This window comes from Enterobacter sp. T1-1 (genome assembly GCF_000710795.1).
Taxonomy (GTDB): domain Bacteria; phylum Pseudomonadota; class Gammaproteobacteria; order Enterobacterales; family Enterobacteriaceae; genus Enterobacter; species Enterobacter cloacae.
The window spans coordinates 1-57,185 of the sequence record NZ_JALW01000021.1; the positions used below are offsets into that span (position 1 = coordinate 1).

Here is a 57,185-nt window from a genome sequence, read left to right on the forward strand (position 1 = left end):
CCCCCCCCCCCCCCCCCCCGGGGGAGGGGGGCCCCCGCGGGGGCAGCCCCACCCCGCCGGTCTCGTCGTTGTTATCGCCAATCCCATGACCGATGCTCTCTACGTGCCCCGTGAGTACAGGGTCATAACCCATCAGCGCCACCTGCGCGCTATCCCCCACGCGGATATGGCGCAGTTTGGTCTCTTCAAAATATCCCACCACCCAAAAGCTGTGGGCATCAACGATGGACACCTTTGTCTCCCCCGCTGTCGCATAATCGCCAGGGCGAAGCCGCAGATGCGTGACGTATCCCGAGACTGGCGAGCGAACGGTGGCGTGAGCCAGATTAAGCTCGGCCAGCGCCAGCGCGGCAAGTGCGCCATGATAATTGGCTGCCGCGACGTTCGCCGCACTGCCAGTTTGCTGCAAATCCTCGCGGGAGATGGCGTCCTTAATCTGCGTGCGTCGCCGGGCGGCATCCTGGCGCATCAGCATCTCATGGCGTTTTGACTCCACATCCGCCTGCGCGCTGACCACCGCGAGTTTGAGCCAGCGCGGATCGATGCTGTAGAGCACATCACCCTGGTTTACCCACTGATTATCCCGCACCGCCACGCTGATAACCGGCCCGGAGACGTCCGGCGCTATCTGCACCACATCCGCCCGCACGCGTCCGTCGCGGGTCCATGGGGTCTGGGCGTAATGTTTCCACAAGATAAACGCCAGACACGTTGCCGCCGCAACGGCGCTGAGCGTCAGCGCATAACGGCCCAGCAGAGAAAGTAATGCTTTCATATCAATAACCCCAACGCGGTTAACCCCTGCATGAGCAGGTAAAAGGTGACGATCCAGGTTGAAACATCCATCAGCGGGCGACACGGCAAACGGCGGTAAAGCCTGCTGAGAGAGAAAAGCGGTATGAGAAGCAGCGTGCAGACCAGTGCCACGAGCGCCACCATCAGTAACCCGGGGATCAATACGCCCCCGACATTGAGATCATTGACCATCGTCCGGCCCCCGTAATGCGCAGTGAAGATCCACCAGCCTGCCGATAACCTGCCGCGTTTGTTCATCAGCCGCAGGCAAACGGCAGCCAATGGCGGCGGCGAGTCGTTCACGTAAGGCGGCGGTGTCTGACGTCGTCAGTTGATAAAGCAGCGCGTTGATCTCCGGCGGCATATCAGTACGGCGGAGGTGTCGCACCGAGAGGCCAATCCGCAGCGCGTGCAGCAGTCGGTTAAGCGCCTGTTCGGTGGCGTGTCCGCTGCGTGGCAAACGCGGCAGTAACAGGGCCGCCCTGTCTATCATCAGATTGATCCAGTGGGTTTCATCGCTCTGCATTTTTCCTTTCACGCTGCGACGGATATCGCGCTGACACAACCTCAGCAGCCGGTTGATGGCGGCATCGGCCTGCACGGTTTGCAGCAGGCTCATGCTGATGACGGCAAAACCGGTCGCGAAAAAGAGAGCAATGGCGGTGTTTAGCGCCGCGGCGAAATCGCCGCTGTAGCGCGCGCTTAGCTCCGATAACACCGGAAGCGTGAGGGTGATCCCCATCGCCATAAAGGTGGTGGGTGGGCGCGCCTGCAGCGACCCGGCGAGCAGATACGCTGGCGCAAGTACCGCCACCAGCACGGCGAAATCACTCACCTGTGGAAGTAGCGCAAAGCTGTAGAGCAGGCTTATCACTACGCCCCAGATGCTGCCGATGATGTATTTCACGAGGTGCGGCGCCGGGGTGTCGAAGCTGCCGAACAGCGTGCAGCAGACACCGAGGATCGAAACTGCCGTGCCGCCGTCGGGCCAGGCGGAGTAAATCCAGACCAGACAACCGCTCAGGATGATGACGAACGCCCCCAGCGCCGTGCGCGCGGCGGTAAGCGGATCGCGGTGGAAGACGTAGCCTTTGATCGCGCTGCTCTGTACGCGATCGGACGCAAACCGGCTGTGGTGGATCGCATCTGAAAGACGATCGCACTGTTGCAAAAGAAGCACGGCCTCCGTCAGATAACGGGTAAAACTTGCCCGCTCCGCCTCTTTCAGGCTCCGCGCCCGAGAAGCATCGCGGTCAGCGACCCGCTGGCAACGCTTAATGAGGGCGTCAGCCAGCTGTTTTCGTTGCTCTTCATCGTCACAGGCAAGCCAGGCCTGGACATCGTCCAGCACGGTTTGCAGTTCAGCGGGCATTGTCGCCGTCAGGGGTAAGCGGTCACGCAGTTCACAGTTCACCATAATCAACCGCGCCAGCCGGTCATGAATGGCTTTTCGGGCCTGGCGTACCGGAACGGCAAGGGCGAAATCGTACGGGATATGATGGCTCATTCCCTGCAGGAACTGCAGCGACAGCGCAAAATGCAGGGGCGACGTCACCGTACCGGGTTTGCCCGCTAACGTGTCGGCTACCCGCTCGCGTGCGGTGCGCAGCGTCTGCGATAAGGCGCTGTTGAACTGCGCGGAGATACGCGCAGGCAATACATAGCGGTGAATCACCGCCGCGCAGAAGATACCAATCGCAATCTCCTGCACCCGAACGACGGCGATGTTAAAAATCGCACCGGGCTCAGAGACCGCCGGGAAACCAATCAGGCTCGCGGTGTAACCTGCCAGCACAAAGGCATAGGCCCGGGGCGTGCGTTCCAGCAGGGATAACCAGAGACAGAACGTGATCCACCCCGTCAGCACCACGCTGCAAACCATCGGCATATTTGCGAAAGTGGGCACGATCAGCACGGTGGCGCAGGCCCCCGTTACGGTTCCGGCCAGACGGTAAAGACTCCTGCTGAGCGATGCCCCCACCGACGTCTGCGACACAATGTAAACGGTAATAATGGCCCATGAGGGTCGGTCGAGACCGATCGACAGCGCAATGTAATACGCCAGCATCGCGGCGGCAAATGTCCTTGCGGAATAGAGCAGCGCCCGGGCATCGCTTTGCAGCGCGGCTGGTAAATAACGAGAGATGAGGATGTTCATGCCGGGATTATTACCGGCTTGTCAGCGCGCTTAAATACTCTATTCTGTCAAAAAATACCTAAATGTTGCCATAAACATGAAACCTCAACTTGCTAATACGCTCTATGACCCTGACGCCACAGCTTCTCCTGCCGTGGCGCGTCATCTGGACTTCGTGGACTACGCTGCAGAAGTGCCGGTACACACCCACCGCAAGGGGCAGCTGATTATTGCCCGCTATGGCGCGGTCAGCTGTTATGCAGAAAACGATATCTGGATCGTGCCGCCAGACTGCGCGGTCTGGATCCCCGGCGGCATTCCGCATAGTGCCAAAGCAACCTGGAACGCCCATCTCAACTATCTGTTTATTGAGCCCGGTGCCGCGGCACTCCCGGCGCGATGCTGCATCCTGGCGATTTCGCCGTTGATTAAGGAACTGGTTGACCGTTTAACCCGCGAGGAGGTTGATTATCCGCCGGACAGCCACGCGGCAAGACTCACCCGGGTAACGCTTGATGAACTGGCCAGCATGCCGCAGCAAAAGCTGAGCCTGCCAGTTTCGGCGCATCCCAAAATACGCGCGATGGCCGACACGCTGGTCAGCCACCCTGAGGACAGAAGCACCCTGAAAGACTGGGCCAAACGGCTGGCGCTCAGCGAACGATCCTTTGCGCGTCTGATGCAGCGCGAGACCGGGCTGAGCTTTGGGCGATGGCGGCAGCAGCTGCACCTGATTATCGCCCTGCAGGAGCTGGCGAGCGGTGCCCCGGTGCAGAATGTGGCAACAAAACTCGGGTATGAATCCGTGAATGCGTTTATCACCATGTTTCGCAAAGCAATGGGCACCACGCCCGCGCACTACTTTGCCGAGCGGAAAAACAGTGGCCGTTAGCCCGGCCCCTCACTCCCCGCCGCCAGCAGCGGCACTATCACATCGCTGATGGGCACCGGAATACCGTGCCCGCGGCCATAGCGCTGGATCACGCCGTTGCGGATATCCCACTCCAGTGGGCGGTTGGCCTGACGGTCGGCAAGGATCGAGGTGCCTAAATCGGCCGGGGCGCGCTGGAAGTTCGCCAGGATCTCCAGCGCAACGTCATCATTGAGCGCTGCCCCCTCGGCACGGGCGACAGCAAGGCCTTCGCGAAGATACGCCAGCCCCAGCGCGCTGATATCCTCGCGCGAAAACATCCCGGCACGACGGTTGGCCAGCACCATTAGCCCGGCCACCGCGTTTTGCAGCAGCTTGCGCCAGGCGACAGTGGCGAAATCAGCCGACAGCTCAACCGCACAGCGTGTGCCTTGCAACGCGTCTACCACCCGTTTTGCCTGCGGAACGTCCGGCAGCGTCAGGCGCGGTTTGGCGCGCAGCCAGACGGAGGCATCCGGCTCACGCTGCGCCGGGAACCAGACCACCGACGGCAGCACCGTTGCGCCATTAACCCACGGCTCCAATTGGGCTTTCTGCTCCACGCCGTTTTGCAGGGCGCAGACCACCGTGTTTTCATCGCACAGGGCGCGCAGCCACCCGGCGCTGTCGGCGTTCTGCGTCGTTTTTACCGCCACAAAAACCAGATCGGCGGGACGCGTGACGACGGACGGGTCGGTTAATACCGGACCCGGCACGACCGTTTCACCTTCGTCGTCGCGCAGACGCAGTTCAGGATGTGCGGTGCGTCCGCACAACTGCGGCGTGCGGCCAGCGTCATGTAGCACCGCGGCGATAGTGGTACCAATTGCACCAGGACCAATCAGCGCAATCACTGGATTGTCAGACATGGTTAACTCCCCTTTTCGCTAAGCCTGCTAACAGTTATACCACTGTAAAAAGTGAGCGCCACGTCGTTGTCTATACTCAACACACGACAGACAACGGAGTGCGCCATGCCTTTACCCGATTTCAAATCCTCTGAACCCTATACCCTTGGCATCGAACTCGAGCTGCAGGTGGTTAACCCACCGGGATACGATCTGAGCCAGGACTCTTCCGCGCTTATCGCCGCCGTTAAAGACGACATCAAAGGCGGTGAAGTTAAACACGATATCACCGAAAGCATGCTTGAGATTGCCACCGGCGTGTGCCAGAACATCGATCAGGCGGCGGCACAGTTCTCCATGATGCAGCAGAGCATTTTGCGGGCGGCGGCGGAGCAGCATATTCAGATCTGCGGCGGCGGGACGCACCCGTTCCAGAAGTGGCAGCGGCAGGAGGTGTGCGATGACGAGCGCTACAACATCACGCTGGAGCGCTTTGGCTATCTGATTTTACAGGCGACGGTGTTTGGCCAGCACGTGCATGTCGGGTGCCGGACCGGCGATGACGCGATTTATCTGCTGCATGGCCTGTCACGCTTTGTCCCGCACTTTATCGCCCTGGCCGCCGCATCACCCTACATGCAGGGCACGGACACAAAGTTTGCCTCCTCGCGACTCAATATCTTTTCCGGGTTCCCGGATAACGGGCAGATGCCGTGGGTCAACAACTGGCAGGAGTTCGAGGGGCTGTTTCGCCGCCTGAGCTCAACCAGCATGATCGACAGCATTAAAGATCTGCACTGGGACATCCGCCCCAGCCCACATTTTGGCACCGTTGAGGTGCGGGTGATGGATACGCCGCTGACGCTCGGCCATGCGATCAATATCGCCGGGCTGATCCAGGCGACATCCCACTGGCTGCTGACCACCCGGCCGTATAAGCATCAGGAGAGGGATTTTCTGCTGTATCGCTTTAACCGTTTTCAGGCGTGTCGCTACGGGCTTGAGGGCATACTGACGGACGTGCATACCGGCGAGCATAAGACGGTGGCGGAAGATCTTGCCTGGCTGCTGGAGCAGGTTGCGCCATCGGCCGAGAAACTCGGCGCGACGAGCGCGATTAAGGAACTTGCCCTGCTGTTAAAGCAGGGCAAGAGCGAGGCGCAGCGCATGCGGGACTTTATCGCCGACGGCGGCTCGCTTATTTCTCTGGTTCAGAAGCACTGCGAGCTGTGGGCGACGAGTCCGTAAGGCTATGCCCCCACTCGCGCAGGCGCTGGAACAGCACAAACAGTGCGGGGATGAACAGGATCCCCACCACGGTCGCCACCAGCATACCGCTGAATACCGTAGTACCAATGATGCGACGACTTTGGGCACCCGCCCCGGTCGCCAGCATCATTGGCAGGACGCCAATGATGAACGATACCGCCGTCATCATTACCGCACGGAAGCGGCGTGATGCCCCCTCGCGAGCCGCATCGACAATCGCTATCCCCTCCATGCGCCGCGCGCGGGCAAACTCGACGATAAGGATCGCGTTCTTGGCAGCAAGGGCTATCAGCAACACCAGGCCAATCTGCACATACACGTCGTTGGCGTAGCCGGCTATCCACAGCCAGACCAGCGCCCCGCCGATGGCGAACAGCACCGAGAGCATTACACTCGCCGGAAGCGTCCAGCTCTCGTACTGGGCGACGAGGAACAGCCACGCCATCACCACCGCCGCCAGCACGATCCAGATTGCCTGATTGCCGGTCTGCTGCTCCTGGTACGACATGCCGCTCCAGGCGTAGTCGTACCCGGCGGGCAGGCTCTGCGCCAGAATGTCGCCCATCGCCGCCATCGCAGTGCTGCTGCTCACCCCTTCCGCCGCGGAACCGCTCACCGACACCGACGGAAACTGGTTGTACTGCTGCAGGAACGGCGCACCAACGGTGGGCGTGATGGTCACGAGATTACTCAGGCGCACCCGCTCACCGTTGTTGCTGCGCACAAACAGCTCGCTGATTTGCCCGGCGCGCTCGCGCCACTGCATCTCATTTTGCATCACCACGTGGTAGACGCGGTTGTTGACGCTGAAATCGCCGGCACGCGTGCCGCCAAATGCGGTCTGCAGGCTGCTGAAGATGCGTGACACCGGTACGTCGAGACGCGCCGCACGCTCGCGATCAACGGTCAGCGTCAGCTGCGGCACGTTGCTGCTCCAGGTGGTGAATACGCGGCTCAGTTGCGGATGCTGGTTGGCTTTCACCAGCACCTCGCGGGTGATGCGCTCCAGCTCCGCCGGACTCTGCCCCGCCTGCGCCTGAATACGCAGGTCGAAGCCGGAAGCATTGCCCAGCCCCGGCAGCGTCGGCGGGGCAAAGGTCATGATGGTTGCTTCCGGCAGCGTCAGCAGCTGGCGCTGAAGGGTACCCATCACTTCATCCAGCGGCGGACGCTCACTCCAGTCCTTCAGCATGATGGAGATAAACCCGCCGTTGGAGGCGCTGGTGCCGTTGAGGATGTTAAACCCGGAGACCTGAATCACGTCTTCCACCGCCGGATGTTTAGCAATTAATTCGCGTGCCGTAGCCATCACCGCCTCGGTGCGCTCCAGCGAGGCCGCTTCCGGCAACTGAACGCTGGCGAAGAAGTAGCCCTGATCTTCCTGCGGCAGGAAACCTTTAGGCATCGACATAAAGCTGAACACCACCACAGCCGCTGCACCAGCGGTGGCCAGCAGTGCCAGCCACGGACGAAGGGTGAATATACTCACCATGCGGGAGTAGAGGCTACGCGTGGCCTCCAGCCCCCGGTTGAAGCCGCGGAAAATCGCCGCGGGCTGCGCCGGACGCGGACGCAGCAGCAGCGCACACAGCGCGGGTGTCAGCGTTAGCGCCACCAGGCTTGAGAGCGTTACGGCGGTGGAGAGCGTGACCGCAAACTGGCGGTACAGCTCGCCGACAATCCCCGGCAGCAACGCCACCGGCACGAATACCGCCAGCAGCACCAGCGTCGTCGCGATCACCGGCCCGGCAATCTGGCGCAGCGCCAGCGCGGTCGCCGCCGTCCGGCTCTGCCCTTCCGCCATCAGCGTTTCAACACTCTCCACCACCACGATGGCGTCATCCACCACCATGGTCAGCGCCAGAATAATGGCGAACAGGCTGAGCGTGTTGGCGGAATAGCCAAGCGTGTAAAGCACCGCAAAGGTTCCCACCAGCGACACCGGAATGGCAAGGGCGACAATCAGCGTGGCGCGCCAGCTCTGCAGAAACAGGGAAACGACCACCACCACCGCCAGCATCGTCAGCGCCAGAGAGACGCCAATCTCTTTAATGGTGGCAGCCACGAAGGTGGTGGTGTCGAATTTCACCTCATAAACCAGGTCGTCCGGGAAGCGCGTCGAGAGACGCTCCAGCTCTGCACGCACCGCCCCGGCAACGCGCAGGGCGTTAGCAGACGGAGTGGGGTAAATGCCGAGGTAGGCGGAGTCATGTCCGTTCAACTGCGCGCCGGAGCTGTAGCTGCGCGAGCCAAGTTCGATGGTGGCAACGTCCTGCAGGCGTACCAGTTGCCCCATCTCGCCCGCGCGGATGATGATGTTGGCAAACTCTTCTGCCTGGTTTAAGCGCCCCAGCCCGTTGATGGTCAGGGTCTGCTGCTGGCCGTTAAAGACCGGTGGTGTACCGACCTGGCCTGCCGCGCCCTGCACGTTCTGCTCGCGCAGCGCCTGCGCCACGTCATCGGTGGTGACGTTGAGCGCGTTCATGCGATCGGGCCGCAGCCAGATGCGCATGCTGTAGTCGCGCGCGCCAAACATCTGCACCTGCCCGACGCCGGGCAAACGGGACAGCGCCTCGCGCACCTGAGTGCTGGCGTAGTTGCTGACAAACAGCGGCGTGTGGGTGTTTTCCGGTGAGTAAAGACTTACCCCCATCATCAGGTTGGTGGCGCGCTTGCGCACCTGCACGCCGTTTTGCTGTGCCTCGGCCGGTAGCTGTGCCGTGGCCTGCGACACGCGGTTTTGCACGTCGATGGCGGCCAGATCCGGGTCTGTCCCGGCAGCAAACGTGATGTTCAGGCTGTAGATGCCTTCATCCGAACTGGTGGACTCCATATACAGCATGTGGTCCACGCCGTTAAGCTGGGTCTCCAGCGGCGTGGCGATGGCCTCGGCCACGTCAGCCGCGCTGGCCCCCGGCCATGACGCTGACACATTCACGACCGGCGGCGTGATCTGCGGATACTGCTCCACCGGGATCAGCTTCAGCGCGATAGCCCCCAACAGGGTAATGACCAGCGCAATCACCATCGCAAAGCGCGGGCGTTTGATGAAAAACGTCAGCATGATGGCTCCTTAATTCAGTATCTGGACGGCAGCGCCGGGCTGAACACGCTGCACGCCGTCAGCGATTGCTCGCTCACCAGGCTGTACGCCAGAGGCGATCTGGAACTGCTGCCCGATCTGTCCGGCGACCGTCAGCGGACGTTTTTCCGCCCTGCCGTCGGCGTTGACCACCCAGGCGAAGAAACCGTCGTCATTCTGCTGTACGGCAGCGGCGGGCAGCGTCATAACAGGCGTTGCGCTGGCGGGCCGCAGAAAAACATTCACATTGCCGCCGGGCAGCAGCTGATGGCGTGGATTGGCGAATTCGGCGCGCAGCATTACGCTGGCGGTGCGCGGGTCGATGCGGTTGTCCACCGACGTCAGCTCGCCGACGATGCGCTGGCCGTTGCTGTCAATTAACGCATGCCAGGCCTGCTTCATGGCGCGGAGATCGGTATGCTTGCCGACTTTAGCGGCAAAGGCGCCCTCTTCCAGCGCAAAAGCGATGCGGATCGGATCCAGCTGCACCACATCCACCAGTACGCCGCTTGCGGGGTTGACCAGGCTGCCGACGTGGAAGTTGCTGTGCCCCACGCGCCCGGCAATCGGTGATGTGATGCGCGTGTACCCCAGCGTCACGTTGCGGGTTTCCAGCCGGGCTTTCGCCTGTTCCAGCGCAGCGCGGGCAACATCGCGCTGCATACGGGCGTTATCCACATCGTGGCGGCTGATGGCGTTGTTGTTGCCCAGGCTTTCAAAACGGGAGAGCTGCTGCTGCGCCTGCCGCAGCGTCGCTTCAGCGCTTGTCACCTCGGCCTGGGCCAGACGCACGGCAGCACGCGGCTCGGCATCATCCAGTTCGAACAGCACGTCGCCTTTTTTCACATATTGCCCGTCGCGGAAGTTGATTTTGGTTATCACGCCTTCCGTGCGTGCGCGCAGCTCAACGGTGTGAATCGCCTCGATGCGGCCCGGGATCTGGCGTTCAGCAGCGTGGGTTGTTTGTTCCACGGTGGCAACGCGAACAGGAATGGCGGCGGCAAAGACAGGTGGCAGGGTGAAGGTAAACAGTGCGAACAGGAGTGGGAATTTCATGGGAGTACCTCAGGGTTGTTGCCCTCACCCCGGCCCTCTCCCACCGGGAGAGGGAGGTCAGGGTCCCCTCTCCCTGTGGGAGAGGGTTAGGGTGAGGGCAAAAGGTTATGCAGCCTTACGGAACCTGCGGGTGAGTCGCTTCTCGATTTCGACGACGAAGAACATCACGCCCGCTACCGCAAGCGTTACGAACCAGTAGCGCAGCGGCAGCGCTTCCGTCCCGAACAGCATCTGCATAAACGGCAGGTAGATGATGGCCGCCTGGAGCAGGAACAGCACGCCGGTCACCAGCCAGATCCCTTTGTTTGCCAGCAGGCCGCGGTTCAGGGAGAACCCTTCGGTGTTGCGGCAGTTGATCATGTACACCCACTGGGCGCAGACAAGCATCTGCAGCAGCACGGTGCGGATGAACTCCGCGCTGTGACCGCGCGGGGCCAGCAGGGCTTCCAGCGCAAAGGCGGCGATGGCAATCATGGTGCCCACAAAGGCCACGCGCCACACGGCATACGCGTCCATTACGTGCTGCCCGGTCTGACGCGGCGGACGGCGCATGATGTTGCGCTCGGCGGCTTCAAACGCCAGGCCGAAGGAGAGCGTGGCGGAGGTTGCCATGTTCATCCACAGAATCAGTACCGGCGTGAGCGGAATGATGTTCCCCGCCAGCAGCGCAATCACAATCAGCAGCCCCTGCGCCAGGTTAGTTGGCATGATGAACAGAATGGTTTTCTTCAGGTTGTCGTAGACACGACGCCCCTCTTTTACCGCGCTGGCAATGGTGGCGAAGTTATCGTCCGTCAGGACCATGTCCGCCGCCTCTTTGGTCACTTCCGTGCCTTTGATGCCCATCGCAATACCCACGTCCGCCTGACGCAGCGCCGGGGCATCGTTCACGCCGTCGCCGGTCATGCCGACGATTTCGCCTTTGTCCTGCAGCGCTTTCACCAGGCGCAGCTTATGCTCCGGGCTGGTACGGGCGAAGATGTCATACTTCACCGCCGCGTCCGCCAGCTCGGTGTCATCCATCTTCTCCAGCTGGTAGCCGGTCATCGCCTGCTCGCTGTTGGTGATCCCCAGCATCTGGCCAATGCTCATTGCCGTCTGCGGGTGATCGCCGGTGATCATCTTCACGCGGATCCCCGCCTGCTGGCAGGCGTTAATGGCGTCAATGGCTTCCGGGCGCGGTGGATCCATCATCCCGGCGATACCTAGGAAGATCAGACCGTGGCTGAGATCGTCATGCGTCAGCGCCTGCTCGCCGTTTGCCGGTTTGAACGCCGCGGCCACCATACGCAGCCCCTGGCGCGCATAGCGCTCCATCTCGCTTTCCCAGTACGCGCGGTCAAACGCCTGCGCACCGTTGCGGGTCTGCTGCTGTGCGCAGAGGGCGAAAATCACATCCGGCGCGCCGGTGATCAGGATCTGCTCCTCACTGCCAATCTGGTAGTGGGTGCTCATGTACTTGTACTGCGAGTCGAACGGGATTTTGTTAATCAGCGTGGTCATCACCGGCGCGAGGTGGGCTTTCGCCGCCAGCACCTTCAGCGCGCCTTCGGTCGGCCCACCGGTGATGCCCCACAGGCCGCGCTCGTCCTGAATCAGCTGGCTGTCGTTGCACAGGTCGATGGTGCGCAGGTACTGCTCCAGCACGGTGTCCGGCTGGATCTGCATCGGCTCGTCGCTGCCTTCCAGGTAAATGTTGCCCACCGGCTCGTAGCTGTTGCCGTCCACGCGGTAGCAGGCGTCAGCGGTGATGATGGCCTTCACCGTCATTTCGTTCATGGTCAGGGTGCCGGTTTTATCCGAGCAGACCACGGTCATCGCCCCCAGGGTTTCAACCGTTGGCAGCTTGCGGATAATCGCCCGCTTGCGCGCCATCGCCTGTACACCCAGCGAGAGGATAATGGAGATAATCGCCGGCAGACCTTCCGGTACGGACGCCACCGCCAGGCTAATCAGCGAGAGCAGCAGCTCGCCCATTGGGATCTCGCGGAACACCAGGCTGAAGATAAACAGCGCCGCCATCATCGCCAGAATAATGGCGAAGATAGCCTTGCCCAGCTTGTCCATCTGTACCAGCAGCGGCGTGCGGTGTTTTTCAATCCCGTCCATCATCTGGTTGATGTGGCCAAGCTCGGTCTCCTGCCCGGTGGCAATCACCACGCCGATCCCCCCACCCGCACTCACGGTGGTGCCCGAAAAGACCAGGTTAGTGCGATCGCCCAGCGGCAGTTCACCGGTCAGCGGGTTGGTGTGTTTATCTACCACCGTTGATTCGCCGGTGAGAATCGCCTCTTCCACGCGTAAATTATGTGCTTCGATTAAGCGCATATCTGCGGGAATACGATCCCCCGCACGTAAAACAATAATATCGCCCGGAACTATTTCAGTTGTGGGTATTGTTTCATGGTTGCCATCGCGAATAACACGCGCCTCGCTGGAGAGCATATTACGAATACTCTTCAACGATTTTTCCGCGTTGCTTTCCTGAATATGACCAATTAACGCATTGATCACCGCCACGCCTATAATAACCAGCGTATCAACCCAGTGGCCCATTATTGCCGTTAATACGGCTGCGGCCAGCAGGACATAAATCAGAACATCATTAAAATGGGCTAAAAAACGCAGCCAGGCGGGTTTACCTTTTTTCTCCGGCAGCGCATTCGGGCCATGTTTTTGCAAACGCGCCTGCGCCTCTGCACGCTCCAGACCCCTGGCCTGGCTCTGGGTGTGCGCAAGCACCTGCTCTACGGTCTGCTGGTATGCCAGCCCGCCGGAAGGCAGCACGTTCGGGGACAATTTTTTTTCGGTCATCGTATTTTTCCTTCAATATCCGGTGAACTGAAGCCTGAATTCCTTTCGGGCTAAAATAAATTCATTTTAAAGTCTTGCGAGTAAAATTGATCTACCGCAATATAATGACTTCTCGGTTATTCAAAACTGCATAAAACTATTTCGATGAGCCAATTTTTACAAAATATTTCTAAACCAACTTTAAACGAGGAGGAACCATGTTTGGTATTTATCGCGGACGCCGTCTGGCGTTATACATTATCGCAGCCATTGTTATTGCAACGTTAATTGGATATAGCACCTATTCCTTTGTAAAATTATTTTCGTAATGCAGACATTAATTGACATAACGCGATATTCTTTTAATCGCGCGTGAGGATTTATTTTTATTTTACGAATAAGAAGCTGATAAGCGGTGATTATTTCAGTGAAACCGGGTGGGTGGGTTTATATTGCTTTACGTTCCGGGATGCCGGACAATGACATTTTTAACTGACGATTAACATTACGATGAAACACCCGTTAGAATCGCTGCTCACTGCGGGCGGCATTTTATTGCTGGCCCTGCTTTCGTGCCTGCTGCTACCGGCACCCTCTCTCGGGCTGGTGCTGGCGCAGAAGCTGGTTCAGACCTTCCACATGGTCGACCTTAACCAGCTCTACACCATTCTGTTCTGCGTGTGGTTCTTACTGCTCGGCGCCATCGAATTCTTCGTGCTGCGTTTCGTCTGGCGCCGCTGGTTTTCACTGGCGTCGTAAGCGTGATGCAGGCCCGGTCAGCGAAACCGCCACCGGGTAAAACAGCTCAGTGTGCCCTGCTGTGGTTCTCTTTACGATACGCCCCAGGCGGCTGGTTGAACGTGCGGGTGAAGATGCGGGTGAAGGTCTGCTGCGAGTCAAACCCGTAACGCAGGCAGATGTCGTACACCCGGGCGTCTGATTCGCGCAGATCCCGCGCCGCCAGCAGCAGCTTGCGTTCACGAATATAGCGCCCCAGACTCTCCCCTTTGTATTGCATAAACAGCCGCTGCAGGTGCCATTTCGAGTAACCCGCATGGCGGGCAATATCTTCGATACGTAATGGCTGGTGCAGGTTATCGTCGATCCACTCGACGATAGTGTCGATGACTTGAGCGGAAATGGTCATACTGCTCTCCCCTTCAGCTTCCTGATTGATCATTATTCCCACCACTCACGAAATGTTTGCGTGGGATCACTCACCCGGACAGGCTCGCCCAGCGCGGGTGTCAACAGCCGATAATTTTTGTCCTTGCTGGCTTTTGCCAGTTGGATCAGCGGATCGTTCCAGGTATGTTTCGCCAGCACGAAGCGCCCGTTATGTCCCGGCACCACGGCTTTCGCGTTCAGATCCACCGAGGCCTGCGCCGTCTCTTCCGGCAGCATATGGATGTACTTCCAGTCCTGGTCGTACTGACCGTTTTCCATAATGGCTAAATCCACTTCGCCAAACTGCTCGCTGATGGCCTTAAAATGCGGCCCGTAACCTGAATCGCCGCTGTAATAAATCTTCTGTTCGGGCGTAACGAACATGAAACTGCCCCACAGGGTTTGATTGCGCTTGATGCCGCGCCCGGAGAAGTGACGCGCGGGCAGCACATGCACCGTCAGCGCCTCGCTGATGCGCACCGACTGGTTCCAGTCGCGCTCTTCAATAATCTCCGGCTTCATTCCCCAGTAACGCAGGTGCGATCCCACGCCCAGCGGGGTGACCACGCGTTTCACCTTTGGCAGCAGCGCCGTGATGGTGGCGTAATCCAGGTGATCGTAGTGATCGTGCGAAATGATCAGCAGATCGATCTCCGGCATGCTGCTCGCCTGCCAGGGATACTCCCCGGCGAAGGCTTTGTTGAGGAATGAAAACGGCGCGGCGTAATTCCCGAGAACGGGGTCGATAAGGATCCGTTTCCCCGCCAGCTGCATATACCAGGAGGAGTGACCGAGCCACACCAGCGTTTCCTGCTCCCGCGGCAGGCTCGCGAGATCGGTTTTCACCAGCGGCAGCGGCTGTGCAGGACGGGCGTTTTCAGTCTTTTTGGTCAGGAACTCCCACATCGCCACCAGCATATTTTTGTCGCCGTTATAGCCTGGCGTGGGCAACGTATTGTGGAATTCGCCGTCGCGATACTGCGGCGAGGCTTCCACTTCCGTGAGCTGCGCACCCTGCGGTGGCTGGCCAAATCCGGCATTCAGAACAAACGGTAAACTCGCGGCTGAAGCAATAATCATGACGAACACCACGCAGATGAAGAGGGACTTTTTCATATCCTGACCCGAAAACGCGCCCCATCCGATGGTTTGCGCGGGCTGAACTTGATTATGAGTGAGTAAGCACTCATTATAGATATGATGATAAAGTCGTCAAGACGTTTTCGATCTTTGACATTCCGCGTTGCAGCGGGTCAAAGCACGTGTTTCAATCAGGGTTTTTACAATTGACAGGAGGAAAAATTTAGTGGCACGTCCGAAGAGTGAAGATAAAAAACAGGCCTTACTGGACGCCGCAACCGCGGCATTTGCGCAGTCAGGTATTGCCGCCTCAACGGCGTTAATTGCCCGTAAAGCGGGCGTCGCCGAAGGTACCCTGTTCCGCTACTTTGCTACCAAAGACGATCTGCTGAATGCCCTCTACCTGCACCTCAAGCAGGACCTCTGTCAGTCAATGCTCTCTAATCTGGATCGCAGCCTTACCACACCGAAAGAGCATACGCGAAACATCTGGAACAGCTATGTGGAGTGGGGGATTCGTAACCCCGTGGCGCATGCGGCAATCCGCCAGATAGGCGTGAGTGAAAAGCTGAGCGCCGAAACGGAACTGGCAGTGAAAGAGATGTTCCCGGAGCTGCATGAACTCTGCCGCCGCTCGGTGCGTCAGGTATTTATGTCCGATGAGTTTAAAACCTTTGGCGATGCGCTTTTCTTATCGCTTGCCGAATCCACAATGGAATTTGCCACCCGCGATCCTTCTCGCGCCGTCGATTTTAAAGCGCTCGGGTTTGAGGTTATGTGGCGCGGGCTTGCCCAGGAAGAGAGCGATGGACAGTAAATCCCTGCAGGAGCACGCCAAACGCGTGGCGCTGGAGCTGCCTTTCACCGAACACTGCTGGCCGTTTGGGCCGGAATACGATGTGTTTAAGATAGGCGGAAAAATTTTTATGCTGATGGGCACCGTACATGGACGGCCCCACGTCAGCCTGAAGTCAGACCCGGAAAAATCGCTGTTAAACCAGCAGATTTATTGTGGAGTGGAACCGGGCTATCACCTCAATAAAAAACACTGGATTTCCCTCTACGGTACCGACGACGTTACGCCAGAGCTGGTGACCGATCTCATCAATGACTCGTGGAATCTGGTGGTGGATAAGCTGCCGAAAAAAGACCAGAAGTGGATCAGACCGGTTTGATTGTTCGTCTGGGACGAACAGTATAAGCGCTCGAATCGCACTTATCTTTTTCCGCGTCTCGCTGTAATCTGCTCTCCTTTCGCGCCCGCGTGCGGGCGAATTTCATTACCAGGAGTTGTTATGGATATTATTTCTGTCGCCCTGAAACGCCACTCCACCAAGGCGTTCGACCCCGCTAAAAAACTGACCGCAGACGAAGCGGAAAAGATCAAAACCCTGCTGCAATACAGCCCGTCCAGCACCAACTCTCAGCCGTGGCACTTCATTGTCGCCAGCACTGAGGAAGGTAAAGCTCGCGTGGCGAAATCTGCCGCAGGCACTTACGTCTTCAACGAGCGCAAAATGCTGGACGCTTCTCACGTGGTGGTGTTCTGCGCAAAAACCGCGATGGATGATGCCTGGCTGGAACGCGTGGTGGATCAGGAAGAGGCCGATGGCCGTTTCAACACGCCAGAAGCCAAAGCGGCGAACCATAAAGGTCGTACCTACTTCGCTGACATGCACCGTGTGGATCTGAAAGATGACGACCAGTGGATGGCGAAACAGGTTTATCTGAACGTGGGTAACTTCCTGCTGGGCGTGGCTGCACTGGGCCTGGATGCGGTACCGATTGAAGGTTTCGACGCCGCGATCCTCGACGAAGAGTTCGGCCTGAAAGAGAAAGGTTTCACCAGCCTGGTGGTGGTGCCGGTTGGGCATCACAGCGTGGAAGATTTCAACGCCACGCTGCCAAAATCTCGCCTGCCGCTGAGCACGATTGTGACTGAGTGCTAATACATACGGGCCGCTCGCAGCGGCCCTTTACGCCTTACTGATCACCAATCTTCGGTGCGGATGAACGTCACGATCGTACCCCCACGCAAAGGCGATCCAGCGCTCTTCCAGTTCCGCGTATGAACTTACTGGCGTGAGTCTCCACTCTTCTCCTTCCGTGCCGTCCGCCACGCTAATGCGATAATTCATGGTAAATGCCCAGTCGATCATGCGTAACCAGAACCGTTGACCGTCTCCGGTTTGCTCGCTGTCTGACACTACAATGTCGTATTCGCTTAGCACCCACTGAAAAAACAATTGTGGTAATCCGCTTATCACGCGTTGATGGACAGCGCGGGGCGTACGCCAGACCATAACTTGCGTTGCGGCACCGTGAGGAAAGGTGATCTCTTTATGGAACGCCAGCTTCACGGCATATGCCGTATAAGGTTTGCCGTCGTCGGTAGTGACGAGACGGTATTCATCGCTATAACGCGATTTCAGGAGCCGGTATCCTGCAGGTAGCAAATACCCCGGCAACTGAAAATCCACCGTGCCCCGCGCCAGGAATGCTTCTGTATGTTCGACATTTCGGGAGATAAGCCCGAGTTTTTGACTAAAATCTGCTGACTCAATCATCAGTGGCGACATCGGTGGTTTCTCATCGCGTAAGTATAGTCCACTTTACAACGCATCTAAATGACGCAGATTCAACAGGTTGAACAATGATTAATACAACGTGATCTGCGGATGCTTTACCCCACACACCAGCGCATAACGCGTTAAGGTATCCAGACTGGCACGTGTGATATTTGCTTCCATTCGTGAAACCGTTGGCGCGCTAACCCCCATCCTCTCTGCCACCTGCGCACGCGTCAGTCCGGCCTGGTTTCGCCATTGCGCCAGCATGTCACGCAGACGCGCTTTACGCTCTTCCGCATCAAAAGATGCCTGTACCTCTGAATCACTTAATAACTCAGCTCTTAATTCGTCCCAGTTAATAATCTTCTTGCTCATCCAACATCTCCTGTTGTCTCTTCAGTGCCAGACGGATTTCAGCGGAGGGGGTTTTTTGCGTCTTCTTAATAAAGACCCGCAACAGAAAAATGGTCTTCTCCCGTTGATAGACATAAATTCCGCGACTATGGAGCAGCCCAACTGTTCTTATTTCAAACAAGCCATGTGGCAACGGCTTGCTATCAGGCTCCCTCAATGCGGTTGGATGAGTACGCAATTTATCTAGCTGGCGAATCAACTTCGCCTGTACCACCGCAGGCAATGCGAGGATCTCCTCCCGAACCGCATGATGAACGATAAGTCTGAACATGGTTATTCATCCCTGACGATATTAACATATAAGGCAATTTGCATTAAAGGCTAATTTCACCTTTCGTGATTTACCTTACACGTTTGCGCCAGGATCAACCGAGTCCACGTCGATTCCCTGAATCCTTCTCGCAAAAAACTTACCTGGCCGGGTTACCCGCGTGCCAGATTCGTTCTGCATAGCGCCCAATCACCGCCAGCGACGCCGCGAGGAGCAGGAAGAACACCACTTTGTTCATGCCGTCCCAGAAGTATTCGAAATAGCGGGTGTAGAGGTTAATGCCGAGGAAGGTCAGACCAAAACCGCGCAGCATGCCGTCGTCGGTTTTAAGGCTGAAGTAAATGCAGAGCACCGCCGCCACGGCGAACAGCAGCGCCCACGGCAGCAGCAAAGCCTGCGTAACGCCATACCAGTTATCGATATCGTAGTTGCCGAAAATCGACATGATCCACAGGGCGACAAACAGATACGTGAGCCCCATCGCTTTGCTGGTCGTGTATAGATGGCGCGCCTGCAGCCTTCCGCGCAACAGCCAGCACAGTGCCAGCAGCGCACCGCCGAAGAAGATAAAGCGTACCGGGTAGTTCATTCCCAGCCAGTAGGCGCCCCAGCCGGACATATAGCCCGTCTCCGCGCCAAACCAGTTACCGAGTGAGAGCAGGAAAAACAGCCACACCAGGCCAGAGCGACCAAAGAAGCCCACCAGCCCGTAAACCGCACATCCCGCCAGGAACAGCGGTGCGATATGGCCGCTGCCGTTATCCAGACGCTCCCCGAGTTGCCAGAGCGCGATGGCGGTAAAGAGCACGCCGAGAAAAAGCATGGCTTCAGTGCTGTAATGCCACTGGGTTTCACGCCGCTGTCGGCTGAAGCCCCACAGATAAAACAGCACGGCAACCAGCGCAGGTAGCCCGATGCGGGCGATGGAGGAGAAAGAGAAGAATGCGATAATGCGCGCCATCAGTTCACTGTCGGAGAACAGGCTGCCAATAGCGATGATCACGCAGGCCAGCGCCGTCCAGAAGGCATAGCGGCTGAGCCGCTGCCAGTCCATGGTGACGCGTGTCAAGGTGCCCGCCAGACGCTGATGCTCGTCAGCGCTTAATGTGCCTTCCTGCTGCCACTCGTTGAGCGCGCGGCGCAAAAGCCGCTCCTGTTTTCGGGTTACCTTCATTTTGCCTGCTCCGCCAGCCATTCCATCGCCCTCTCCCCCGCGTCATCCACCGGCAGATAGACCAGCAGCCGCGATCCATTACGCGGTGCAGAGTACCAGTACATCTGCTGCAGGGTAAACTCGCCCAGCTCAGGATGGGTAAACAGCTTGAGCTGGTTCTCCACTCCGCGCACGTCGTTGCGCTGATGCCACAGGGTTTTAAATTCTTCAGACACCGCAAAGAAACGCGCCAGTTTCGCTTCCCACAGCGGATCGCCCCGGTGCTCGGCCATCGCCGCGCGGAAATAGGAGACAAAGATCGGCAGCACGTCGTCACGCTTGCCAAGCCGCGCACGCCATGCGGGATGGGTGAGGAAAAGATAAATACAGTTGCGATCTTCCGGCGGGATCGCATTGAAATCGACGCCCATTAAGTGCCCGAAGCTGTCGTTCCACGCCACGATATCGAAGTTGGGTTTCTGGATGCTGGCGGGTTTCGGCATGAGGGTATCAAGCAGGCGACGCGTGCCCTCGCTAATCCCCTCGCAGCCCGTCGCCTGTGGCGCTTCACCCGGCGGCAATCCGGCCAGCACAAAAAGGTGGCGCGTCTCGGTCGGGGTGCATTGCAGCGCTTTTGCCACTGCCGCCATCACGGTGCTGGAGGGATTAACATCTCTGCCCTGCTCCAGCCACGTGTACCAGGTCACGCCCACGTCAGCCAGCAAAGCCACCTCTTCACGGCGCAGCCCCGGCGTGCGGCGGCGGCCGCTGCGCGGCAATCCAAGACGCTGTGGATCAAGGCTCTCACGCCGGGCGCGTAAAAATGCCCCCAGCTGTTTTCGCGTGTCGTCCTTGAGTGAGACAACAGGTTCAGACATCAGCGCCATAACTCCCCCTGCATGGTAGTGCCAGTACCAGTATAAGCAAGAACTGGTACCCGTTTATCAGATCGTTGATGCTACGACCATCTGTTGAATGACGCAATGGAGTTACCATGAATACGTCAGTTGTTTCACCGGGTCGCGCAGGCCTGATATTGCTGTTAACCGGCCAGATGCTGCCGCTGATTGATACCTCGATCACCAACGTAGCGCTGGACGCTATCACCCACTCCTTGCACGCCACCGCCACCGAACTGGAGCTGATTGTCGCGCTCTACGGCGTGGCCTTCGCCGTCTGCCTTGCCCTTGGCAGCAAGCTCGGGGATAACCTCGGGCGCCGTCGTCTGTTTATGTGGGGCGTGGCAAGTTTTGGCCTGGCGTCGCTGCTGTGTGGAATGGCGGGAACCATTGAGCAACTGCTTGCCGCGCGCATCATTCAGGGCGCAGGAGCGGCGCTGATCGTGCCGCAAATCCTCGCCACGCTGCACGTGACGCTAAAAGGCACGGCCCATGCGAAAGCGATCAGCCTGTTTGGCGGTATCGGCGGCATTGCGTTTATCGTCGGGCAGATGGGCGGCGGCTGGCTGGTGTCGGCAGATATCGCCGGGCTGGGCTGGCGTAACGCCTTCTTTATCAACGTGCCCATCTGTCTGGTGGTTCTGGGGCTGAGTCGTCGCTATGTGCCGGAAACCCGTCGCGAAACCCCGTCGCGCATTGACTGGACGGGCACCGTCCTGCTGGCCGTCATTCTCTGCTGCTTGCTGTTTCCGATGGCCCTCGGCCCGCAGTGGCACTGGTCCTGGCCGCTGAAGGCCGCACTGATGGCGATTATCCCGCTGGGGTATCTGATGGTCTTAAATGCCCGTAAAAAAGAGCGTGAGGATGCCCATCCGCTGATCCCGCCGCGTCTGATGCAGCTTCGCAGCATCCGCTTTGGCGTGCTGATTGCGCTGCTCTTTTTCAGCGTCTGGTCCGGGTTTATGTTCTGTATGGCGCTGACCATGCAAACCGGTCTGGGGATGGCGCCGTGGCAGTCGGGGAACAGTTTTATCGCCCTGGGGGTGACCTACTTTATATCGGCATGGTTTGCCCCGCGTCTGATTGCCCGCTACAGCACCAGCTCGATTCTGCTGACCGGGCTGGCGATTCAGATTATCGGCCTGCTGGCGCTGATTGCCACCTTCCGTCTCTGGGGCATGGACAACACGGCGCTGACGCTGGCACCGGCAACCGGGCTGGTTGGCTATGGGCAGGCGCTGATCGTCAACAGCTTCTACCGCATCGGGATGCGCGACATTCAGCCTGACGATGCCGGGGCGGCCAGCGCGATTTTAAGTACACTGCAGCAGGCCGCCCTGGGGCTTGGCCCGGCGATTTTTGGTGCGATCCTGCTGCACGCGCTGCAAAATCACCACGGCGATTACACCCAGGCGATTAACGTCTTCCTCGCCGTGGAAACCGGCATGATGATCGTGCTGGGGCTGGCAACGTTACGTATGCGCCATCGTCTGTGCCTGCCTGTGGTGAAAACCTGCCACGCCACCAAATAAGCCGCGAATTTGCATAATAGATCCGCAGCCGCCATTATGGGGCTGCATCAATACAGGAGACGTTATGCAGGAATTAATTGCTCAGGTTGAAGAGTTAGGGATTGAAATTAATCACACCACCTCGTTAGTGATTATCTTTGGTATTATTTTTCTTACCGCCATCATTGTTCATTTTATTCTGCACAAAGTGGTGCTCCGCGCTTTTGAGAAACGCGCGCAGGCCAGCAGCCATTTGTGGTTGCAGATCATTACTCAGAACAAATTATTTCACCGCCTGGCGTTTACCCTTCAGGGGATAATCGTCAACGTTCAGGCGGTACTGTGGCTGCAAAAAGGCAGCGAAGCCGCGGAAATGCTCACCACCTGCGCGAAGCTGTGGGTGATGGTGTATGCCCTGCTCTCTTTCTTCTCGCTGCTGGACGTGATTTTTAATCTGTCGCAGAAAATGGCGACCGCCTCACAGCTGCCGCTGAAGGGGATCTTCCAGGGGATCAAGCTGGTGAGCGCCATTCTGGTGGGGATCTTAATCATCTCCCTGCTGATCGGCCAGTCACCCGCCATTCTGATAAGCGGCCTGGGGGCCATGGCGGCGGTGTTAATGTTGGTGTTTAAAGACCCCATTCTGGGGCTGGTCGCCGGTATTCAGCTCTCCGCTAACGATATGCTCAAGCTCGGCGACTGGCTGGAGATGCCGAAATACGGCGCTAACGGCACGGTGACGGACATTGGTCTCACCACGGTTAAAGTCCGCAACTTCGATAACACCATCACCACCATTCCGACGTGGGCGCTGGTCTCCGACGCGTTCATCAACTGGAGCGGCATGTCTGCCTCCGGCGGGCGACGCATCAAGCGCAGCCTGAATATCGACACCACCAGCATTCACTTCCTCGACGAGCAGGAGCAGCAGAAGCTGATTCAGGCGAAACTGCTGAAGCCTTATCTGGCCGCGCGTCATGAGGAAATAAACCTGTGGAATCAGCAAAACGGTGAAGGGGAATCGGTATTAAACCTGCGCAAGATGACCAATATCGGCACCTTCCGCGCCTATCTGAATGAATATCTGCGTAACCACCCGCGTATTCGTAAAGATATGACGCTGATGGTGCGCCAGCTGGCGCCTGACGCAAATGGTCTGCCGATTGAAATATATGCCTTCACCAACACGGTGGTCTGGGCGGAATATGAAGAGATTCAGGCTGACATCTTCGACCATATTTTTGCCGTGGTGGATGAATTTGGTCTGCGTATTCATCAGTCCCCCACCGGGAACGATATTCGATCCCTGGCGGGCGGCATCGCACAATAATCAGGTACTGGCGCGGGAAATAAAGCGCCAGTCCAGCATCACCCTCTCCGTGGGCGCATCCGGGTTGTCGATTTTATTCAACAGCAGATCGACTGCCTTGCGCCCGATATCCCGCGAAGGCTGTTCAATGGTGGTCAGCGAGATCATCTCCGCCAGCTCCGTACCGTCAAACCCTACCACCGCGATATCCTCCGGCACGCGCAGCCCCGCCTGCTGTATGGCCCGCAGCGCCCCTGCCGCAAGGGTATCGGACACGGCAAATACCGCGTCCGGCGGGTTGTCCTTCAGCAGATTTTGCATCGCCGCCATGCCCGCGCTGGAGCTGAGATCGCGGGCATATTCCACCGCCTGATAATCCAGATCCCGCAGGTGGAGCACGCTTTTGTAGCCGCGTTCGCGCAGGCGGGCATATTTGTAGCTGAGATCGTGATTGATCATCGCGATACGTTTGCGTCCGCCGTCGACAAGCTGGCTGATGGCATGTTGTGACGCGTCCACATCATTGATGCCCACGCAGGAGACCGTTCCGGCATCGGCGTATTCGGCGCACTGCACCCACGGCGCGGAGCCGATCAGGGCAGCAAGTTCAGGCAATTTTGAGAAGGCATCCATGGTGATAATGCCGTCGACGATTTTGCCCGACAGCAGGCTTAACCCCGAGCGGGAGCGTTCGATATCAGACCCGGAATTGCACAGCAAAATACGGTAGCCGTTCTTCTCGGCTTCCTCTTCAATGCCCTTCACCACTTCGGCACAGAACGGGTTGGCGATATTCGAGACCATCACCAGGATCATATAGCTGCGCGCGGTGCGTAGCTGGCGTGCCAGCAGGTTGGGCTGGTAATTGCTCTCTTTAATGGCCTGCAGGACGCGCTCGCGGTTTTTCGCCTTCACGGTATCGCTGTTGTTAAGCACGCGCGAGACCGTTGCCACGGACACTCCGGCAAGCTGAGCGATTTTCTGAATTGACATAGCGACGGCACTTCCTGCGGTTAACGTTTTATGCAGGCTACCATAAATTCGTTGCCCGGCGAACCGGGCAACGCGTTACGCTTGCACACGAACCCAGCGCTGCTGCTGATGGCTTTTCACAATGGCATCAATGATATACATCACGTTCGCCCCGTCGTGGAACGTCGCAAACTCGGGCCGTTCGGGCATCACGCCGGCCTGCACGGCACGGTAAAACTGCGCCATCATGTTTTTAAACGCATCGGGCCAGCCTTCGATGTGTCCGCCGGGGAAGTGAGCGCTGTCGGCCACATCGCGGTTCATCAGACCCGGATCGTCACTGAGCGTCTGATTGGCCTGCGCGCGGTGGCCAATCCACAGCTGTTGCGGCACCTCCTGATCCCATGCCACCGACCGTTCGCTGCCGTTGATTTCAAACGTCAGACGGTTTTTGCGCCCGGCGCTCACCTGCGAAACGCTAAAGCAGCCTTTGCTGCCGTCGTCAAAGCGGAACAGGACTGAGCCAACGTCTTCGGTGGTGACCCGCTTGTCTTCATACTGCGCGTTTTCGTCATGAGTGAAGGTGTGATTGCCTGCCACGTTTGCCTTGCGCGTCGGCCAGACGATGGATAAATCGGCCATCACTTCGATGATGCGCCGCCCGGTAACAAACTGCACCGTGTCGCACCAGTGCGAGCCGATATCCGCCACCGCGCGCGACGCACCGCCCAGGGCCGCATCCACCCGCCAGTTGTAGTCCGTTTCCAGCAGCATCCAGTCCTGCAAATAGCTGCCGTGCGCGGCGAAGATCCGCCCGATGCTACCCGCCCTCATCATGCTTGCGGCCTGGCGCACCATGGCAAACTGGCGATAGACAAAGCTGACGCCGTGGACCACCCCTGCCTGCTCCGCCAGCGCTACCAGCTCACGCGCTTCGTCCGGGGTCATGCACAGCGGCTTCTCGGAGAATACGTGCTTTCCCGCGCGCAGGATCTGGCGGTTAATCTCCGCGTGCAGATGGTTTGGCGTGCAGTTGTGCACCACGTGTAAATCCGGATGTGCAAGCAACGCTTCCACGCTGTCGAAGGCGTGCGGCACGTTAAGCTGACGCGCTTTAGCCTGCGCCTCGGCAAACGTACCGTCGCAGAGCGCCACCACCTGCACAAACCCGAGACGCCGAAGCGCCTCGATATGCGCCGGGCCGATAAACCCGCTGCCGATAATGCCGACGTTAATCATCGTTACCCCCTGCGGCAAAATCATCAAACGCGCGCCCGGAGACCGGAATGATGTGGCGGCGGATAAACTCGCTGCCTTCCCTCGCGCCGGTATCACCATCCTTCAGGCAGCACTCCCACTCCAGCACCGCCCAGCCGTCATAGTCGTACTGGGTCAGCTTGCTGAAAATGCCCTTAAAGTCGATCTGCCCGTCCCCCAGTGAGCGGAACCGCCCGGCCCGGTTGAGCCACGGCTGGTAGCCACCGTACACGCCGCTGCGCCCGTTAGGGCGAAACTCGGCATCCTTCACGTGAAACGCTTTAATACGCGCATGGTAGATGTCGATAAAGGTCAGGTAGTCCATTTGCTGGAGCAGCATATGGCTTGGGTCGTAGAGAATGTTGCAGCGCGGGTGGTTATCAACAAGCGCCAGAAAACGCTCAAAGGTCACTCCATCGTGCAGATCTTCCCCCGGGTGGAGCTCAAAGCAGACGTCCACCCCCTGCTCGTCGAAGGTATCCAGTATTGGCCGCCAGCGGTTTGCCAGCTCTTCGAACGCTTCCTGAAAACGCTGTTCGTTATGCGGCGGCCACGGGTAGAAAAACGGCCAGGCCAGCGAGCCGGAGAAGGTGGCGTGCGCTTTCAGGCCTAATCTCGCCGAGGCCACGGCGGCCTGTTTCAGTTTTTCTGTGGCCCACGCCTGCCGGGCGGCCTCATTGCCGCGTACGGCTGCAGGGGCGAAGTGGTCAAACGCGTCACTGTACACCGGGTTTACCGCCACAAGCTGGCCTTCCAGATGGGTCGACAGCTCGCTGATCACCAGCCCGTGCTCCGCCAGCGTGCCGGTGATGTCATCACAATAGGTCTGGCTTTCAGCCGCTTTCTGCACATCAAAAATAGCCGGATGGTTACAGGGGATCTGCACCGCCTTATAGCCCATCGCTGCCGCCCAGCCCGCCAGCCCGTCGAGCGTGTTGAACGGTGCATTCACACCAATAAACTGCGACAGAAAAATACCCGGTCCCTTAATCGTTCTCATACCACCTCCAGAACATTACGCCTTGTCATCGTCATACTTAAACGTGAGAAGGAAAATCAGCGCGATCGCCGCGGCAGCCACCGCCGGGATCCACCAGAACGTGACCCACGCCTGCGGAACGGCCTGCCCGGCCACCAGGCGGTTATAGAGCGCGCCGGATATCTGCGAGCCAAGCAGCATGCCGATGCCGTAGGTGAACATCACGATCATGCTCTGCGCCTGACCTTTGACCTTTTCGCCTGCGACCCGGTCGGTATAGATAAAGCCGACGACAAAGAAGAAATCGTAGCAGACGCCGTGCAACAGAATGCCGAGATAGAGCAGGATGCGCCCCTCTTCACTCACGCCCAGCGCAAACATGGCGTAGCGCACAAACCACGCCAGCATGCCGATCAGCAACATGATTTTCACGCCCAGGCGGCGGAACAGCAGCGGAATGACCAGCATGAAGAAGATCTCAGACATCTGCCCGAACGACATGGCGGTACTGACATCCGCAATACCCGCATCCGCCAGATACGAGGCGGTGTAGGCGTAGTAGGTCCCCAGCGGGACGGAGATCAGCATCGCGCAGACGGAAAAGACGAAAAAGTGGCGGGTTTTAAGCAGCGCAAAGGCATCCGCGCAGAAGAGATCGCGAACCTGCACCGGCAGCCCTTTCGCGGGAGCAGGCGTGTGCGGTAACGTCAGGCTGTAGAGAGCCAGCAGCACGGAGCTGACTGCCGCCACCTGGAAGATGGTGACGCTTGCCGCCACGCCGGTGACGCCGATGAAAATGCCCGCCACAATCCAGCCGATAGTGCCGAACACGCGCACCACCGGGAAGGTTTTATCCACGTTCGCCAGGCTGTGAAAGGCGATATTGTTGGTCAGCGCCAGCGTCGGCATATAGCAGAGCGTATAACCAAACAGCAGGCCGATCAGCAGCGCACCGTTTTCAGCAATCAGCGCGCCCGGCACGAACCAGAGGATTGCTGCCCCGGCCAGATGCATCACCGCCATCACCTTTTGCGAAGCGAAGAAGCGATCCACCAGCATGCCGAGCACAAACGGCGACAGAATAGAGGCGATAGGCCCGGCGGAGAACGCATCGCCAATCAGCAACGACATGTTGTGCTGGGTCATCACCAGACCCAGCGTGACCGACCAGCTTCCCCAGATAAAAAACTGCAGAAACATCATCAGCGACAGACGCGGCACCAGCAGCCGGTGCGGTGCTATCGCTTTTCCACTACTTTCAGTTGTTGACACCATGATAAGCCTCACCCTCAAAAGTAATCGATTACAAAACAGCTCAAACAAAAAAGTAATCGATTACAAAATAAAGATCCTGTGGATCGTAGAAGATTTGGGAGGGGGGTCACGATAAAGAGGCTTGCCTGATAAACAGATGTGTTCTGATTGGAATTATAGCCAATAGGCTATAAAATAATTAGGCGAGGAAGCTACAGGAGAAACGATGTGGAACGTCGAGACAACAGACAGATTTGACGAATGGTTCTTTGAACAAACAACAGCGTTAAAAGAAGATGTGCTGGCAGCAATGCATATTCTTTCTGAGTTTGGTCCGCAACTTGGGCGGCCGTTTGTAGACACCGTGAAGGATTCAGCCTTTGGGAACATGAAAGAGTTACGAATTCAGCACAGAGGAAATCCCATCAGGGCCTTTTTTGCTTTTGATCCTGACCGCAAAGCAATTGTGCTCTGTGCCGGGGACAAAACCGGTTGCAACCAAAAACGGTTTTATAAAGAGATGATAGCGCTGGCTGACGTTGAGTATCACAGACATCTGGCGAATAAGGAGGCCATATGGCAACGCTAAAAGAACTTATGGCACAACAGAGCGCGGAAAGTCAGGAGCGCATTGCGGCGAAAGTTGAAGTAATGCGCAGAATTGTTGCGCTGAACCAACTGCGGGAAGAGCTCAATATTTCGCAGACAGAACTGGCCGCGGCAATGGGGGTAAAACAACCCACGGTGGCGAAAATCGAACAGCCGGGAAACGACCCCCGACTTTCAACGCTCAAACGCTATGTGAGTGCGCTTGGAGGGGAGCTAAGCATCGATGTGACGTTACCAAACGGGAAACGGATAGCGTTTGAGATTTAATAGTGCAACATGTAGGCCCGGTAAGCGCAGCGCCACCGGGCGTGAAGGGAGATGCGGCCGGGATGCGGTCGGGTTTGGTGCGGTCTGGTGCCCTCACCCCGGCCCTCTCCCACAGGGAGAGGGGGCAAACATTAAAAACGGCAACCAGGTTGCCGTTTTGCTTTTACCTTCGTGAGAGCTTAAACGCGATAAACAGGAACACCACCCACACTGGCAGCAGCATCGCGGACAGACGCATGTCGTCGATGGTGCACATCAGCACCAGGATCATCGCCAGGAACGCGATACAGATATAGTTCCCCGCCGGATAGAGCAGCGCCTTAAACTGCGTCTCACGCCCCTTGCGGCGCATCGCGGCGCGAAAACGCAGGTGCGCCAGGCAGATCATGATCCAGTTCAGTAGCAGCGTGGCGACAACCAGCGCCATCAACAGACCAAAGGCCTGTTTCGGCAGCAGGTAGTTGATCAGCACCACCAGCGACGTAATGGCCCCGGAAAGCAGCAGAGAGTTGACCGGCACGCCGCGGCGGCTGACGCGGGTGAGGAATTTAGGCGCGTTCCCCTGCACCGAAAGGCCAAACAGCATGCGGCTGTTGGAGTAAACCCCGCTGTTATAGACCGACAGCGACGCCACCAGAATGACGAAGTTCAGCGCCGACGCCACCACGTTGCTGTTCAGATCGTGGAAAATCATCACAAACGGACTGCTGTCGGACTTCACTTCCACCCACGGATAGAGCGCCAGCAGTACCACCAGCGAGCCGATGTAGAACAGCAGAATACGGTACACCACCTGGTTAACCGCTTTTGGAATGCTTTTATGCGGATCGCGCGCTTCGGCCGCGGTGATCCCAATCAGCTCCAGCCCGCCGAACGAGAACATAATCACCGCCAGCGACAGGATCAGCCCCTTCCAGCCCGTCGCCAGGAAGCCGCCGTGCTGCCAGAGGTTGTCGAGAGTGGCACGCTCGCCGCCGTGGCCGGAGAACAGCAGCCACAGGCCAAAGCCGATCATGCCGATAATCGCCAGCACCTTGATCAGCGCGAACCAGAACTCGGTTTCACCATACAGGCGCACGTTCACAAGGTTAACGGCGTTGATGATAATAAAGAAGGCCGCAGCCCAGACCCACGTTGGCACCTCGGGCAGCCAGTACTGCATATAGATGCCTGCGGCGGTCAGTTCGGCCATTCCCACCAGCACAAACATCACCCAGTAGTTCCAGCCGGAGAGGAAGCCTGCGAACGGGCCCCAGTATTTATAGGCAAAGTGAGCGAACGAGCCTGACACCGGCTCTTCGACGACCATCTCGCCGAGCTGGCGCATGATCAGGAAGGCGATAACCCCGGCGATACCGTACCCCAGCAGGACCGCCGGGCCAGCCATCTGAATGGCGGGGCCGATACCCAGGAACAGCCCGGTACCGATCGCGCCGCCAAGGGCAATTAACTGAATATGTCGATTTTGCAAACCACGTTGCAGCGTCGGGTTTTGTTCCGACGAAGCTTCAGCGCTACCGTTGCCTGAAGCGGATGACGCGTCTTTCACGTCCTACCCCTGTCTCTTTTTTAGAAGGGGCACGTTTTAACACTTCATGCTGGTGGTAGCAAGTTTAACGCCGGGCCACTGCGTGCACCCGGCGGATAAACGTCACGAACCGATGATCCCACCGTCCGCTTTGGTGATAACCACCGTCGACGAACGCGGACGTCCGTTCGGGTTCGCGTCTGGCCAGTTGGAAACAGCACGCGGATTGGCCGGGTCGGTAATATCATCCCCGCCCTCTCCCGGATGCTGAATGTTAATAAACAGCGTGCGGTTGTCCGGCGTAAACGCAATCCCGGTGATTTCACACCCGCGTGGGCCGGTCAGGAAACGGCGATACTCATTGGTGCCCGGAATGGTAGCCACCATCTGGTTATTGCCCATCCCTTCGTACGCTTTCTTATTAATGGTGCTGGAAGAGACATCGGTCTGGATCCACAGCACGCCTAGGTGATCGAACGACAGGCCATCCGGGCTGCCGAATGCTGCCCCCTGCATGGAGCCTTTGGCCTTCGGATCGTCGCTGTCGGTACGCCCGGCCATCACCAGAATATCCCACTTAAAGCGAGCGGCGGCCGGATCGGCTCCCTCTTCGTGCCAGTGCATAATATGACCAAACACGTTGTTGGCACGCGGGTTGGCGGCATCGACCGGCGCCTTGCCCTCTTTACCGCGATCGCTGTTGTTGGTGAGCGTACAGTAGACGCTGCCGCTGGCGTGCGGATCGACCGCAATCCACTCTGGACGATCCATTTTCGTCGCCCCCACCACGTCGGCCGCCAGACGGGTTTTGATCAGCAGATCGCCCTGGCTTTCGAAACCGTTGCTTTTATCCAGGCCATTCTGCCCGAAGATCAGCGGCAGCCAGTCGCCGCTCCCCTCGTCGTTGAACCGGGCAACGTACAGCGTGCCGGACGTCAGCAGCTGCATATTGGCTTCACGCTTGGCAGGATCGTATTTTTTGTCCGAGACGAATTTATAGATGTACTCAAACTTCTGGTCGTCCCCCATATAGACCACCACGCGGTTATCGGCGGCGAGCGTGACGGCGGCGCCTTCATGCTTGAAGCGGCCCAGAGCGGTGTGCTTGCGCGGCGTGGAGGTGGGATCGTAGGGATCAATCTCCACCACCCAGCCGAAACGGTTGGGTTCGTTAGGGGTTTTATCGACGCTGAAGCGGTCATCCACCTCGTTCCAGCGGTAGGATTCATCGCTGTCGCTGATGCCGTAGCGTTTTTCCAGCGGATTAAGATCGGCTTTTTTGACAAAAATATCCGACCAGTTCTCCTCGCAGGTGAGATAGGTGCCCCACGGCGTATGGCCGTTGGCGCAGTTTTGCATGGTGCCCAGCACGCGTTCCCCCTGCGGGTCAGCGGCGGTTTTCATTAAGTCCTGATGCCGTGCCGGGCCGGTAAGCTGCATCGGCGTATTGACGGTAATGCGGCGGGCATACGAAGACGGGCGAACTACCTGCCAGTCGCTGCCCGATTTTTTCACTTCCACCACCGACACGCCCATCGCGTTCTGCCCCTTGCGGGCCTTGTCGAGATTCCAGTTGGCCGTGCCGTCGGTAAACAGCATCCCGTTATCGATGTACTCATGATTCAGCGCCAGCAGGCCATGTTCCGGGTTTTGTTTCCCTTGCGGCAGGCTAAACCACGCCATCCCGTCGTGGTGCATGCCCGCCTGCACGGCCTGTTCGTCGGTGGTGTTGCTGGCATCCTGTTTAAACGCCGGCATGTTGTTCTTGATCCCCGTCGGGTCACCCCAGCGATAAAACGGACGGGCGATATAGCCTTCCGGCACCCTGACCGTATCTTCCGTGGATACGTCGATGCTGGTAAAGCCCAGGGAAACCGCTTTTGCCAGTGCAGAAGGCTTTGATACTGCGGCAATGGCGCTTTCAGGTTTGATCAGAAAAGGGAATGAAGCGGCAGCACCCGCCACGGCGCCCATCTGTAAAAAACGGCGGCGGGAGAGGAATACCTCCGCAACCTCGGAGAATACCGGGTTAGCGCTGCGGTTAGTGATATCGTCGCGATGTTCTTTTTTAAATACGGATTTGAGGGGTCTGCCCATAGCGGCTTCCTGTCATTGGCCAAGAGGTAAAGGTCTGGAGGCCAGTGTAAGAAGCTTTTATTACAATTTTATAACAAGGTACGGAAGGATGGGGGCATCCTTGCCCCGGATAACGAGGTGGAACGCTTAGAACTCGTAGCCAACCGAGACCTTAAAGGTACGCGGTTCGCCCTGCGTGATGTAGGTGCCGGAATCGTCAACGCTGGACCAGTAGTTTTCGTTGGTCACGTTGTCGATGCCCGCGCGCACCGTCATCTGGTTTTCATTGTGGTTCACCGCGAAGCGATAGCGCATGCCCAGATCCAGCGTGGTATAGCTGTCGAGCTTTTTGCTGTTCGCGAGGTCGGCGTACTGCGTGCCGGAGTGGTTGACGCGGGCGGTAGCCGTCAGGCCCTCAATCGGTTTGATGTCGTACTCTGCGCCCAGCACGGCGTAGAAGTTCGGGACACCAATGGCATCGTTGCCCTGATTCACGCCGTTTTTGGTTTTGGTCAGCTCGGCCTGCAGCCAGGTGGCGCTGGCGTTCAGACGCATCCCGAGCATTGGCTCGCCAAAGACGTTCAGCTCTACGCCACGGTTACGCTGCTCAGCGTCCAGGCCGTAGTGACCGCTGTCGTCGAGGATCGCCGACGGCATTTTGATCTCAAACAGCGCCAGGGAGCCGCCCACGCGGCCAAAGTCCGCCTTCACGCCCACTTCATTCTGCTTAGAGTGAACGATACCGGTGCTCTGGCCGTAGTTGGTGGCCGTGTTGGGCGCGGTTTTACCCGGTTGCAGCGCTTCGGTGTGGTTAGCGTAGAGCGAAATTTCCTCCCACGGTTTATAAACCACACCGTAGGTTGGCATCCAGCGGCTGCCGTCAAAACCGTCCGCGTCGTTTTCCGCACCGGTAATTTTGTTGTACCCGCGGATGACCACTTTCTGATGACGTGCACCAGCGGTAAACAGCAGCTTGTCATCCAGCACGCCCAGGGTATCGCTCAGCAGCCAGCCCTGAGTGCGGGTGCGCCCGCTGGTCAGCGGATCGCTGTATTTGCCGCCAGAGCCGTTGAAATTGGAGCTGTCCGGCATCGCGACGCCGGTGTTGTGGTAAATGTTGGTGGTTGGGTTATCCGCCGTCGCCGACATTTTCCAGGCAATTTTTTCGTTTTTGGTCATCGCGGAATACCCCACGTTGACCTTGTGCGAGACAAAGCCGGTAGTGAAGTGACCGCGTATCCCCGCCATACCGCTGACGGAATCGCTGATACGGTTGGTATCAAGACGGCTGACCGTGGCCTTACCGCTCTTGTCCACCAGCTTCGGCGCGCTGTAGATCCCCTCTTCGTGCGCGTGCTGCGCGCCGAGACCGGTATAGGCCGTCCAGTTGTCAGTGATGTCGTACTCGCTGCGCCACATCCCGAACTCGTTTTCAATGTCGCTGTAGGCCCATTTCTGCGAGAAGTTACGATCGTTTTTCGGCGGCTCTGGCACAAAGTCCACGGCGGAAATGTTGACGCTGGTCGGGCTGCCGTGGAAGGTTTTCTTCTGATAACCCAGATCCAGCGAGGTGCGGAAATTGTCGCCTTTGTAATCCAGACCGGTGGAGAGCAGCGTGGTGCGGCGACGGTCGTTCGGCACGCCGGTTTCCCCTTCCCGGTGAACCAGGTTCACGCGCGCGCCGAACTGATCGTTGTCGCCAAAGCGTCGGCCAGCATCGAGCGTGGTGCCAATCTGTGAGTCGGAGGTGTAGTCCACGCCCACTTTCGCCTGCGGGACGTCGCCCGCATGTTTTGGCTCAAGGTTAATCATCCCGCCCACGCCGGAGCTTGCCGCGCCGTTCATCAGCGAGTTTGCCCCTTTGAAAATTTCAATGCGATCGACCATCTGGGCATCCACCACCTGACGCGGCAGCACGCCGGACAGGCCGCCAAAGGTCATGTCATCGCCGTCAAACTTCAGGCCACGAATACGGAAGGTTTCGGCGCTGTTACCGTAACCCTGAACAAACTGCACGCCCGCATCGTTGGCAACCACATCAGCAATGGTTTTCGCCTGCTGATCTTCCACCAGCTTCGAGGTGTAGCTGATGATATTAAACGGCACGTCCATGGCATTCTGCTGGCCGAGCATCCCCAGACGGCCGCCGTTTGCCACCTGTCCATCCAGGAAGGCGGGCACCAGCTGGTCACCGCCGGGAGTGAAATCAGGCCCGGTGGCAGACTGGACGACCATGGTGTCTTCTGGCTTTGCCTCTGCCGCCAGGGCAGCGTGGGTCACTGCGCCAACGGCGAGCGCCAGCAGTGTTTTATGCATTCTGGTGTTGTTCATAATGGACTCATTAAATGTGCGCGCAAAAATGGCCCGTTGTCGGGCCTTAGAAAAGTTTATGTGTAATGCAAATGAGAACTATACGCATTATATCTACGTTAGCAAGTGTTACCGCGCGTTTCGGCCTGAGGACAGGGGGTTAAATGAAGCCGGGGAAGAGAGAGATGTTACAGAGGGAAAGCGTGACGCACAGCCACCCCGGATCCGGGATGGCTGCAGGACATTATTTTTTCTTGTAAATATCGGCCGTGCCGTGAATTTTGTTGTTGGTATTACCTGACGTGAGCACCAGTACGTCGGCACCTTCTTTATCTGCTTTTTCAATCAATTCTTTCTTTGCATCATCAATAGAGACTTCATTTGAAGTGCTTACCGTACCGATTTTTTCATACTGCGATTCGACTTTCTCGAATTCATTTTTCGTCAGCAGTTCAGCCGCAAAGGTATTGGTGGTAAACAGAAACGCCGTTCCCAGCAAAATAGCAGTCGTCTTTTTCATAACCTTTTTTCCTTGAGATTAATCAGCAACTACGAAAAACCTCACACATGATGGTGAGGTTTTATGAGCATGGTAGAGAATCTCAGGAAATGCCACACGTTAAGGAAAATTCTTTTATAACAACCCGTTGGATTAAATTACTAACGAACATTAAGAATATTCAAAAACGCGCGCCGTACCAGCAATATCAATACGCACCGCCGCCCCCGGGTGCCATCCAGGCTGACTGACGGTTTTCAGGGTAATCGGCTCCGTTTGTCCGGCTAACGCCAGCGTCAGCGTGGAGAGCTGGCCGGTGAAATCCACATCAACAATCGACACCGGGCTTTCGTGCGCCGCGCATGCCGTCACGTGCAGTTGCTCAGGGCGCAACATCACTCTGCCCTGCCCCGTCGCCTGGGCGTTGTCCGTGGGCACCTCGCCCAGCGCGCAGAGCGCATAGCCGCTGGCGAGCTGAGCAGGCAGGATCACCGCATCCCCCAGGAACAGCGCCGTCTCTTCATCCACGGGCTGGCTATAGACCTGATAAGGCGTGCCGACCTGAGTGAAACGTCCGGATCGCATGACCGCCACCTGCGTGGCAAAGGACAACGCTTCGTTTTGATCGTGAGTAACCAGGATCGAGGCCACGCCCGCTTCCGCCAGCAGGTCAGCCGTGGCCTTACGCGTCATGGCGCGCAGGCCGGTATCCAGCGCCGAGAAGGGTTCATCCAGCAGCGTCAGGGAAGGACGCTGCGCCAGCGCGCGGGCAAGCGCCACGCGCTGCTGCTGGCCGCCGGAAATCTCATGCGGCCAGTGCGTGGCGAGTTGTCTGTCAAGCGAGACCATCTCCATCAGTGCTTCCACGCGCTGGCGCTTCTCGTGGCGGGTACCGTCTAATCCCCAGGCAATGTTGTCTGCCACATTAAGATGCGGGAAGAGCGCCCCCTCCTGAGGAACAAAGCCAATTTTACGCAGATGCGCGGGAATAAAGTTGTTCTGATCGAACAGGGTTCGGCTCTGCATCACGATCCGTCCGCTATCCGGCGTTTCGAACCCGGCAAGGATACGCAGCAGCGTGGTTTTACCCGACCCTGACGGCCCGACAATCGCCGTCCGGCTTCCCGGCGCGACGCTCAGGTTTAAGCTGTCGAGCACCTGCGCATCGGAAAACGATTTAGAAATGGACGTTAATTCAAGCATCTCATAGCCCTGCAATTTTTTTGGACTGCATATAAAGAATGGCGGTCAGCGGAAGTGAAATCAAAATCATCAGCATGGCGTAAGGCGCAGCGGCAACATAATCGATCTCGCTGGTCAGCGCCCAGAAACCGGTGGACAGCGTGCGCGTTCCCAGCGGGGAGAGCAGCAGCGTCGCCGTCAGTTCGTTACTGACGCCAAGGAAGACCAGCGCCGCCCCTGCCGCCGCACCGGGCGCGGCCAATCGCATGGTGACGCTCCACAATGCCTTCGCGGGCGTGCTGCCCAGACTGCGCGCCACGTTTTCGAGCTCCACCGGCGCCTGGGCAATCCCGGCCCGCAGGTTAATGAGCGCACGGGGCATAAACATCAGCAGATAAGCCAGGAACAGCGTAATTTCGGTCTGATAAATCGGGCGTGCATAGTGAATGGTGACCGTAACCAGCGCGAGGGCGGTGACGATCCCCGGCAGAGAGCTGGTGATGTAAATGCACCCTTCCAGCATCCGGAAGATGCGGTGCGGATAACGGATACCGAGCCAGGCGATGGGAATGACACAGGCGGTGGTCAGCAGCGCGCCGCCCACGCCGAGCATCAGCGTCTGGCGCAGCGAGTGCCAGAGATCGGCGCTCATCCAGTTCTGTACGCCGCCAAGCCATATCCAGCGACACAGCACAGTGAGCGGTACGCCCAGCGCCAGCACAATCAGCACGAGGAAAAACAGCTGGCCCAACACCGCTGCAACAGGCTTTAGCGGCCAGCGCGTCTGTTCACGTGCCGCCCCTGCGCCGATGCGCGCATAACGGGCTTTCCCGCGGGTGACCCCTTCCAGCAGCAAGATGGCCAGACAGCATAGCGCCAGCACACCCGCCAGCATATTTGCCGCCGGGCCACTGAATGTCGACTGGAACTGGTCGTAAATGGCGGTGGTGAAGGTATCAAAGCGGATCATCACGTACAGGCCATATTCCGCCAGCAGATGCAGGGCCACCAGCAGCGCGCCGCCGCAAATCGCGAGCTTAAGCTGCGGTAATACCACGCGAAAAAAGACCCACCACGGCGGCGTGCCGAGCGAAGCGGCAACATCTTCAAGCGTTGGATCCAGACGACGCAGCACCGCCGCCACGGGCATATAGATAAACGGGTAGTAGGCTAACACGGAGAGAAACACGCCCGCAGAAAGCCCGTGCATGGAAGGCACCACGCTCACCCAGGCGTAGCTTTGCACGAACGCGGGGATGGCCAGCGGGGCCACCGCCAGCGCAGACCAGATCCCCCGCCCGGCGAGCTGAGTACGTTCCGTCAGCCAGGCTATCGCCACGCCGGTGACGATACAGAGTGGCACCGCTAAGGCCGTCAGCCACAGCGTGTTGCTGAGCAGTTCAGCAACACGCGGGCGAAACACCAACGCCTTAATGGTTTCCCAGCCCGTCTCAATGCCTATGGCAATGATAAAGCCCAAAGGCAGAAGCGCCATTAATGAAAACAGGACAGCTAACGCAACCATCGGCAGCGCAGGACGCCTGCGGGCAGGCTCCCGCACTCTGTTTTTGCCGATGTCGAGACTCAGACCAGACATAGGACGTTCACTTTACTCTCAGGATCACAGCAGGCCAGCTTGCGTCATCAGCGCGATGACTTTTTTACTGTTAAGCGTGGAAGGTTCCACTTTCGGTGCATCCAGATCGTTCAGCGGCACCAGTTTCGGGTTAGAGGCCGCATTCACGCCCACCGCATATTCAAAGGCGTTATTGGTGCGCAGGCTCTCCTGCCCTTCTTTTCCGGTGATGTATTTAATGAAGGCCTGTGCCTGCGCTTTGTGTTTGCTGGACGCCAGCACGCCGCCGCCGGAGAGGCTAACAAAGGCGCCCGGATCCTGGTGTTTGAAGTAGTAGAGCTTAGTGTTTTTGCTGTTTTCACCCGTTTTGGACTGATCGACAAAACGGTAGTAGTGATAAATCACCCCGCCATCAATCTGACCGGCGTTAACGGCTTTCATCACGGTGCTGTTGCCTTTATAGGCAACGAAATTGGCTTTCATTGCTTTGAGCCACTCAAGGGTGGCCTGCTCGCCTTTCAGGGCCAGCATTGCGCTGACGATCGCCTGGAAATCGGCTCCTGACGGAGAAGCAGCCCAGCGGTCTTTCCACTCGGGTTTAGCCAGATCCATCAGCGATTTTGGCAGCTGCTGCTCGCTCAGTTTTTTCGGGTTATAGACAAACACCGTGCTGCGAGCGGCGATCCCGATCCAGCGGCCGTGTGCCGGACGATACTCCGCCGGTACCTGCTTTAATGTCTCTGCATCTAATGGCGCAAATAGTTTGGCATTATCAACCAGCACCATTGACGGCGAGTTTTCAGTTAAAAATACATCCGCAGGCGATGCGCTGCCTTCCTGCACCAGCTGGTTGCCCAGCTCGCTGTCATCGCCATTACGCAGCGTGACCTTAATACCCGTTTCTTTGGTAAAACCGTCTACCCACGACTTCACCAGATTTTCATGCTGCGCGTTATAAACAACGATACCTTCGTTGTTATCAGCGGCAAACGATTGAGTTGAAAGGAAAAGTGATGAAGACAACAGGGCAAGCGAGAAGCATGACAGCAGGCGAGAATTCATGAACATATCCTTAATAGACCAACGTGATAAACAACAAAGGGCTGTGTGGGACAGGATTAAAGCATACAACAACGCTAATGATAATTACTATCAATCGAGTTTAGACGTAAAAGTGTAAAATTCGTTTTTAGCAGATTTTAGAATGATAAAAACCCAAATTTTAATGCGAGATAATTTTTAGATTAAGAAAACCTTAAGTCTGCCAACAATGAAATTCATTAGCCTTCTATTTATTCTGACGCGAAGATAAATGTGTTATTCATGCCCCCGGCATATATAAAAAAAGCCCCGATGCTTCGGGGCTTTTTATGCTTATCCGGAGGCAGCCAATTTTTAAGGCCACTATTTTAAAAAGCATCACACAGACGCGTGAGGGGCGTACATCGGATAGGTGAAGAACAATAAATGCACGCAGTTCAGCCCAAAATGGAAGAACGTTGCAACCCAGAGCCTGCCGCTCCACATCCACGCCAGGCCGTAAATAATACCGGAGAGGCTGGCAAAAATAATCAGCAGTAAACCGCCGCTATAATGCATTAGCCCAAAAATGAGTGAGGCAATCAACAGTGCTACAACAGGATGCACAACCCGGGACAAGCGCTGCTGCAGATAGCCTCTGAACAAGGCTTCCTCGGCCAAAGAGACGAAGAAAATATTCGCAAGGGCAAATTGAGCAAACCATTCTGGCGCATGCGGCTCAATTCTCAGCCCGCCCAACGCAACAGCCAGAAGTAACAGCGCGGGTATCGCCAATACCAATATTCCCCAGCCTACCTTGCCAGGTTTATAAAGGGGTTTTGCTACGAATAACGTTGGCATGCACGTAATTAAAAAGAACGGCACCACTGCCTTGTCCATATTAAAGTACATACTGAACGGTATGCTTTGCGGACCAACAACGACAGCGTCCAGTACCTTCGGGTTATGGAAGCCAGGGATTACATGCAAAACCAGGGCAACGGCGATGACTACGCACAGGCCTTCGACCAGATAAGTATATTTATTATTTTTATTACGTAGCCATTCAACAACAGACCAGCCAATAACGATTAATGCAATCACCAGCAGCGCCGGGGCATCAAGAATGCTCTGTTTCCAGCCGAGAAATGCCGTTAACCCCAGCATCAGGTAAGCCAGGCTTTTATTCAGGGAAAGTGCGGCAAGCGAAGTTGCGAGTAGATACCACATAAATGTCCTTCATGATTGGCATGTACAACAGTGAAATGAATGTCGTGCCGGAGGCATCCCACGGGGAAGCCATAAATAGGGTGCCGACTACCGGAATCGAACGGATGACCTACGGATTACACGTCAGTTGCTCTACCTACTGAGCTAAGTCGGCGTTGGTCCGCCACCGGAGCCTCGAACCCCGTACTACAACATCCTGGTTGTCGCTCTTCCCGATGAGCTAGTGGCGGTATGGTGGCCCTGACTGGAACTACGCCAATGACCGGTCGATGGCGGAACAAACGTTCTGACCGACAGGCTACAGAGCCGGGTTCAGAATGATACACATCTGGAATTAACCACGCAAATCAGACGGTTAAAAGCAGGCACAGAGTGAAGGATCGGTAGCGGTTGGTCGGTCTGGGGAAGAGTGGGCTGGATTAAGCGCTGAGACTAAATGGCACGCCCTGTAGGATTCGAACCTACGACCTACGGCTTAGAAGGCCGTTGCTCTATCCAACTGAGCTAAGGGCGCACTGAGAAGAGTGAACTTCGCGGTGGTGAAACGCGAAGAATTATACGGTCAATGGCAGGTGAGTCAATGCCTTTTCCGTTTTCACCCCCGATTAGGGCTAGCTGATTGTAAATATGGCTGTTTTTTCAACATTCCCGGCTTTTCTTTCGTAGAATTTAGCGCTGCGAAAAGGCTTAGCTGCATTTAAGTAACGCCTGCTGTTTTCCTGAGCGTCAGCTCGTCACACTAGTGTGAGGTATCCCGGCCGCCTGGAGGCTGACAGACAACAGGACAATGGAGTGACAGCGCAAAACCTGATCGATACGTCCCCCAGCTTGCAGCACCTCTCTCACGATATCGCGGGCATCAAACTTGAGCCTATCATCGCCCTCTCCTCGCAGCGCCAGGTTGGGGTGGAAGTGCTGAGCGTTCTGTCAGCAAGAGAGCAAAGCGAAGCATTTTTCAACGATCGGTCTGCGGAGTGGTCACTTACGCTGCTTGAAGCGCAACTTGTCGCGCTAAAAAATACCCCGCACTGTCATAATCTTTACGTCAATCTGCCGATAACCGTATTAACGCAGCCGGACGCCTTTCAGCGGCTTCTACGGCTGCCTGCCGCACCGCTGAATATAGAAATTGTCGACCCGGCACGCTTTCTGGCGCTGTCTGACACAAAACGGCAGGACGTTCACCAGCGCCTGCTTCAGCTCAGAAGACAAGGCCACGGTATCTGGCTGGATGATATTGATGAAGCGATCGTCCAACCGTTTTTGTCCTGCCGGCTGCCGTTAACCGGCATAAAAATCGACAAGGAAGCATTCTGGCGTTTACGCGCCACCCCTGCGCTCGGGCAACTGGTGACACGTTGCTTTCAGCTTGCCGACAACGTGCTTATTGAAGGTATTGAGACTGAAAAGGATCATAGCCGGGCACGACAGGCAGGAGCAGGACTCGGCCAGGGGTACTACTGGCCGTCCTGGACATGGCCGGAGGAATAAAAAGCCATTTCCAGGAGGGAAGCCATGCGAATGACAGTGCGCCGTTACCGGCGGCGGCGTACAGGAAGTGATGCACTGGGATTTACGCACTCGCCTTTTGCTCCCCCCTTTTTCGACCGGCTCGAATTTTTGAGCCAGTCCATCCACCAACATCGCAAAACAGACGCGCCCTTTATTATTCTGGTCACGGAAGATCATTTCCTGCGCACCGGTTTTCTGAACGGCCAGTTTCCCCTGAGCAGCTGTAGCGACTACCCGACGCTGGACGAAGCTTTTCAGGCGCTGAATCAGTGGCCTGCAGCCCGTCTGGTGGTAGATATTGAAAGCCGTACCACGGCGCTTATGGAAAAGCTGGATCAGCTGAGAAGACACAGCCTGTATCCGCCCTTTCTCACGCCGTATCTGTTGGTCAGGGCGGATAATTACGACACCCGTCTGTTCTGTAAAGCGGCGGGGCCGTTTCATGTCCTTGAACGCCAGTCAACGGCGGCGGCACTCCAGCACAGCCTGATGGACATCAGCCCTCCACAGGGCTCCAGTAAAGAGTGGTTCTCTCGCGGCGAGTGGCCCATTTTACAGGAGCTGTCGCGGGGGAAGTCACTACGTCAGATCGCCCTGCTGCAGAATCGCCCCTACAGCCGCATTATCTATCGCCTGAGCTGCATTCTGGTGAAGCTCGGGCTTAGCCATCGCCAGGAACTGCTGCATCTTCTCAATAATCTCTCCGACTGCCCGTTTTACTCTTAACCTAACCCCTTATTTCCTAAAGATCTTTAGGAAGTTACTTACTGAAAATGTTAATTTTATGTTAACCTTTAACATAAATCTCGAAATTACAACTATTCCTAATTTCTGACTCTGAACCACGTGAAATATTAAAGAATAAGTAAAGCGCAGCACTTTCATCCATGCGTTAAGGGATTGATGGTTCCGTTAACAGGATGATAATGATGTAAAAACAAGCAATTTGGTTGCACGCCCCTGGCGCTAAAAGCGAAGGCCGCAGAAGATTTTGCTCTTCCGGCATAGTATTTTTCTGATATCGGGGAGAGGTATCAGGATGAGGATGAGACGCGCTATCTGTGCAAATTCACGCCACTTCAGCAGCAGGTGAGACGTTTTACTGCCCCGCCATTTCATTAACAACTTTGCAACATATAGTGGTATCTGTTATTTTTTGTTATTACATAAAGATGAAAAGATGTGGTAAATGGAATAACAGGACATTTCCGCTAAATTTAAAAAAATAGCCATTCAGATCCAGAAGATAATACAAATCAATAATCATGAATTAATCTGCAGGCTTTTCGGAGAAAACTTACACGGTATAATAAGACGCGTACCAATTATGAATAAGAAAAACCTTTTTGCCGCCACCAGCCAAATGAGATGACCGCGCTGAGGCAATGACATTACCACTACGTTAACAAGGATGCTTTCGCTCTTTCCAGGGAAATACCACCCTATAAGGATCTGCAAATTTATCCTTCCGGCATTTCGAGAGTTTGAACCAAACTCAGCATAACGCTTTTAACAATCTGAGGCATAAAAAATGAAACCGGCATCCGTTATCATTATGGACGAACATCCTATCGTCAGAATGTCGATAGAAGTCCTGCTACAGAAAAATAAAAATATCACAGTCAAACTGAAGTCTGGCGACAGCCATGAAGTTCTCGACTGTATCCGCAATCACGCCATCGATCTGGTGATCCTGGACATTGAACTTACGGGCACCGATGGCTTCGCTTTATTGAAAAGAATCAGAAACTTAAACAAAGACATAAAGGTCCTGTTCCTCTCTTCCAAATCGGAGTCCTTTTACGCGGGCCGCGCCATCCGCGCCGGGGCAAATGGGTTTGTCAGTAAACGAAAAGATTTAGGTGAGATCTACAACGCCGTGGAAATGATTCTGATGGGCTATTCTTTTTTCCCGTCGGAAACGTTGAACTTTATTAATCACCTGGGCTCCGGGAAAGGGATGGCATCCGATATGCCATTATCGAACCGTGAGGTCACCGTACTGCGGTATCTGGCGAATGGCTTATCGAATAAGGAAATTGCCGAACAGCTGCTATTAAGCAACAAAACCATTAGCGCGCACAAATCCAATATTTATTCCAAGCTCGGTGTGCAAAGCATTGTGGAATTAATTGATTACGCCAAGGCACACGAGCTGCTATAACCTGAATTCACTCCCTGCAGTTTATCTGAGTTGCAGGGAGTGCGGTCAGCGCTAATTATAATTAATCATAAATGTGGCATCCGCATCGGCGCGTCCGGGTCGGGGGTTATCCGCTGTGGCAATATAATTAGCATAAAATGACAACACGGCATTACCCTGCGCATCTACCGCTACCGGCTGGCTGGCCTGCTGTAACGCAAGACGCGTTTTATCCGCATCCCTGATCTCCACCGCGACGTTATTCGCCGTACTGGCGTCATTCAACGCCAGCAATCCGCTGTCACTCCCGTCAGTTTTCCCGGAAAACGTAATTGATGCCGAGCCTGGCGGACAGCCTGTCAGCTTCAGCGTGAAGGGCATGGGCTGCGTGCGGCTCCCCGTGGTGCTGAGCTGCTTCGTCGGCCAGGTGCCCAGCGTGACGGTCTTGTCGCTGTCGCTGCCCTCTGCCACGCAGGTAAAATCAACGATATTGCCGTACATCTGAATATTGATCTCGCCCAGCGCTGTGGCTGACCACGCGTTTGCCTGACACATCGTCAGGGCCAGCGCAGCGAAAGGCCATTTCCAGTTCCCCATCTCTTCCCCTTAATCGTAATCCACGCGCAGATAGCCGCGAGAGGTGAACCGGCCTTCTGCTGGCTTATTCCCCGTAATGCTCACCGGCCAGACCCGGATCCCCACCTGCGCCTGCGCGCTGTCATCCAGACGGAACGGAATTTTGCTGTTCAGGTTGTTAGGCGTCAGAGGCGTACCGCTATCGTTCGCCACGACAAACCCTAAATCCGGGTTATCGGAAACCAGCGCATTGCCCGAGATTTTTTCCGCCTCGATGCGCATCGTCAGATACGCATTGGCCTCCACATTGGTGCACTTAATGGCAATGGTTTTGCTTTGTGGTGAGACGTTCTGAGGACGATTGCCGGCCCCCGCCTGGCTGAACAACGACGCGCCAATATCACCAAAATCAAACTCCACCACCTGCCCGGCGTTAATCGCACAGCTTTGTGGTACCTGAATGGTGCCGCTGTAGCTGATGGTATAGACCGGCGTATTCAGCGGATCGGATGACGTGGTGGTGACATAGACGGTGAACATGGTCTGCTGGGGGATCACCACCATGTTGATAAACCGCCGTGTGACCCGCAGACGAAAGACCAGCTTCGAATCGGTGACAGGAAACGCTTTGTTGTTCGGAACGTTAGGGTGCTGCCCCATCTGAATGTAGTCTGACGGTGGATAGAAGGTGCCCGCGTAGTCATCGTGGATCTGCATTGCGCCATCAAGGTAGTCATTCAGCTTCACATACTTATAGCCATCAATTACCGTCGTTATCGGCAGGCTGGTGACATAACTACGCATCGTGGACTTTCCGGTTGTTCCTTTAGGGCAAATGGCGTTCACGCCCACCAGCCCGGATTTTTGCGCAAGGGTCACAATCTGCCCCGGTTTGTTATTGGAACTGTTAAAGACGTTTGAAAGATCGTATGAGATATCCTTCGGCACGCCCGTGGCGTTCTGGCAAACCGTCGCCCACGCGGGCATCGTGCTGCAGAGCAGCGCTAAGCTAAACACATTGCGTAAACTGCGCATCTTTGGGTTCCTGTTAACGGTCACAGCTTGCCCCCGCCATGGTAATGGCCTGGTTTTGGCTTTCAGGCGATAAACGATAGTGCGCACGACACTGGGACTGCATCCCATTGCCCCACTGAATAAGCAACTCCCCTTCCAGCGGCAGCCCGCTCAGGTAAATCTGCCCGTCATCGCCCACCATACTGGTGACCCCGCTCTGGGTTTCACGGACCACGGCACCAAACGGCACAGGCTGGTTGCCGCGGGTCACGGTCAGCAGGGCACGCACGCCGATACGGGTATCGAAGCTGGCGCGCACCAGCGCACCTTTGGTCGGTACTACGCTGCTGACGTTATTTTCGATGTCGGTGTTGTTACTCATGGAGTTGGTATCCAGCGCCACGCGGTTATAGCGGTAGACGGTGGCATACGGCATGACCGCGTAGCCTCGCCAGTCGGTTTTCACCCCGGTCTGGTTTTCCACGCTGACGCCCGAGGCTCCCGGCGCTTTGATCAGGACGTTAGTGTCGCCCAGCGGCTGGCTGAAGGTGACGCCGTCGGCATGGCCCACCACCCCACCGGAGAGCTGCCAGTTGAGATCGTGCTGATCGCGCGCGTAGTTGTAGCCCACCCCCAGCGTGCCGTAGGTCGCCTGCCAGTTTGCGCTGGCGCTACCGCTTGAGCCGTTGGTGCTGGTGTGCCCCTGCGTAACGCTGTAGTTCAGGTTGCGATCTTCCAGCAGGGTGCCGCTGACCCCGGTTTGCCAGCTGGTATCACCATCGCTGTTGCGGCTGGCTGAGGCCGTGGCGTAAGCGCGGTCGATGGCGCTGTCCCGGCGATATCCCTGACGGGTAAAGAGGCTGAACGGCACCGAGACGTTAAAGGACGCGATCCGGTCCGTGCCCTCTATCCCGACGGACTTGTTCCACGACCATGACAGGGAGTAGTTGATCCCTTTTACACCTCCGGCATAGCCGAGCTGATACCAGAGGTTCGACTGGCTGGTGCCCCAGTAGGTCTGCTCGCTGCCGGAGACATAGACTGAGCCGTAATCACCCAGCGACTGAGAGATATTGAGCTGGAAGCGCCCTTTTTTGTTCCACGTCAGGTTGTGATAGCTCTGCACGTCCGGCACGCCGTCATCATCCTTGCTGTCGGCATACTGATAGCCTTCCATCGAACGCCAGGCCACATCATCCAGGGTGTAAAACCCTTTCGTGGAGTAGCGATAGCCCAGCAACTGGAAGTTGGTGCCGAATCCGTTGAGTGATTTTGCATACAGGAAACGCAGGGACTGGCCCTCATGGCGGCTGTCGTCCGCCAGCTGGCTGCGGGCATGGGTGATATCGACCGACACCGCCCCCCAGTCACCGAGGTTTTTCCCGGCGCCAATGGCCACCGCGGTATAGCGCGACGCCAGCTGCGTACCGCCGTAGAGCGTGTAACCATTGGCCAGACCGGTAATCAGCGTGCCCTGGGTGAAGAACGGCGTGTCCTGATCGCTGTTACCGCTGCGGTAATCCCCGGCCACGAGGTCATACTTCCAGCGACCTTCACGCTGCAACAGCGGCACGGTGGAGTACGGCACGGTATAGCGTTGCTGACTGCCGTCCTTCTCTTCTACGGTCACTTCCAGATCGCCGCTTGAAGAGGTAGGGTTCAGATCGGTAATGGCAAACGCGCCAGGCTGGACATAGCTCTGGTAGATAACATAGCCGTTCTGGCGAACAACCACTTTGGCCGGGGTACGGGCGATACCGCGCACGGTTGGCGCGTAGCCCTGCAGGCTGTCCGGGTACATGCTGTCGGACGAGAAAAGCCGCCCGCCGCGGAAACCGACGCTGTCAAAGACATCATTGCCGGTATTGCTGTCGCCCAGCACCAGCTCGCTTTTGAGCGGAATGACGGTGCGCTGCGCCCAGGTGCCAATGTTCTGCCAGTTACTGTGCCGCTGGCCGTTGTTTTGCGTATAACGCCAGGCGCCGTTATTGCGTAAACGCCAGGCGCCATAGTTCAGCCCGCTCTGCAGGTTCAGATAGTAGCTGTCATCCTCGCTTCCCCGGTTGCCGGTAAAGCTGTAGTTCAACAGCGCGGCGGGGATCCCTTCATCCCACTGTTCAGGCGGGATATAGCCACGGGCGCTGTTCTGCATCGCCACCTGCGGCAGGCTGATATTCAGACGCTGCGAGGCGAAATTAAATGCGACCAGGCTGCCGGGGATCGCTGTCGCCAGCGGGACACAGGTGTCGTCCTGCACCTTTACCAGCTCGGGAAACGCGGCGAGGTTAACGCCAAACCGTTCCAGCATTTTACGTGTGATGCACGGCGCCAGTCCGCCCGCCACCGGTGGCGTATCGTCGGCCTGCTCAAAGCGCACGTCCTGGGTCGCGATAAACTCATCGTTACGCCAGATATCCACGCGATACACGCCGGGTGCCTGCTGGTGACCTTGTTCAAAACGCGATAAATCCGCCACGCTGGCGGTATCGTCGGACAAAAAGGCCGGGTTAAAGTAGCTTTCGCTCCAGCCCGACTGCGGCCAGAGCGTTGCCATCAGCGCCAGTGCAACCGGGCAGTAACGCCATTGATGATTATTCATCGCCCTGACTCTGCTCACAGGTTGACGCTACGCGCCGGAGTAATGGCACCGTAGTCATTGACGCTCTGCCAGGAGAGCGTACCGCCCGCACCAGCCGGCAGCGCCTGCTGTGCCGAATTTTTTGGCGCAATCATGATGTTATCCAGCGTCTGTCCGCCCAGCTTCAGATTGACCAGCGTGATGTAATACGGTGAGGCGTTGCTGATCTTCAGATGCGAGCCAACGCGCTCAAAGCGCAGCTGAGAGAGCGCCTCTTCCGGCTGCATTGCCAGGTTATTCGGACGCACAAACAGCTTGATACGCGACAGGATGGCCAGTTGCAGCACGTTGTTGTTTTCGGTTTTGGCTTTGTTCACTGACGGGATCGCTTTCACGTTCATGTAAAACAGCGATTCACGATCGGCAGGCAACGCAGGCCCGGCGTAAATAATGCGCAGCGTGTTTTCGCTGTCCGGCTCGCTGACAAACAGGGGTGGCGTGACGGCAAAGGTTTTTTCTTTTTGCCCGTTTGCGTTTTCGATCCACGCGTTAATTAAATAGCGTTCTTGCTTGTTACTGTTGGTGATCGCCAGTGAAGTTTGTTTAGCATCTGCCGGATAAATAACGCGCGTGGCTCCAAGTGCAATACCGCCGGACGCATTCGCGCTTGCAGAAACCATCATTAAAATAAACGATAAAATCAGTCCTGGTTTAATTAGGGTATTCATCAAAACCGTACCTTTAATAATGTGTTCGCAGGTGTTATGGATAAATCAACGTAAACCAGACATCCGACTGAATATTGCCTGGCACAAGGTGTTCGGAAATAGCCCGATATCGGGCGCTAAAATGAAACGCAAGCTCGCGGGTATCAATGGGCAGCCAGCTGACCGCCGTGGCGTTGGGGATAATCTGACGCTGCTGTTCGTCAAAGAGTGCCAGCCCCACCCCGCTGCTGATGGGTGTTTCACCGGGGCGCGATGTCGCCAGAAAAACCTGCGGGTCTTCCGCGGGCGTGATGCCCTGGAACTGGATCCCGACGGTGCGTGAGACATCCACGCTGCAATCCAGCAGCCGCACGGTAAAAGGCACATTAACGGTGGAAAAACTGCCCACCCCGGAAAACGAGTTGGTCCGGTATTGTCCCATATCGATGCGCATATTCTGGCTGTCCGGCGCCACGGCGCAGCCGCCGTTCACCAGTTCACCCCGGAGGTGTACTTTGCCGCCGTCAATCACCACCGTATGGGCGAATGCCTGGGAAGCCATCGCAAGGGTTAACAGCAGTAGTGTTCCTGTCCTTGTCATCCTTCGTTCCTGGCCTGAGCGTATGACGGGCCTCATCCCTGAGGCCAAAACATCCCTGTACGGAGGAATTATTCGTATTTCATAACGAATGTGGCGTCAGCGTTTGCCTGACCTGGTTCAGTGGTCGCAGCAGTGGCTTTATAACGCGCGCTGAAGTTCAGGGTGTTGGTGCCCTGGATCAGGTTCTGCGCAGCAGAGAAGGTGGCACCGTCTGGCGTCAGAACGCTGGATTTGCTGTCGAGGATCTCGATACCTACACCTTTCGCGGTGTTGTCGTTGCTACCGGAAGTCACTGCCAGCAGGGTTTTGTCAGTTGCGTCGATCTGACCGGTGAACGCCACAGCAGCCGTTTTCGCCACCAGCGGATCGCAATCGTTCAGTTCGATGGTGAATGGAATATTGGTGGTGGTGTCACCCACTTTGGTGAATTTCGCGGTACGGTACTGACCGAGATTAACAGTCTGCTCGGAAGAATCGGTATTTACTGAACATGCAGCATTAACCAGTTCACCTTTAAAATGCACGGTACCGCCATTTACGGAAACTGGCGTAACCGGATCGGCAGCGTGAGCGGCACCCGCGACCAGGGCCAGTGAAGCAATAACAGTAGAAGCAATGTTGCTGAGTTTCATGTCTATTCCTTTAAAATGTAAATAACCCTTCCCGCGAATTATCGGGAATAAGAAATATGTTCAATTGAAAAATTGAAAGCTTATTTCGGAGGAGACAAAGTAGCTCAGGAAACTATTTTTAAATATGTCAAAACGCTGCCATTTTACCAGGTCACATCCTAATCCCGCCTAAGAAATTGACCATCACCCGAGAAGGGTCTTTACGCCCGCCGGAGGAAAACTCGCAAAGGGTGACTGACAGCGGCGCTCGCTTCTGCCAAAATACAGGCCATCCCCCCTTTCAAACGTTACAGACGGAATCTTCTCTCTGATGGCAGCAAAGATTATTGACGGTAAAACGATTGCGCAGCAGGTGCGCTCTGAAGTCGCGGAAAAAGTGAAGGCGCGTAAAGCGGCTGGTTTTCGCGCACCAGGGCTTGCCGTTGTGCTGGTTGGTAGCAACCCGGCATCGCAGATTTATGTCGGCAGCAAACGCAAAGCGTGTGAAGAGGTGGGGTTCGTCTCCCGCTCTTACGATTTGCCAGAAACCACCACCGAAGCAGAACTGCTGGAACTTATTGACACCCTGAATGCCGATAAAGAGATCGACGGTATTCTGGTCCAGCTGCCGCTGCCGGCAGGCATCGACAACGTGAAGGTACTGGAGCGTATCGCACCGGATAAAGACGTGGACGGTTTCCACCCGTATAACGTTGGCCGTCTGTGCCAGCGCGCGCCGCGCCTGCGTCCCTGCACCCCGCGCGGCATCGTGACGCTGCTGGAGCGTTATAACATCGACACCTACGGTCTGAACGCCGTAGTGATTGGCGCCTCTAACATCGTGGGCCGTCCGATGAGCATGGAGCTGCTGCTGGCCGGTTGCACCACCACCGTGACCCACCGCTTCACCAAAAACCTGCGTCATCACGTCGAGAATGCCGATCTGCTGATCGTCGCGGTCGGTAAGCCGGGCTTCATTCCCGGGGAATGGATTAAGGAAGGGGCGATTGTCGTGGACGTCGGGATTAACCGTCTGGAAAACGGCAAAGTGGTTGGCGACGTGGTTTATGAAGATGCCGCAGCGCGTGCCTCTTACATCACCCCGGTACCGGGCGGCGTAGGCCCAATGACCGTAGCAACCCTGATTCAGAATACCTTGCAGGCATGCGAGGAGTATCACGACGTAGAGGACGCGTAACATGGCGACATTTTCATTAGGTAAACATCCACACGTTGAGCTGTGCGATCTGCTGAAGCTGGAAGGCTGGAGCGAGAGCGGTGCGCAGGCCAAGATCGCCATTGCCGACGGGCTGGTTTTCGTCGACGGCGTGGTAGAAACGCGTAAGCGCTGCAAAATTGTTGCCGGTCAGACCGTCAGCTTTGACGGTCAGAGCGTGACCGTTACGGCCTGAGCCGTCTGATGCCCTAACCCTAACCCTCTCCCGGCCGGGAGAGGGGATAACAATCCCCGCACACCTATCACGGTTAATTATCGATCAACTTCAAATAATCACTATTTCATCTGTTGAAAAGTGAAAATTGAGTTGCGCGTTTTTCACGCTTTGCCCACGATAAGTAGAACGTTCTACTAAAACGTTATACTTACAATAACAGCGCCAAAAAAAGCGCTTCTCGGGGGAAATCAGCATGAGTCTGATATCAGGGTTTGTTAAATCGCTGTCTAAGTTATCGATGATTGGTCGCGCCTTAATGCTGCCAATTTCACTGCTTCCCGCTGCGGGCCTGCTGCTGGCCTTTGGCGATAAGTTTCACCTGCCGCTGATGATGAACGCGGGTGGGGTTATCTTTGATAACCTGCCCATGCTGTTTGCCATTGGCTCCGCCGTGGGTCTGGCATCGGAATCCGGCATTGCCGCACTGTCTGCCGCCGTCTCGGTGTTTGTTACCAATATCACCATCAGTACCGTGCTGAGCATTACGCCGGAAATGGCCTCTCAGGGCGGTAAATACGCTATGGTGGTAGGCATCCCGACGCTGCAGATGGGCGTCTTTGGCGGGCTTATCTGCGGTATTCTGGCGGCGTGGTGCTATAACCGTTTCCACACCATGCAGCTGCCGGAGTTCCTTGGCTTCTTCTCCGGCAAACGCTTTGTGGCGATTGCCACGGCGTTTCTCTCGTTCCTGCTCGGTCTGCTGCTGCCCTACGTCTGGCAACACATTCAGGCAGGCATCGACGCGCTCTCCGTGGTGGTGAACGGCGATAATCAGGCCGCCTCAACCTTTATCTTCGGTCTGGTCGAACGCGCCCTCATCCCGCTCGGTCTGCACCATATCTGGTATCCCTCTTTCTGGTATTCATTTGGTGATTACACCACTCAGGCGGGCCAGGTGATCCACGGCGACCAGACCATCTGGTTCAAGATGCTGGAAGAAGGGGTGAAATCCTTCAGCAGCGACACCTACCAGAACGCCGGTAAGTTCATGCAGGGTGAATTCCCGCTGATGCTGTTTGCCCTGCCTGCGGCGTGTCTGGCGATGTATCATGAAGCGCATACCAAAAATAAAAAAATCGCGGCCGGTATTCTGTTCTCTGCGGCACTCACCTGCTTCCTGACGGGGATCACCGAGCCGGTGGAGTTCACTTTCATCTTCGTCGCGCCGATCCTCTACGTCTTTAACGCCATTATGGCGGGCCTGGCGTACATGACCATGTATCTGCTGCACGCCCATATCGCCAAGTCGTTCTCGGCAGGCTTTATCGATTATCTGTCGTTCGGGATCCTGCCGTCATTCAACGGCTATCAGACCAACTTCCTCAATGCCATTATCATTGGTATTCCGATGGGCCTGATTTATTACTTCACCTTCCGTTTCGTGATCCGTCGCTTTGACGTGAAAACGCCGGGCCGTACCGAAGTGACCGCCAGCGCGGATGATAAATCCGATTCTGAACTCGCCACCGAAATCATTACCCTGCTGGGCGGTGCGCACAACATCGACTCCGTTGGCTCCTGTATCACCCGTCTGCGCCTGGAAGTGGCAAAAAGTGATGCGGTGGATAAAGATGGCCTGAACGGACTCGGTGCACGCGGCGTGGTCTTCGTGGGTGATAACGGAATTCAGGTGATTTTCGGTGCCAGAGCACAGTTTATCGCCCAGACCATTTCCACCATGATTGGCAAATAATAAGATGCCGGAACGACACGTCTCCTGTAGGCTGAGAGACGTGTCGTATCTGGCTGATAATCGGTAAATTTCAGGGAGCGGTTTTGAAGAAAGTCAGCATCATTGATGTCGCAAAGCACGCGGGTGTGTCGGTCTCTACCGTATCGCTGGTGCTGCGCCAGAAAGGGAAAATCTCCGAAGCAACGATCGAGAAGGTCAATGCCGCCATCACGACGCTGGGCTATGTTCATAACGTTGCCGCTGCTAACCTTCGCGCCAACACCTCCAACCTGATCGGCCTGATCCTGCGTGATTTCAGCGACAGTTTTTCCATCAAAGTCATGGCGAGTATCGTCCAGGAGCTGGAGAAGCAGGGCTATATGGTTTTTCTCGGCCAGCCGCTGAACGATCGGGAGCATTTAGAGCGCACCCTGCTCTCCTTTAAGCAACAGGGCGTGGCGGGCGTGATCTATCTCGCGTCGGATACGCGCTCCTCAACCCTGCCGGAGCAGATCCGCCAGTGCCCGCTGCCGCTGGTGGTGGTCTCGCAGTCTCTACTGGATGAAAAATGCAACCTGGTGATGCGCGATAACCGCCAGGCGGCAAACCTGGCCGCGCGCTATCTTATCGAGCGCGGGCACCGCAACATCGCCTACATTGGCGGACGGGAAGGCTGCCTTATTCGCGAGCAGCGCCTGCTTGGATTTCGCAGCGCAATGACCCAGAACGGGCTGGTGTGGCGCGATGAAAGCTCCCCGGCCTGCAGCGATGACACGCAAGCCGCCGCAATGGCGACCCGCCAGCTGCTTGAGAAAAACAACACCATTACCGCCCTGCTCTGCCATTCACCGGATGCGATGATCGGCTGCATTAGCGGCATTCATCAGGTGGGCCGTACCGTGGGAAAAGACGTGTTTCTGACGCAGCAGGTCGCGCTGGTGGGCTTTGAAGATATGCTGCACGTCAACCTGACCTCGCCGTCGTTTACCTATGTCTCCTCCGCAAGTGACGAGACAGGCCGCCAGGCGGCGGGTCTTATCATCCGTAAGCTGAAAGAGCCAGAGCTGCAGACGCAGCGCATTACCCTCTCCGGCCAGCTTATCGCGCGGGAATCGGCGTAAAAATCGGAATTTAGCACAGGTCAGTTTCAGCGAAATCGCTGCTATATTCCCATGATTTGTCATGGAAAATTACGATGCCTACCGTTATCACTCACGCTGCTGTTCCGCTTTGCCTGGGCTTAGGCCTGGGAACCCGGGTTATTCCTCCCCGCCTGCTTTTCGCCGGTGTCGTGCTCGCGATGCTGCCCGATGCCGACGTGCTGGCGTTTAAGTTCGGCGTTGCTTACGGCAATGTTTTCGGCCATCGCGGCTTTACCCATTCACTGCTGTTTGCCTTCGTGGTGCCGATACTCTGCGTACTGGTCGGGCGACGATGGTTCAGGGCAAGTTTGACGCGCTGCTGGCTGTTTTTAACCGTGTCGCTGCTGTCGCACAGCCTGCTCGATTCCGTCACCACCGGCGGCAAGGGCGTCGGCTGGCTGTGGCCGTGGTCAGATGAACGCTTCTTTGCGCCGTGGCAGGTGATTAAGGTCGCCCCGTTTGCCCTGTCGCGCTATACCACGCCGTACGGGCATCAGGTGATTATCTCTGAACTGCTGTGGGTGTGGCTGCCGGGAGTGGTGCTGATGGGGTTGTTGTGGTGGCGACGGAGGTAAAAAAGCCGGGTGGCGGCTACGCCTTACCCGGCCTACGGTCGTGCTTTTGTAGGCCCGGTAAGCGAAGCGCCACCGGGCGTTGCGGACTTACTTACGGCGCCAGGTGGTCCCCTGTGGGCCATCTTCCAGGATGATCCCCATTTCGGTCAGGCGATTGCGCGCTGCATCCGCTGCCGCCCAGTCTTTCGCCTGACGGGCTTCGAGACGCGCGTTAATCAGCGCTTCAATCTCTGCCACTTCGCCGTCATCCGCCTGCGCACCGCTCTGCAGGAAAGCATCCGGCTCCTGCTCCAGCAGGCCAAGCACGGAAGAGAGTTTACGCAGGTGAGAAGCCAGCGCATTCGCCGCCGCCATATCTTCTGACTTCAGGCGGTTGACTTCACGCGCCATATCGAACAGCACCGAGTAGGCTTCCGGGGTGTTGAAATCATCGTTCATCACCTCAACAAAGCGGGCCTCAAACGCCTCGCCGCCCGCGGCCTCCACGGACTTGTCGGTACCGCGCAACGCAGTGTACAGACGCTCCAGCGCAGAGCGTGCCTGTTTCAGGTTCTCTTCACTGTAGTTCAGCTGGCTGCGGTAGTGGCCCGACATCAGGAAGTAACGTACGGTTTCCGCATCGTAATACTTCAGCACGTCACGCACGGTGAAGAAGTTGCCCAGCGATTTAGACATCTTCTCGCGGTCAACCATCACCATCCCGGAGTGCATCCAGTAGTTCACATACTCGCCGCCGTGTGCACAGGTGGACTGCGCGATTTCATTTTCGTGGTGCGGGAACATGAGGTCTGAACCGCCGCCGTGAATGTCAAAATGTTTGCCCAGCTGTTTGCAGTTCATCGCCGAGCACTCAATGTGCCAGCCCGGACGCCCTTCTCCCCATGGAGATGGCCAGCTTGGTTCGCCCTCTTTGGACATCTTCCACAGCACGAAGTCCATTGGGTTACGCTTCACGTCAACCACGTCAACGCGGGCGCCAGCCTGCAGTTGGTCAAGATCCTGACGGGAAAGCGAGCCGTAGGTAGGATCGGTTGGCACTGAGAACATCACGTCGCCATTGTCCGCAACGTACGCGTGGCCGCGTTCAATCAGCTTTTCCGTGATCTCGATAATTTCGTGAATATGGTGGGTCGCACGCGGCTCGCTGTCCGGGCGCAAAATGTTTAACGCGTCGAAATCCTTGTGCATCTCAACGATCATACGATCCACCAGTGCGACAAAGCTTTCGCCATTTTCATTAGCGCGCTTGATGATTTTGTCGTCAATATCGGTGATGTTACGCACGTACTTCAGGTTATACCCGAGGAAACGCAGGTAACGCGACACGACATCGAATGCGACAAAGGTACGGCCATGGCCGATATGACAGAGATCGTAAACCGTAATACCACACACGTACATGCCGACTTCCCCGGCATGGATAGGTTTAAATTCCTCTTTCTGGCGCGTCATTGTATTAAAGATTTTTAACATCGAAGATTCCATGTAAACACGTGTGTGGACGAAAACCGGGTATTCTACCCGTAATTCAAACCCGAAGCAGCACACAATGCAAGGTGATCGCATCCTGTGGTTATGCTATAACAGGCCCCTATATCTGACCCGAACGCGGGTCGACGTACCACAATAACGGAACAGGATGCAAAAATGGTTACTTTCCACACTAATCATGGCGATATCGTAATCAAAACCTTTGATGACAAAGCGCCTGAAACAGTTAAAAACTTCCTGGACTACTGCCGCGAAGGTTTCTACAACAACACCATTTTCCACCGTGTGATCAACGGCTTTATGATCCAGGGCGGCGGTTTTGAACCGGGTATGAAGCAGAAAGAAACAAAAGAAGCGATCAAAAACGAAGCCAATAACGGCCTGAAAAACACCCGCGGCACGCTGGCGATGGCGCGTACTCAGGCACCTCACTCTGCCACCGCGCAGTTCTTCATCAACGTGGCTGACAACGACTTCCTGAACTTCTCCGGCGAAAGCCTGCAGGGTTGGGGCTACTGCGTATTCGCAGAAGTGGTTGAAGGCATGGACGTGGTCGACAAGATCAAAGCTGTTTCCACCGGCCGCAGCGGCATGCACCAGGACGTTCCAAAAGAAGACGTTGTGATTACCAGCGTGACCGTCAGCGAGTAATTCGTGGCGACACTCTTTATTGCAGATTTGCACCTGCAAACAGAAGAACCGGCGATCACCGCCGGTTTTCTGCGTTTTTTAGCGGGTGAAGCCAGACACGCCGACGCGCTTTACATCCTTGGCGACCTGTTTGAAGCCTGGATCGGCGACGACGACCCCAACCCGCTGCACCGTGAAATGGCTGCCGCCATTCACGCGCTGGTCACCTCCGGCGTTCCCTGCTACTTCATTCACGGCAACCGCGATTTTCTGGTCGGCCCTCGCTACGCCCGCGAAAGCGGCATGACGCTGCTGCCAGAAGAACAGGTGCTTGACCTCTATGGTCGAAAAGTCCTGATCATGCACGGTGACACGCTCTGTACGGACGATACCGGCTATCAGGCGTTTCGCGCGAAGGTCCACACCCCGTGGATCCAAAAGGTGTTCCTTGCCCTG

Annotated in this window: 53 protein-coding genes and 1 tRNA gene (1 of these 54 running past the window's edge); 20 read left to right on the forward strand and 34 right to left on the reverse strand. The window is 56.7% G+C overall.

The window, feature by feature from the left end; translation table 11 throughout:
- From AK59_RS0108965 to AK59_RS0108975, 3 genes are all read right to left on the reverse strand, one after another.
- A partial coding sequence (locus AK59_RS0108965; protein WP_050491981.1) for an efflux RND transporter periplasmic adaptor subunit occupies positions 1 to 775 on the reverse strand: 775 nt, incomplete at its 3' end.
- Complete coding sequence (locus tag AK59_RS0108970) at positions 772 to 987, reverse strand: DUF1656 domain-containing protein (protein WP_029882597.1); 216 nt, start codon at positions 985 to 987, stop codon at positions 772 to 774. The genes AK59_RS0108970 and AK59_RS0108965, both read right to left, overlap by 4 nt.
- Positions 977 to 2,953 (reverse strand): FUSC family protein, encoded by a 1,977-nt coding sequence (locus tag AK59_RS0108975; RefSeq protein ID WP_029882598.1) that lies wholly within the window; start codon positions 2,951 to 2,953, stop codon positions 977 to 979. The genes AK59_RS0108970 and AK59_RS0108975 overlap by 11 nt, the downstream gene beginning before the upstream one ends.
- Before the next feature lie 76 nt (positions 2,954 to 3,029).
- On the opposite strand from AK59_RS0108975, the gene AK59_RS0108980 reads away from it, so the two are divergent.
- Positions 3,030 to 3,824, forward strand: a complete 795-nt coding sequence (locus AK59_RS0108980) for an AraC family transcriptional regulator (protein ID WP_029882599.1) — start codon at positions 3,030 to 3,032, stop codon at positions 3,822 to 3,824.
- Here AK59_RS0108980 and AK59_RS0108985 read toward each other — a convergent pair.
- Positions 3,821 to 4,711: an oxidoreductase gene (locus AK59_RS0108985; protein WP_029882600.1), complete on the reverse strand. Its 891-nt coding sequence runs from the start codon at positions 4,709 to 4,711 to the stop codon at positions 3,821 to 3,823. The two genes, AK59_RS0108980 and AK59_RS0108985, sit on opposite strands and share 4 nt — an antisense overlap.
- Positions 4,712 to 4,816: 105 nt before the next feature.
- Here AK59_RS0108985 and AK59_RS0108990 point away from each other — a divergent pair, with 105 nt between their 5' ends.
- Positions 4,817 to 5,938, forward strand: coding sequence for a YbdK family carboxylate-amine ligase (locus tag AK59_RS0108990; protein ID WP_013097673.1), 1,122 nt, complete (start codon positions 4,817 to 4,819; stop codon positions 5,936 to 5,938).
- On the opposite strand, the gene AK59_RS0108995 is transcribed toward AK59_RS0108990, so the two are convergent.
- From AK59_RS0108995 to AK59_RS0109005, 3 genes are all read right to left on the reverse strand, one after another.
- Positions 5,889 to 9,023 carry an efflux RND transporter permease subunit gene (locus AK59_RS0108995; protein WP_029882601.1) on the reverse strand — a complete coding sequence of 1,045 codons (3,135 nt, stop codon included), beginning with the start codon at positions 9,021 to 9,023 and terminating at the stop codon, positions 5,889 to 5,891. The two genes, AK59_RS0108990 and AK59_RS0108995, sit on opposite strands and share 50 nt — an antisense overlap.
- A gap of 9 nt (positions 9,024 to 9,032) precedes the next feature.
- On the reverse strand, positions 9,033 to 10,097 hold the full coding sequence (locus AK59_RS0109000) for an efflux RND transporter periplasmic adaptor subunit (protein WP_029882602.1): 1,065 nt from the start codon (positions 10,095 to 10,097) through the stop codon (positions 9,033 to 9,035).
- Positions 10,098 to 10,202: 105 nt separating this feature from the next.
- Entirely contained in the window at positions 10,203 to 12,911 is a 2,709-nt protein-coding gene (locus AK59_RS0109005; protein WP_029882603.1) for a cation-transporting P-type ATPase, read from the reverse strand.
- A 489-nt stretch (positions 12,912 to 13,400) separates the two neighbouring features.
- Here AK59_RS0109005 and AK59_RS0109015 point away from each other — a divergent pair, with 489 nt between their 5' ends.
- Positions 13,401 to 13,649 (forward strand): DUF1158 domain-containing protein, encoded by a 249-nt coding sequence (locus AK59_RS0109015; protein ID WP_013097677.1) that lies wholly within the window; start codon positions 13,401 to 13,403, stop codon positions 13,647 to 13,649.
- Positions 13,650 to 13,695: 46 nt separating this feature from the next.
- Here the strand turns inward: AK59_RS0109015 and AK59_RS0109020 are convergent, their stop codons facing one another.
- Entirely contained in the window at positions 13,696 to 14,037 is a 342-nt protein-coding gene (locus AK59_RS0109020; RefSeq protein ID WP_029882604.1) for a RamA family antibiotic efflux transcriptional regulator, read from the reverse strand.
- Positions 14,038 to 14,069: 32 nt separating this feature from the next.
- A complete protein-coding gene (locus AK59_RS0109025; protein WP_029882605.1) occupies positions 14,070 to 15,173 on the reverse strand; it encodes an MBL fold metallo-hydrolase in 1,104 nt (367 codons plus the stop codon).
- Between the two features lie 190 nt (positions 15,174 to 15,363).
- Between AK59_RS0109025 and AK59_RS0109030 the strand changes: the two genes are divergently transcribed.
- The 3 genes from AK59_RS0109030 (at position 15,364) to nfsB (ending at position 17,086) form a co-directional block, all read left to right on the forward strand.
- Complete coding sequence (locus AK59_RS0109030) at positions 15,364 to 15,954, forward strand: TetR/AcrR family transcriptional regulator (protein WP_029882606.1); 591 nt, start codon at positions 15,364 to 15,366, stop codon at positions 15,952 to 15,954.
- Entirely contained in the window at positions 15,944 to 16,312 is a 369-nt protein-coding gene (locus tag AK59_RS0109035; RefSeq protein ID WP_029882607.1) for an MmcQ/YjbR family DNA-binding protein, read from the forward strand. Before AK59_RS0109030 ends, AK59_RS0109035 begins: the two co-directional genes overlap by 11 nt.
- Before the next feature lie 120 nt (positions 16,313 to 16,432).
- The gene (gene nfsB, locus AK59_RS0109040; RefSeq protein ID WP_013097682.1) at positions 16,433 to 17,086 is read left to right on the forward strand and encodes an oxygen-insensitive NAD(P)H nitroreductase; all 654 of its coding nucleotides are present in this window, start codon (positions 16,433 to 16,435) and stop codon (positions 17,084 to 17,086) included.
- A gap of 27 nt (positions 17,087 to 17,113) precedes the next feature.
- Here nfsB and AK59_RS0109045 read toward each other — a convergent pair whose 3' ends face one another.
- From AK59_RS0109045 to AK59_RS0109065, 5 genes are all read right to left on the reverse strand, one after another.
- A complete protein-coding gene (locus tag AK59_RS0109045; protein WP_020689366.1) occupies positions 17,114 to 17,716 on the reverse strand; it encodes a hypothetical protein in 603 nt (200 codons plus the stop codon).
- 78 nt (positions 17,717 to 17,794) lie between these two features.
- Positions 17,795 to 18,082 carry a helix-turn-helix domain-containing protein gene (locus AK59_RS0109050; RefSeq protein WP_013097683.1) on the reverse strand — a complete coding sequence of 96 codons (288 nt, stop codon included), beginning with the start codon at positions 18,080 to 18,082 and terminating at the stop codon, positions 17,795 to 17,797.
- Positions 18,063 to 18,392 (reverse strand): type II toxin-antitoxin system RelE/ParE family toxin, encoded by a 330-nt coding sequence (locus AK59_RS0109055; RefSeq protein ID WP_014830966.1) that lies wholly within the window; start codon positions 18,390 to 18,392, stop codon positions 18,063 to 18,065. The genes AK59_RS0109050 and AK59_RS0109055 overlap by 20 nt, the downstream gene beginning before the upstream one ends.
- A gap of 139 nt (positions 18,393 to 18,531) precedes the next feature.
- Positions 18,532 to 19,566: a hypothetical protein gene (locus AK59_RS0109060; protein WP_029882608.1), complete on the reverse strand. Its 1,035-nt coding sequence runs from the start codon at positions 19,564 to 19,566 to the stop codon at positions 18,532 to 18,534.
- Positions 19,563 to 20,432, reverse strand: a complete 870-nt coding sequence (locus tag AK59_RS0109065) for a helix-turn-helix transcriptional regulator (RefSeq protein WP_013097685.1) — start codon at positions 20,430 to 20,432, stop codon at positions 19,563 to 19,565. The genes AK59_RS0109060 and AK59_RS0109065 overlap by 4 nt, the downstream gene beginning before the upstream one ends.
- 107 nt (positions 20,433 to 20,539) lie before the next feature.
- Here AK59_RS0109065 and AK59_RS0109070 point away from each other — a divergent pair, with 107 nt between their 5' ends.
- Together AK59_RS0109070 and AK59_RS0109075 are read left to right on the forward strand one after the other, a co-directional pair.
- A complete protein-coding gene (locus AK59_RS0109070) occupies positions 20,540 to 21,976 on the forward strand; it encodes an MFS transporter (protein ID WP_029882609.1) in 1,437 nt (478 codons plus the stop codon).
- 64 nt (positions 21,977 to 22,040) lie between these two features.
- Complete coding sequence (locus tag AK59_RS0109075; RefSeq protein WP_020689363.1) at positions 22,041 to 23,285, forward strand: mechanosensitive ion channel family protein; 1,245 nt, start codon at positions 22,041 to 22,043, stop codon at positions 23,283 to 23,285.
- Here the strand turns inward: AK59_RS0109075 and AK59_RS0109080 are convergent, their stop codons facing one another.
- The 4 genes from AK59_RS0109080 to AK59_RS0109095 form a co-directional block, all read right to left on the reverse strand.
- Positions 23,286 to 24,257 (reverse strand): LacI family DNA-binding transcriptional regulator, encoded by a 972-nt coding sequence (locus AK59_RS0109080; RefSeq protein ID WP_029882610.1) that lies wholly within the window; start codon positions 24,255 to 24,257, stop codon positions 23,286 to 23,288.
- A gap of 75 nt (positions 24,258 to 24,332) precedes the next feature.
- The gene (locus tag AK59_RS0109085; RefSeq protein WP_029882611.1) at positions 24,333 to 25,475 is read right to left on the reverse strand and encodes a Gfo/Idh/MocA family protein; all 1,143 of its coding nucleotides are present in this window, start codon (positions 25,473 to 25,475) and stop codon (positions 24,333 to 24,335) included.
- Positions 25,468 to 26,493 carry a sugar phosphate isomerase/epimerase family protein gene (locus AK59_RS0109090; protein WP_029882612.1) on the reverse strand — a complete coding sequence of 342 codons (1,026 nt, stop codon included), beginning with the start codon at positions 26,491 to 26,493 and terminating at the stop codon, positions 25,468 to 25,470. The genes AK59_RS0109085 and AK59_RS0109090 overlap by 8 nt, the downstream gene beginning before the upstream one ends.
- Positions 26,494 to 26,508: 15 nt before the next feature.
- Positions 26,509 to 27,747: an MFS transporter gene (locus tag AK59_RS0109095; protein ID WP_029882613.1), complete on the reverse strand. Its 1,239-nt coding sequence runs from the start codon at positions 27,745 to 27,747 to the stop codon at positions 26,509 to 26,511.
- A 205-nt stretch (positions 27,748 to 27,952) separates the two neighbouring features.
- On the opposite strand from AK59_RS0109095, the gene AK59_RS0109100 reads away from it, so the two are divergent.
- Together AK59_RS0109100 and AK59_RS0109105 are read left to right on the forward strand one after the other, a co-directional pair.
- Positions 27,953 to 28,315 carry a type II toxin-antitoxin system RelE/ParE family toxin gene (locus tag AK59_RS0109100; protein WP_029882614.1) on the forward strand — a complete coding sequence of 121 codons (363 nt, stop codon included), beginning with the start codon at positions 27,953 to 27,955 and terminating at the stop codon, positions 28,313 to 28,315.
- Positions 28,303 to 28,602 (forward strand): helix-turn-helix domain-containing protein, encoded by a 300-nt coding sequence (locus AK59_RS0109105; protein ID WP_013097693.1) that lies wholly within the window; start codon positions 28,303 to 28,305, stop codon positions 28,600 to 28,602. Before AK59_RS0109100 ends, AK59_RS0109105 begins: the two co-directional genes overlap by 13 nt.
- A gap of 163 nt (positions 28,603 to 28,765) precedes the next feature.
- On the opposite strand, the gene pheP is transcribed toward AK59_RS0109105, so the two are convergent.
- From pheP to AK59_RS0109160, 9 genes are all read right to left on the reverse strand, one after another.
- Positions 28,766 to 30,151: a phenylalanine transporter gene (gene pheP / locus AK59_RS0109110; RefSeq protein WP_029882615.1), complete on the reverse strand. Its 1,386-nt coding sequence runs from the start codon at positions 30,149 to 30,151 to the stop codon at positions 28,766 to 28,768.
- A 102-nt stretch (positions 30,152 to 30,253) separates the two neighbouring features.
- Positions 30,254 to 32,227: a PhoX family protein gene (locus AK59_RS0109115; protein WP_029882616.1), complete on the reverse strand. Its 1,974-nt coding sequence runs from the start codon at positions 32,225 to 32,227 to the stop codon at positions 30,254 to 30,256.
- A gap of 126 nt (positions 32,228 to 32,353) precedes the next feature.
- Positions 32,354 to 34,537 (reverse strand): TonB-dependent receptor, encoded by a 2,184-nt coding sequence (locus AK59_RS0109120; protein WP_029882617.1) that lies wholly within the window; start codon positions 34,535 to 34,537, stop codon positions 32,354 to 32,356.
- Between the two features lie 223 nt (positions 34,538 to 34,760).
- Positions 34,761 to 35,036 (reverse strand): DUF1471 family periplasmic protein YahO, encoded by a 276-nt coding sequence (gene yahO, locus AK59_RS0109125; RefSeq protein ID WP_013097697.1) that lies wholly within the window; start codon positions 35,034 to 35,036, stop codon positions 34,761 to 34,763.
- 150 nt (positions 35,037 to 35,186) lie between these two features.
- A complete protein-coding gene (locus tag AK59_RS0109130; protein ID WP_029882618.1) occupies positions 35,187 to 36,218 on the reverse strand; it encodes an ABC transporter ATP-binding protein in 1,032 nt (343 codons plus the stop codon).
- Between the two features lies 1 nt (position 36,219).
- Positions 36,220 to 37,794, reverse strand: coding sequence for an ABC transporter permease (locus AK59_RS0109135; RefSeq protein WP_029882619.1), 1,575 nt, complete (start codon positions 37,792 to 37,794; stop codon positions 36,220 to 36,222).
- A gap of 24 nt (positions 37,795 to 37,818) precedes the next feature.
- On the reverse strand, positions 37,819 to 38,835 hold the full coding sequence (locus AK59_RS0109140; RefSeq protein ID WP_029882620.1) for an iron ABC transporter substrate-binding protein: 1,017 nt from the start codon (positions 38,833 to 38,835) through the stop codon (positions 37,819 to 37,821).
- Positions 38,836 to 39,192: 357 nt separating this feature from the next.
- Positions 39,193 to 40,023 (reverse strand): CPBP family intramembrane glutamic endopeptidase, encoded by an 831-nt coding sequence (locus AK59_RS0109150; protein WP_029882621.1) that lies wholly within the window; start codon positions 40,021 to 40,023, stop codon positions 39,193 to 39,195.
- A gap of 437 nt (positions 40,024 to 40,460) precedes the next feature.
- A tRNA-Arg gene (locus AK59_RS0109160) sits at positions 40,461 to 40,537 on the reverse strand.
- 278 nt (positions 40,538 to 40,815) lie between these two features.
- Between AK59_RS0109160 and AK59_RS0109165 the strand changes: the two genes are divergently transcribed.
- The 3 genes from AK59_RS0109165 (at position 40,816) to fimZ (ending at position 43,699) form a co-directional block, all read left to right on the forward strand.
- Positions 40,816 to 41,514 (forward strand): EAL domain-containing protein, encoded by a 699-nt coding sequence (locus tag AK59_RS0109165; protein WP_029882622.1) that lies wholly within the window; start codon positions 40,816 to 40,818, stop codon positions 41,512 to 41,514.
- A gap of 24 nt (positions 41,515 to 41,538) precedes the next feature.
- Entirely contained in the window at positions 41,539 to 42,261 is a 723-nt protein-coding gene (locus tag AK59_RS0109170; protein WP_023622262.1) for a helix-turn-helix transcriptional regulator, read from the forward strand.
- 805 nt (positions 42,262 to 43,066) lie between these two features.
- Positions 43,067 to 43,699: a fimbria biosynthesis transcriptional regulator FimZ gene (gene fimZ, locus AK59_RS0109180; protein WP_013095936.1), complete on the forward strand. Its 633-nt coding sequence runs from the start codon at positions 43,067 to 43,069 to the stop codon at positions 43,697 to 43,699.
- A 51-nt stretch (positions 43,700 to 43,750) separates the two neighbouring features.
- Here fimZ and sfmF read toward each other — a convergent pair whose 3' ends face one another.
- From sfmF to fimA, 6 genes are all read right to left on the reverse strand, one after another.
- Complete coding sequence (sfmF, locus tag AK59_RS0109185) at positions 43,751 to 44,275, reverse strand: fimbria assembly protein (RefSeq protein WP_013095935.1); 525 nt, start codon at positions 44,273 to 44,275, stop codon at positions 43,751 to 43,753.
- A 9-nt stretch (positions 44,276 to 44,284) separates the two neighbouring features.
- Positions 44,285 to 45,289, reverse strand: a complete 1,005-nt coding sequence (fimH, locus tag AK59_RS0109190; RefSeq protein ID WP_020685033.1) for a type 1 fimbria D-mannose specific adhesin FimH — start codon at positions 45,287 to 45,289, stop codon at positions 44,285 to 44,287.
- Between the two features lie 13 nt (positions 45,290 to 45,302).
- On the reverse strand, positions 45,303 to 47,867 hold the full coding sequence (locus tag AK59_RS0109195) for a fimbrial biogenesis usher protein (RefSeq protein WP_013095933.1): 2,565 nt from the start codon (positions 47,865 to 47,867) through the stop codon (positions 45,303 to 45,305).
- Between the two features lie 14 nt (positions 47,868 to 47,881).
- The gene (gene fimC, locus AK59_RS0109200; RefSeq protein ID WP_013095932.1) at positions 47,882 to 48,574 is read right to left on the reverse strand and encodes a type 1 fimbria chaperone FimC; all 693 of its coding nucleotides are present in this window, start codon (positions 48,572 to 48,574) and stop codon (positions 47,882 to 47,884) included.
- A gap of 34 nt (positions 48,575 to 48,608) precedes the next feature.
- Positions 48,609 to 49,154 carry a type 1 fimbrial protein subunit FimI gene (fimI, locus tag AK59_RS0109205; protein ID WP_013095931.1) on the reverse strand — a complete coding sequence of 182 codons (546 nt, stop codon included), beginning with the start codon at positions 49,152 to 49,154 and terminating at the stop codon, positions 48,609 to 48,611.
- Between the two features lie 68 nt (positions 49,155 to 49,222).
- Positions 49,223 to 49,786 (reverse strand): type 1 fimbrial major subunit FimA, encoded by a 564-nt coding sequence (fimA, locus tag AK59_RS0109210; RefSeq protein WP_013095930.1) that lies wholly within the window; start codon positions 49,784 to 49,786, stop codon positions 49,223 to 49,225.
- Positions 49,787 to 50,096: 310 nt separating this feature from the next.
- Between fimA and folD the strand changes: the two genes are divergently transcribed.
- From folD to AK59_RS0109235, 5 genes are all read left to right on the forward strand, one after another.
- A complete protein-coding gene (gene folD / locus AK59_RS0109215; protein WP_013095929.1) occupies positions 50,097 to 50,963 on the forward strand; it encodes a bifunctional methylenetetrahydrofolate dehydrogenase/methenyltetrahydrofolate cyclohydrolase FolD in 867 nt (288 codons plus the stop codon).
- A 1-nt stretch (position 50,964) separates the two neighbouring features.
- Positions 50,965 to 51,177, forward strand: coding sequence for a ribosome-associated protein YbcJ (ybcJ, locus tag AK59_RS0109220; protein ID WP_023621558.1), 213 nt, complete (start codon positions 50,965 to 50,967; stop codon positions 51,175 to 51,177).
- 235 nt (positions 51,178 to 51,412) lie between these two features.
- The gene (locus AK59_RS0109225) at positions 51,413 to 52,912 is read left to right on the forward strand and encodes a PTS transporter subunit EIIC (protein ID WP_029882623.1); all 1,500 of its coding nucleotides are present in this window, start codon (positions 51,413 to 51,415) and stop codon (positions 52,910 to 52,912) included.
- Positions 52,913 to 52,995: 83 nt separating this feature from the next.
- Positions 52,996 to 54,012: a Mal regulon transcriptional regulator MalI gene (malI, locus tag AK59_RS0109230; RefSeq protein WP_020685029.1), complete on the forward strand. Its 1,017-nt coding sequence runs from the start codon at positions 52,996 to 52,998 to the stop codon at positions 54,010 to 54,012.
- 74 nt (positions 54,013 to 54,086) lie between these two features.
- Positions 54,087 to 54,608, forward strand: coding sequence for a metal-dependent hydrolase (locus AK59_RS0109235; protein WP_029882624.1), 522 nt, complete (start codon positions 54,087 to 54,089; stop codon positions 54,606 to 54,608).
- Positions 54,609 to 54,695: 87 nt separating this feature from the next.
- Here the strand turns inward: AK59_RS0109235 and cysS are convergent, their stop codons facing one another.
- Positions 54,696 to 56,081, reverse strand: a complete 1,386-nt coding sequence (gene cysS / locus AK59_RS0109240; RefSeq protein ID WP_020685027.1) for a cysteine--tRNA ligase — start codon at positions 56,079 to 56,081, stop codon at positions 54,696 to 54,698.
- A gap of 174 nt (positions 56,082 to 56,255) precedes the next feature.
- On the opposite strand from cysS, the gene ppiB reads away from it, so the two are divergent.
- Together ppiB and lpxH are read left to right on the forward strand one after the other, a co-directional pair.
- The gene (gene ppiB, locus AK59_RS0109245; RefSeq protein WP_020685026.1) at positions 56,256 to 56,750 is read left to right on the forward strand and encodes a peptidylprolyl isomerase B; all 495 of its coding nucleotides are present in this window, start codon (positions 56,256 to 56,258) and stop codon (positions 56,748 to 56,750) included.
- Between the two features lie 3 nt (positions 56,751 to 56,753).
- On the forward strand, positions 56,754 to 57,185 hold the 5' portion of the coding sequence (gene lpxH / locus AK59_RS0109250) for a UDP-2,3-diacylglucosamine diphosphatase (protein WP_029882625.1). Its footprint extends 291 nt past the window's final position; the window shows 432 of its 723 coding nt (coding positions 1-432); the start codon lies at positions 56,754 to 56,756; its stop codon lies beyond the right edge, outside the window.

Bases quoted from the DNA above. Each gene is read 5' to 3' on its own strand.
- AK59_RS0108970 (WP_029882597.1), bottom strand. From the start codon at position 987: ATGGTCAATGATCTCAATGTCGGGGGCGTATTGATCCCCGGGTTACTG.
- AK59_RS0108975 (WP_029882598.1), bottom strand. From the start codon at position 2,953: ATGAACATCCTCATCTCTCGTTATTTACCAGCCGCGCTGCAAAGCGAT.
- AK59_RS0108980 (WP_029882599.1), top strand. From the start codon at position 3,030: ATGAAACCTCAACTTGCTAATACGCTCTATGACCCTGACGCCACAGCT.
- AK59_RS0108985 (WP_029882600.1), bottom strand. From the start codon at position 4,711: ATGTCTGACAATCCAGTGATTGCGCTGATTGGTCCTGGTGCAATTGGT.
- AK59_RS0108990 (WP_013097673.1), top strand. From the start codon at position 4,817: ATGCCTTTACCCGATTTCAAATCCTCTGAACCCTATACCCTTGGCATC.
- AK59_RS0108995 (WP_029882601.1), bottom strand. From the start codon at position 9,023: ATGCTGACGTTTTTCATCAAACGCCCGCGCTTTGCGATGGTGATTGCG.
- AK59_RS0109000 (WP_029882602.1), bottom strand. From the start codon at position 10,097: ATGAAATTCCCACTCCTGTTCGCACTGTTTACCTTCACCCTGCCACCT.
- AK59_RS0109005 (WP_029882603.1), bottom strand. From the start codon at position 12,911: ATGACCGAAAAAAAATTGTCCCCGAACGTGCTGCCTTCCGGCGGGCTG.
- AK59_RS0109015 (WP_013097677.1), top strand. From the start codon at position 13,401: ATGAAACACCCGTTAGAATCGCTGCTCACTGCGGGCGGCATTTTATTG.
- AK59_RS0109020 (WP_029882604.1), bottom strand. From the start codon at position 14,037: ATGACCATTTCCGCTCAAGTCATCGACACTATCGTCGAGTGGATCGAC.
- AK59_RS0109025 (WP_029882605.1), bottom strand. From the start codon at position 15,173: ATGAAAAAGTCCCTCTTCATCTGCGTGGTGTTCGTCATGATTATTGCT.
- AK59_RS0109035 (WP_029882607.1), top strand. From the start codon at position 15,944: ATGGACAGTAAATCCCTGCAGGAGCACGCCAAACGCGTGGCGCTGGAG.
- nfsB (WP_013097682.1), top strand. From the start codon at position 16,433: ATGGATATTATTTCTGTCGCCCTGAAACGCCACTCCACCAAGGCGTTC.
- AK59_RS0109045 (WP_020689366.1), bottom strand. From the start codon at position 17,716: ATGTCGCCACTGATGATTGAGTCAGCAGATTTTAGTCAAAAACTCGGG.
- AK59_RS0109050 (WP_013097683.1), bottom strand. From the start codon at position 18,082: ATGAGCAAGAAGATTATTAACTGGGACGAATTAAGAGCTGAGTTATTA.
- AK59_RS0109055 (WP_014830966.1), bottom strand. From the start codon at position 18,392: ATGTTCAGACTTATCGTTCATCATGCGGTTCGGGAGGAGATCCTCGCA.
- AK59_RS0109060 (WP_029882608.1), bottom strand. From the start codon at position 19,566: ATGAAGGTAACCCGAAAACAGGAGCGGCTTTTGCGCCGCGCGCTCAAC.
- AK59_RS0109065 (WP_013097685.1), bottom strand. From the start codon at position 20,432: ATGGCGCTGATGTCTGAACCTGTTGTCTCACTCAAGGACGACACGCGA.
- AK59_RS0109070 (WP_029882609.1), top strand. From the start codon at position 20,540: ATGAATACGTCAGTTGTTTCACCGGGTCGCGCAGGCCTGATATTGCTG.
- AK59_RS0109075 (WP_020689363.1), top strand. From the start codon at position 22,041: ATGCAGGAATTAATTGCTCAGGTTGAAGAGTTAGGGATTGAAATTAAT.
- AK59_RS0109080 (WP_029882610.1), bottom strand. From the start codon at position 24,257: ATGTCAATTCAGAAAATCGCTCAGCTTGCCGGAGTGTCCGTGGCAACG.
- AK59_RS0109085 (WP_029882611.1), bottom strand. From the start codon at position 25,475: ATGATTAACGTCGGCATTATCGGCAGCGGGTTTATCGGCCCGGCGCAT.
- AK59_RS0109090 (WP_029882612.1), bottom strand. From the start codon at position 26,493: ATGAGAACGATTAAGGGACCGGGTATTTTTCTGTCGCAGTTTATTGGT.
- AK59_RS0109095 (WP_029882613.1), bottom strand. From the start codon at position 27,747: ATGGTGTCAACAACTGAAAGTAGTGGAAAAGCGATAGCACCGCACCGG.
- AK59_RS0109100 (WP_029882614.1), top strand. From the start codon at position 27,953: ATGTGGAACGTCGAGACAACAGACAGATTTGACGAATGGTTCTTTGAA.
- AK59_RS0109105 (WP_013097693.1), top strand. From the start codon at position 28,303: ATGGCAACGCTAAAAGAACTTATGGCACAACAGAGCGCGGAAAGTCAG.
- AK59_RS0109115 (WP_029882616.1), bottom strand. From the start codon at position 32,227: ATGGGCAGACCCCTCAAATCCGTATTTAAAAAAGAACATCGCGACGAT.
- AK59_RS0109120 (WP_029882617.1), bottom strand. From the start codon at position 34,537: ATGAACAACACCAGAATGCATAAAACACTGCTGGCGCTCGCCGTTGGC.
- yahO (WP_013097697.1), bottom strand. From the start codon at position 35,036: ATGAAAAAGACGACTGCTATTTTGCTGGGAACGGCGTTTCTGTTTACC.
- AK59_RS0109130 (WP_029882618.1), bottom strand. From the start codon at position 36,218: ATGCTTGAATTAACGTCCATTTCTAAATCGTTTTCCGATGCGCAGGTG.
- AK59_RS0109135 (WP_029882619.1), bottom strand. From the start codon at position 37,794: ATGTCTGGTCTGAGTCTCGACATCGGCAAAAACAGAGTGCGGGAGCCT.
- AK59_RS0109140 (WP_029882620.1), bottom strand. From the start codon at position 38,835: ATGAATTCTCGCCTGCTGTCATGCTTCTCGCTTGCCCTGTTGTCTTCA.
- AK59_RS0109150 (WP_029882621.1), bottom strand. From the start codon at position 40,023: ATGTGGTATCTACTCGCAACTTCGCTTGCCGCACTTTCCCTGAATAAA.
- AK59_RS0109170 (WP_023622262.1), top strand. From the start codon at position 41,539: ATGCGAATGACAGTGCGCCGTTACCGGCGGCGGCGTACAGGAAGTGAT.
- fimZ (WP_013095936.1), top strand. From the start codon at position 43,067: ATGAAACCGGCATCCGTTATCATTATGGACGAACATCCTATCGTCAGA.
- sfmF (WP_013095935.1), bottom strand. From the start codon at position 44,275: ATGGGGAACTGGAAATGGCCTTTCGCTGCGCTGGCCCTGACGATGTGT.
- fimH (WP_020685033.1), bottom strand. From the start codon at position 45,289: ATGCGCAGTTTACGCAATGTGTTTAGCTTAGCGCTGCTCTGCAGCACG.
- AK59_RS0109195 (WP_013095933.1), bottom strand. From the start codon at position 47,867: ATGAATAATCATCAATGGCGTTACTGCCCGGTTGCACTGGCGCTGATG.
- fimC (WP_013095932.1), bottom strand. From the start codon at position 48,574: ATGAATACCCTAATTAAACCAGGACTGATTTTATCGTTTATTTTAATG.
- fimI (WP_013095931.1), bottom strand. From the start codon at position 49,154: ATGACAAGGACAGGAACACTACTGCTGTTAACCCTTGCGATGGCTTCC.
- fimA (WP_013095930.1), bottom strand. From the start codon at position 49,786: ATGAAACTCAGCAACATTGCTTCTACTGTTATTGCTTCACTGGCCCTG.
- folD (WP_013095929.1), top strand. From the start codon at position 50,097: ATGGCAGCAAAGATTATTGACGGTAAAACGATTGCGCAGCAGGTGCGC.
- ybcJ (WP_023621558.1), top strand. From the start codon at position 50,965: ATGGCGACATTTTCATTAGGTAAACATCCACACGTTGAGCTGTGCGAT.
- AK59_RS0109225 (WP_029882623.1), top strand. From the start codon at position 51,413: ATGAGTCTGATATCAGGGTTTGTTAAATCGCTGTCTAAGTTATCGATG.
- AK59_RS0109235 (WP_029882624.1), top strand. From the start codon at position 54,087: ATGCCTACCGTTATCACTCACGCTGCTGTTCCGCTTTGCCTGGGCTTA.
- cysS (WP_020685027.1), bottom strand. From the start codon at position 56,081: ATGTTAAAAATCTTTAATACAATGACGCGCCAGAAAGAGGAATTTAAA.
- ppiB (WP_020685026.1), top strand. From the start codon at position 56,256: ATGGTTACTTTCCACACTAATCATGGCGATATCGTAATCAAAACCTTT.